We start from the raw sequence: 57671 nt of genomic DNA on the forward strand, positions 1-57671 counted from the left end.
GGAACTCCCTGCCTGCCCGGCTGCGGTTTTGCGGGCGCAGTCGCTCCCAAACGGTAGACGGAGAACCCTGCCCACCCCCCCTTTTTTTGCCGCTTGGCGTTCTACGCTGAAATAACTGTCACTTTAAGAAAAACAGAAAATACCGCTATGGAGGTAAAACAGTAAGTTGCGACCTGGTGGAGGGCGGATAGAGTAACCTTGGAGCATGGACTGTTTTACCTCCATAGCGGCAACCGCAGCTTCGGCCTGGTTTTGCAGCACAAAGCTCCGGGGTAGCCCAGTCACCCCACCCACCCCTCCAAAAAAAACCGGCGGATTAAACCAGAGCTCCGCTCCGGAAAACATTTAACCTCCCCAAATTTATCAGAATGACTTTTGGCAACAGCCTGGGGGCTGCCTTTTAGGCAGTCCTTTGCGGTTTTGGAGGAATTTGACACGAAATGTCGAAACAGTATATTGGTATAAGCGGAATAACTTGCCAGTAGATGAGCGATACCTTGATAGTCCGTGCTTATTTTTGTTTATACAGTGGCCTTGATTTAAAAAGAAAACAGGGGTGGTTTGTATGGTTAAAGATATCCATGTGCCTCTTTTTAACCTGGTGATGTGTGTTTCCGGGGCCATCGACCTGGTAAGTCCCGCGCTTGTTGGCCACCATAAAAGGGTTGCCTATATAGCCAAAAGCATTGCCAGAGAAGCAGGAATAAGCAGTGAAGAACAAAACAATGTAGTGTTGGCCGGGCTTCTTCATGACAGTGGTGCATTAAGCGTAAAAGAACGGCTTGACGCTCTGGAATTCGAAACAAATAATGCTCAAAGCCATGCTCATACCGGATATTTGCTGTTGAGCAAGTTTGCGCCTTTTCAAGAGGCCGCCTTGTTGGTGAAGGACCACCATACTCCCTGGGCCCAGGGGACTCTACAGGAGGAAGTACCATTGGGGAGCCAAATAATCCACCTGGCAGACCGCATAGAAGTCCTTATCAACAGGAAACGGGAGATACTTGGTCAAGTCAAGGATATTTGTGCGCAAATACAAAAACAGTCGGGGCACCTGTTTTCCCCTGATTTAGTAGAAGTTTTTATGGGACTGGCCAAAAAAGAATATTTTTGGTTTGAGGCTTTATCCCCTGCATTGGAGACAACTTTGCAAAACAGGGTCGGAATGGGGACGCTGGAATTAGATGATGACGGTCTGCTCAGTTTTGCCAAGATGCTCAGTCAAATTGTGGATTTCCGGAGTCCATTTACTGCCAGCCATTCCAGCGGGGTGGCGGCCAGTGCAGAGGCTTTGGCGAGATATGTTGGTTTCTCTGAACGTGAATGCAAAATGATGATGGTTGCCGGATATGTTCATGATTTAGGGAAACTGGCGGTACCTGCGCAGATTTTGGAAAAACCGGGCAGACTGGATGATAGAGAAATTGATATTATGCGCAGTCATGCCTTTTATACCCATTATGTGTTTGAGCCCTTACCAGACCTGGATATGATAAGAACATGGGCCGCTTTTCATCACGAAAGACTGGACGGAACAGGGTATCCTTTTCACCATTGCAGTGCAAACATATCCCTCGGCTCGCGTGTTATGGCAGTAGCTGATGTTTTTACGGCGCTCACGGAAGACCGGCCATACCGGGCAGGTTTGACCAGGGAGGAGGTAATGTCAATATTACGGAAAATGGTCGGAGAGCAAGCGCTGGATAGGCAGGTAGTAGCCACATTGGAAGCCCATTATGACGAAATCTACATGGTCAGGATTGAGGCCCAAAAGGCTGCAGATGCAGAATACCGAGCTTTCAAGGAAAAAGCTTAGGACTTTTTTTAGGCGAGCTCTGCAGAAGTTTATACTTTTTTTGCGCAGGCAGTAAAATTCCCCGACCGGTGATGAAAAATCAAGATAATTTCTTTCCGGCGGCAGCCCGGTTTTTGAGGATTTCGACAAAGGACTTTCGCTATAATAACCCCAGAGATTAAGCCTATAGGAGAAGGGGGTTTATAGTGGAATACAAATTTCATTATGGAGACAAAGAGGGCCAAAAATTAATGCTGGAACTCTTGATAGAAATGATGAAGGGATATCAGGAAGTAACTATACTTTGCATCGGAACGGACCGTGTTTCCGGGGACAGTCTCGGTCCATTGACCGGAACATTGATCAAGGAAGAGTATCCGTGGGCCCGTGTTTTTGGTACATTGGACACGCCTGTGCATGCGCTTAATCTGGAAGAAGTAACCCGTAAAATCAAGACCATGCATCCTTCTGCTTTGGTCATTGCTGTGGATGCCTGCCTGGGTCGGGCCAATAATGTAGATAATATCGTGTTGTGTGCAGAACCATTAAAGCCCGGCATCGGTGTGGATAAAGAATTGGCCCCTGTGGGAGACGTATCGGTAAAAGGGATAGTCAATGTGGGAGGGTTTATGCCTACGATGGTTTTACAAAGTACCCGTTTAAATTCTGTCTACAACATGGCAAAAATTATTGCCGGGACAATAGTCCAGGCTCTAGTGGCCCATAAGAATTTCAGGAACTTATACAAGCTTAAAGAAGCTTAAAGGTTGCAGTTTTATGTTATAAACATAATGATTATTATAACCGGCATGAACAAAGGGGTTTCCCAAAAGTTATGGGAGGCCCTTTTATAATGGTTTTTATAAGAATTTTAAAAAAACAAATTAGTAAAAATGTTAATTTTTTGTTTTTGAAATCGATAAATGAGAAGGAAATGCAAACCTTTTTGTAGAAATATGTCGGATATCAGAAAAAATTACCAGTTAATTAATGCCCAGGAAAGGCGGCCAAGTAGAATGCTAGTTAAGAAATTGCTGGGTAAATTACATCGGGTAAGCTTAAGAGGAAAAATACTTATTGCTTTTGTTGTTATTATGACTTTGTTTTTATATAGGGTAAGTTTTTCCACTAAATATTACATAGTGGAGAAACACGGGCAGGAGCAGGTAGGTACCATTTTACAGGGGGCGCATAACTATTTTTATGATAAGTTAGAAAATATGACGTACCTTTTTAGGACGATAACAACTGAAATGGAACTCCGAGATTACACCCCTGCACAAATGGCCAAGGTGAAAAACAAAGTCCAGGCCTGGCCAAGTGAAATTCGTCCTGATATTTTATTCTTCACCGATAAAGAGGGAAAAGTTATATATAGCAAGAACAATCCTGAACCGGTCAAAGATATTTATCAGCTTGACATTTTAAAACTAGCTACGATGCGTGGCGAAACAAGCGGAATTGAGGTTTTGGATAAGCAGCTTTTGGAAGCAGAAGGGGTGGCCGGGAATGCCTGTATAAATATAGTTCCAACCCAGCAAGCGACAAATTTGAACTACACCAAAGAATGCAAAGCGATGGCCATGATGGTGGTAGAACCCGTGCACAAAAATATGGGCATTGCCGGTTATGTGGTCTTGGGTAAAATTCTTAATAATAACAATACCATAGTGGACAATATCAAAAAAAATTTTGGTGCCCGGTCAACAATATTTCTTGATAAGGTCCGGATAGCGACCAATGTGACTAATGACCAGGGTGACCGTGCTACAGGTACTTTGTTATCAGACCCGGTTTATGACAAGGTGATTAAAAAGGGTAGTAAATATACAGGTCGGGCTTTTGTAGTCAACAACTGGTACGTGACGGCTTATGAACCTATTAAGGATGTTAACGGTAAAGTAGTAGGGGCGCTTTATGTTGGGACAGAGGAAAAACCTTTGCTCGAAATGCAGCAGTCAGTGAACAACCAGATAAGGGTTACTTTGGCTGTTGCTATAGTAGTGTTTGCGATAGCAATTTTATGGGTTTACAGATCAGTTGTTAAACCGATCCACAACATTTCTACCGGGGTTTTGCACATTGCCCGCGGGGATTTTGGAACAAGGTTTCCGACATCCCAGCCGAACAGGTGCTGGGAAATAATGGATTGTCAGCAGGAAGAATGCCCGGCCTATAACAATGCCTTGATCAGGTGCTGGCTTTTATCGGATGCCTGGTGCCGGCATCAGGGCAATAATTGTGGAAAACCTGACTGCTGTTTACATTGCGATGTCTATAATATATACAGCGGTAACGAGTTAGACCGCCTTATCGATGCTGTGAATTTTATGGCTATGTTCATTGACGAACGTACAAAAGCAATGGAAGAGTTGAACAAACAACTGGAAGCCAATAACAAGGAATTAGCGGAACACCGGGATGAGTTGGAAAGTCAGAAAGAAAACTTATTGCAGTTGAACCGCCAACTGGAGGAATCGATGAAGGCGCTGGACCACAGTCAAAACATCATTTATGCCTTGGCCGTGGCCGTTGAGGCTAAAGACCCTTACACCCGGGGCCATTCTGAACGAGTTGCCGAGTATAGTATAAGGCTGGCTAAACGCCTTGGCATTAATGGTGATGACCTCGAACTTCTAAAAGGAGCTGCTCTTCTGCATGATATAGGCAAGATAGGTATCAGCGGCTCAATCTTGAGAAAACCAGGGGCCTTAAATGCGTTGGAATTCCAGCAGGTTAGAAAACACCCTTCCATAGGAGAACGTATCTGTCTTTCTCTGAAGTTTGCCCAGGAAATGTTGCCGATAATCAGACACCATCACGAGCATTACAACGGACAAGGCTACCCCGATGGGCTTAAAGGTGAACATATTCCTTTGATGGCGCGAATTATTGCTATCGCCGATGCTTATGACGCCATGACTTCCGACCGGCCATACCGGTCCGGCATGCCCCGGGAAGAAGCGTTGCGGCGTTTAAGAGAAGGCGCCGGCACCCAGTGGGATCCGAAATTGGTCCCCGAATTTATTAATCTGGTACAAAATGAGTTTGTAGAAGAAGTAGCAGTTTCCAAAGAAAATGGACAGTTCCTGAGGTGATGAGGAGCCTGGCTTAAGCCAGGCTCTTTTTTCGTGGCGGTGAATTTTGTGGTTGGGGCTCGCGTAGTAATAAGTAAGCTGAATATTAATCGAAGGAGAGGGGTTAGGGGTGTTTGTACCGCGCAGGAATATTTACTTATTCTTTTGTCTGGTTAGCTGTTTTGTGTTGCTGGGGGTACGCAGCTTATTTTTGCTTGACGACACGGCCCCAGGTTTTCCTGGGGGCCAACCGGCAAAGGGACCGGAGTCTTTTAAAATATATATAACAGGGAAAGGTACGGTCACGGGGATAAAAACCGGCGGGTTAGGATTGGCCGTTTATGCGGTAGAAAAGATTCCCAGGTATCAAGGGCAGTTGTACAGGATTGGTTTAGTTGTGCTTAATACAACGGAAAAACCTAAAGAGTTAGATTTCAATGTAGCTTTGGTGAACAGTCAGGGTAGGGAAATTTTTTTGGAAAAGGAGTATCAAACGCCGGTGACGGTAGCGCCGCGGGAAGTTTCTCCGGGAACGATAGAAATAGAAGTTCCCGACCGGAAAAACGATTGGCACATGGAGTTGTGGGGAGGTTGTTTGGGGGCAAGAGTTGAGCTTCCTTTACGGGTAAATGTGGTGCGGCATCCCATGGAATAAAATTATTTAATGGCGGTAAAATTTAAACTTAGGAAAATTGTATGTTGAGGAGTGTAAAGATCGTGAAAAAGGAAGGGAAAGAACTGGTAAAAGTGACGATAGTAGGCACGGGTTTTGTCGGTTCAACCACCGCCTTTGCTTTATTGATAAAGGGCTTAGCTTCGGAAATAGTTTTGATTGACAAGGACCATAGGAAGGCGGAAGGAGAGGCCATGGATCTGCGCCATGGCACTTCCCTGGCATTCCCGGTAAATGTTTATGCTGGCGACTATGAGCAGGCAGCGGGTTCTGATATAGTGATAATAACAGCAGGGGTAAACCAGAAACCGGGGGAGACAAGGATAGACCTGGTTAACAGGAATGCAGAAATCTTTAAAAAGATTATCCCCAAAGTCGCCCAATATTGTGCCGGGGCTGTATTATTGGTGGTTGCCAATCCGGTGGACATTCTTACTTATATTACAGTCAAGCTTTCGGGCTTCCCTCCGTCAAAGGTGATCGGTTCCGGAACATTACTGGACAGTTCCCGTTTCCGGCAGGCCCTGAGCGCCCACTGCGGCGTGGACGCCCGTAATGTACATGCCTACATTATAGGCGAACATGGGGATACGGAAGTGCCATTATGGAGCTTGACCAATATTGGCGGCGTTTCTATAGAAGAATTTTGCCTGTTGAGTGATAAAGGCTGCACCAGGCCTGAAAAAAAGAAGATTTTTGATGAGGTGAAAAACGCCGGTTATGACATAATCTCCAGGAAAGAAGCGACCTATTATGGCATTGGCCTGGCCCTGACCCGTATTATCGAGGCTGTAGTCAGAGATGAAAATTCAATCCTTACCGTATCCAGTTTACTGCAGGGCCAGTACGGTGTTTACGATGTATGTCTCAGCCTTCCTTCCGTGGTAAATAGAAACGGTATCAGCCGCGTGCTGGAACTGCCCCTTGACATTGAGGAGAGACAGGCTTTCAGGGAATCGGCTGCGGCCATGAAAGAGGTTTTGGCCAAGGTTAACCTTGGCGAAGCTGTAGTATCGAGCTATAAATAAGTTTAATGGGTTTAATAAAGGGATTTGGAAAGCTCTGTAGAATACAAGACTTGATAGGGAAAACCATTGGCTAAAGGAAGGGATAACATGGTCGATAAAAACCGACTGCTGAGGCAACTGCCGGCTATAAATATAATCTTGCAGACAGCAGAGATCCAGGCGCTAATACGCGAGTACGGCCATCCGCTGGTTTCGGAAGCGGCGGGCGAAGTCGTTCAGCAGTTGCGGGAAAAAATCCTAAAAGCTGCTGAAGAGGATTACCGTGGCTTAGATCAGGAAATCACGTTGAAAAACATAATCGCCATGCTGATGCAAAGGGTATACGAAAAGGTGCAGCCCAGGTTGCGGCGGGTTATTAATGCAACGGGTATAGTTCTCCATACCAACCTTGGACGTGCCATTCTTGGCCAAAAGGTGACGGAAGCCCTTACTGAAGTGGCGTCAGGATACTCTAATCTGGAACTGGATTTGAGTACCGGGGAGCGCGGTTCGCGATATGCACACGTGGAGGGGCTGATATGCCGTCTGACCGGGGCGGAAGCAGCTTTGGTAGTGAATAACAATGCGGCTGCAGTTTTACTCGTTTTAAACACCCTGGCGAAAGATAAAGAAGTTGTGGTTTCCAGAGGCCAACTGGTGGAAATAGGTGGTTCCTTCAGAATCCCGGATGTCATGCGGCAGAGCGGTGCTATCCTTGTGGAAGTGGGTACGACCAATAAAACACACCTTGCCGATTACCTGAGAGCCATCACGGAAAACACTGCTTTGCTGTTAAAAGTTCATACCAGCAATTACCGGATTATCGGGTTTACTTCCGAAGTATCTGTTTCGGAGCTGGCCCAAATAGGGCATGCCAAGGGAATACCTGTTTACGAGGACCTGGGCAGCGGGGTGCTGGTGGACTTTCGGAATTATGGCCTGACTTACGAACCTACTGTACAGGACAGCATACGGGCCGGCGTGGATTTGGTAAGTTTCAGCGGGGACAAGCTCTTTGGCGGACCCCAGGCGGGAATAATCGCAGGCCGCAGGGAACTGATCGAACAGTGCAAAAAGAATCCCCTGACCAGAGCCTTACGGGTAGATAAACTTACTTTTGCTGCCCTGGAAGCTACGCTGCGGATATACTTCGATGAAAACCGGGCGTTGATGGAAATACCGACTTTACAGATGCTGACTATTCCTTATGGTGATCTCCTGAAAAGAGTGAAACGAAACGCCCGCAATCTGAGTAAGGCCCTTGGCGGTAATGCCAAGGTAGAAGTAATACAGGGTTTTTCTCAGGTAGGTGGAGGAGCCCTGCCTGAGGAAAACATACCAAGCCCTCTGGTGGCCGTAAAACCTGTTTATGTTTCTGTTAACTGGCTGGAGGAGCACCTGCGCGGAGCCGTCACACCGATACTGGCCAGGATTCAGAAAGATCAACTGCTTTTGGATTACAGGACCATACTCCCCGACGAAGAAAACGAGGTTATAAGTGTAATCAGTGAGCTGCTGGCTGATTCCAGCAGGTTGGTGGAACAGGAGGTGTCTTTTTGACCAAAAAGGAAATCAGTTGCACCCTAACATCTTTAACCTGTTCGGCGGGATGAGCGGCAAAAATAGGTCCGGAGGACCTGGCCAAAGTCATCAGTCTGTTGCCGTCAACTGGAAAAGACCCTAATTTACTGGTAGGGCTTGACACCTCCGACGATGCCGGGGTTTATAAGCTTACCGATGATATTGCCTTGATTCAGACCCTGGATTTCTTTACGCCTGTTGTAGACAACCCCTATGACTTCGGGCGAATTGCCGCCGCTAACGCCCTCAGCGATGTATATGCCATGGGGGGAAAGCCGCTCACGGCCATGAACCTGGTTGGGTTTCCGACTGAGACCCTGGGATTGGAAATACTGGCGGAAATTTTACGGGGTGGCGCTGAAAAGGTATGTGAAGCAGGTGCTGTACTACTGGGTGGGCATTCCGTCGAAGATAAAGAACCCAAATACGGTTTATCCGTAACCGGGATTATCCATCCGGACCGGGTTCTGACCAATGCAGCGGCAAAACCGGGAGACGTGCTTATTTTAACTAAACCGCTGGGCATCGGTATCATTACCACTGCCCTGAAAGCAGGCATGGCTTCTGAAGAGGCGGAGAGGGAAGCTACGGCAGTCATGAGCGCTTTAAATAAGGATGCCGCAGAAACCATGCAGGAAGTGGGCGCCCATGCCTGTACAGATGTAACGGGATTCGGTCTTCTGGGCCATGCTCTGGAATTGGCTAAAGCGAGCTCGGTAAATGTAAGGATTTTTGCTGCAGAGGTGCCGGTCCTGGCCCCGGCCCGGGAATATGTACGCTATGGCTTGATTCCTGCCGGTACAAGAAGAAACCTGAAATATGTTGCTCAGTTTACTCGATTTGACGACAACCTGGAGGAAGAAGAAAGGATTATACTGGCAGATACCATTACTTCCGGAGGCCTACTCATTTCGCTGCCGGAAGAAAAAGCTGCCCGTTATATGGAGCTTAGCCGTGAAAAGGGGCTGAATGCTGCCATAATAGGTGAAGTCATCCCCGGGAAGGGAAATCTTGAAGTATACAAGGAGAGTTAGCGGTGATTATCGAATCTGTGCGTTTGACATATAAACAACCTTTGGTAAACAAATATCTCTACCATTTTCCTGCTGTGGAATGCCTTTTTTCGGCTAACCCCTACAGGCTTGCCGATTTTCAGTATCGCCTGCAGACAGTGGCCAATGAATATAAGGCGGACCGGGAGGAACTGGTCCGTATTTTGCTGTCCTATAACAAAAATTTAGGCTGCAGTCAGAAAACCGTGGCCAATATCGAAATGTTAAGAGACAAAAACAGCGTGGTCGTTATAACCGGACAGCAGGCCGGGGTTTTCACGGGCCCTTTATATACCATCTATAAAACTATTACGGTCATACAGTTGGCGCAAAAGTTATCAAGAGACCTGGGGTGTCCCGTGATACCCTTTTTCTGGGTGGCCAGCGAAGACCACGATTTCCAGGAAATAAATCACCTGGACTTCATTAACAGGCAGGGCCGGTTGGACCGGTTAGTACTGGAAGAAGAACCGGGAGGCAAATTCTCGGTTGGGCATATTCCTGTTTCGGAAGCTGTTTATAAATTAATAGATGCCCTGGCGGAGTCCACTAATCCGGCCGAGTGGAAGGAAGGTTATATAGAGCAGTTGAAAGACTATGCCTGTTCTTCCGAAAACCTTGCCGAGTGGTTTGCCAGGATTATGACAGGGTTTTTCACTGATTACGGGTTGGTCATGGTTCATCCTATGCTGCCGGGTATACGTAAGCTGATGGCGCCATTGTTCGAACAGTTTGTTATCCGGTCCGAAGAGGTAAACAGGGCTCTGGAACAGGGTAAGAACATGGTTATGGACTTGGGCTTTACGCCCCAGGTGGACAAAGATCCCGAACACCTGCACCTTTTTCGTTATGTAGACGGGGAACGCCTGCCTCTATTAAAGGAAAATGATGTTTTCACTGTACGGGGCAGGGATTTGCATTGGCGCGAGGACGAACTGTTGGCCGCCATCAGGGATAATCCTGAGGATTTCAGTCCTAACGTGGTTCTGCGGCCCGTAGCTCAGGATTATGTGTTACCCCTTTTGGCTTACGTGGCGGGACCCGGGGAAATATCCTATTATGCCCTGTACAAAGCAATTTATCCTCTTTTTGGTATGAACATGCCGATAATTTATCCCCGCGCTAATATAACTCTTTTGGAAGGGAATATTTCCAAACTGATGCAAAAATACGGCCTCTCATTGAATGATGTGGTAGAAGGGATGGAAGAAAAACAACGGCAGTTTTTAAAGGAACTGGAAACTGTAGATATTGAAGGGCTTTTTAACGGTTTCCGGGAAAAGGTCGGGCGCTGTTTCCAAGAAGTAAACGATGAGGTGATTGTCATCGACCCGTCTTTGCGGAGAGTAGGGGAAGAGGCATGGAATAAAGCACTATATCAGATCAACCATTACTATGAAAAAGTTCAGCAGTACCATCGAAAGAAAAATGATACCCTGGTCCGCCAGTTGGGAAAAATATCCCTTTCTTTGTTTCCCAAAAACAACTTCCAGGAAAGGGTATTTAATATATTCCCTTACCTATTTAAACATGGACCAGGTTTAATAAACGGGCTGGTCGGCCTGCCCTTGATTGAAGGTACGGACCATAAAATTGTACATATTAATCCGGAAATTTAATCCCAGATAACGTAAAAAAGTTACAGTTTTAACTTTTGCTTTATTATCCGGGGTAGCAGGTTGAAGGAAACAGTCGATTTTTGTGGAATAGTATTATATTAAAGAAAATATTTTTAAATAGCCCTTCGAAAGGCAGGCGAAGCCGGTTGAAAAAAATATTTATTATTGACACAAACGTCTTGCTGCACGACCCACTGGCCATTACGAAATTCCAGGACAATGATGTGGTAATTCCCCTGGTGGCTATCGAAGAAATGGATAACCAAAAAAGAAGGCAGGATGAAGTCGGGCGCAACGCCAGGCGGGTAGCCAGGTTAATTGACGAACTCAGGGGAAAGGGCAAAATTTATGAAGGGGTACCTACAGAAAAAGGCGGTACTATTAAAGTGGAACTAAATCATCAGCATTTTGACAAGTTATGCGCGGGCCTGGAGCGAAGTAAATCGGATAACCGTATTCTGGCAGTTGCACTGGCTTATAAAGAAGAATTTCCAGATAAACAGGTAATCCTGGTTACTAAGGATACTTACCTGCGGATAAAGGCTGATGTATGTGGTGTTAACTCAGAAGATTACAAGACCGACAAAGTTAACCTGGACGAATTATATACAGGTATCAAGGAAGTACAGGTGAAACCGGAACTTATTGATCAGTTCTACAGTAAAAACATCCTCCCCTGGGAGGAAGAACTGTTTCCCAACCAATTTGTGTACCTTACTGATGAATACGGATCCAGCAAATCTGCTTTGACCAGATATAATCCCGATAAAAAGGCTTTGGTGCCGCTCCTGTTTGCCAACACCGATGCCTGGGGCATTAAAGCCAGGAACAAAGAACAGCGCTTTGCCATGGAACTGTTGATGGATGACCATGTAAGTCTGGTAACCCTGGTGGGGCAAGCTGGTACAGGGAAGACACTCCTGGCTGTTGCCGCTGGGTTGCAAAAAGTGATTGAAGAAGGAGTTTACCGGAAACTTCTCATTACCAGGCCTGTTATACCTTTGGGAAATGATATCGGATTCCTGCCGGGGGACAAAGATGAAAAAATGCGTCCTTGGATGAGCCCGATTTATGATAATCTTGAGTACATTTTCGGTCAGGGCAGGGACATGAAGAAGGAGAAGGAATTTGATAAACCCAAAGGCAACAATATAGACAGCCTTATACAGTATTTTAAGGACAAAGGCCAGTTAGAGCTGGAAGCTCTTACTTATATCAGGGGTCGGACAATACCGCGGCAGTATCTGATTGTTGACGAAGCCCAAAACCTTACGCCCCATGAAGTTAAAACTATTTTGACCAGGGCCGGGGAAGGGACCAAGGTAGTGCTAACCGGAGACCCGCAGCAAATTGACCACCCCTACCTGGATTCCAGCAGCAACGGTCTTACGTATGTGGTGGAGAAATTTAAGGGTATTGGTTTGGCCGGGCATGTGACCTTTGTGAAAGGGGAGCGTTCCGAACTGGCCCAGACGGCAGCGGAAATAATTTAAGCAATTTAACCAAATAATAACTCCGAGCTGACAGGCCTAAGGGTGTTCAACCTATGGTCTCCAGCCATGACTATGTATAGTTAAGGGTATCCCAGGAAACTGCGATGCCTCCCGGTGGAAAGGAGAAAAACAAAGTTTATTAGGCGCCTTTCCCGGCGCCTGTTTTTTTTAGGGGAAGCCATAAACAGCTATTGTTCAAACCACAGTTGTGATAGGAGGGATAAATATGCATGAAGTTAGTGAAGAGGTATTGAAAGCCGTAAAAGAGGCGGCGCCGGAGGGGAGAATTACCTGCGCCCGGGCTCATGAGCTTGCTGAACAACTGAAAGTGCCCTTAATCGTAATTGGGCAGGCAGCGGACCGGCTGAACATCAAGATAAAGAACTGCCAGTTAGGTTGTTTTTAATGGAAACTGCCAATACTTTATATTGAGATGACTGTGATTAGGAGGAATCTTTATTGCCGGAACTCTTAAAGTTAGCTACCATCGATGGAGCCTGGGAGCTTTTCAATAAGCAATTTTCCCCGCAGTTGAGGGTGGAAAAACTGCCGCTGATGGATTGCCTGAACCGGGTTATAGCCGAAGACATCATCTCTGGGGTAAATGTGCCCAACTTTGCCAGGTCTACCATGGATGGTCTGGCCGTAATAGCGCGGGATACCTTTGGAGCTACCGAAGGAATGCCGGCGTATTTGGAAATAGCAGGAGAAGTTTTCATGGGCCAGGAGGCCAAAGAACCTATCAAGCCGGGGACAGCAATAAAAATATCAACGGGCGGCATGTTGCCGCCCGGCGCTGATGCAGTGGTCATGGTTGAGTATACAGAACAGTTGGATGATTCCACTGTTGCTGTACTGAAACAGGTGGCACCGGGGGAAAACATAGTACGGGCCGGAGAGGACGTCGGGGCCGGGGACAGGCTGGTGGCCCGGGGAACTTTGCTGCGGCCCCAGGAAATCGGCGCATTGGCCGGTATCGGCTGTACCGAATGCCAGGTATATGCTAAACCAAAGGTAACCATCATTTCGACAGGCGATGAAATCGTAGACCCCCGCCAGGAACCGGGCATTGGCCAGATTCGGGATATAAATTCCTACGCCATTGCGGCTTTGGCGGCCAATGCCGGAGGGCAGCCTTATATTTACGGTATCGTGGAGGACACCTTTGAGGTTTTGGAAAAAGCTATATCAGAAGCTTTGCAGGGTGCAGACATAGTTGTGGTTTCCGGGGGGAGTTCGATGGGGGTACGTGATGTCACGGCCAGGGTAATCAACGCACTAGGGACGCCGGGTGTTTTGGTTCATGGCGTTTCTGTGAAGCCCGGCAAACCAACCATACTTGGTGTGGTGGAAGGTAAACCGGTCTTGGGCCTGCCGGGGCATCCTGTTTCGGCCATGGCGCTGAGTGAGATTTTCCTGGTTCCTTTAATACGGGCTTATAACGGTTTGGGATTAACCCCTGTTCCCCGCCGGACTGTTTCAGCCACGTTGGGACGGAACCTGGCTTCGGCCAGTGGGCGTCTGGACGTGGTACGGGTTACCCTTGAGCATGGGGAAAACGGATTAGTGGCTATGCCTGTTTTGGGTAAATCGGGTTTAATCACTACTATGGTTAAAGCCGACGGGTTTATTGAAATACCTATGGAAAAACAGGGGTTGGCCGCCGGGGAGCCCGTGCAGGTGAAGTTATATTAAAAGAAATGAGAAGGAGCAGGTTATGTCCAGAACTATTTATTTAGATAACATTCCCTTAGAAACCGCGCGGGAAAAATTTTTTTTACGCCTCAATCAGCCGGTGCTTTTAAAGTCGGAACAAATACCAACAGAGCTCAGTCTTGGACGGGTAACGGCTGAACCGGTTTTTGCCTGTCTTTCTTCCCCTCATTACCATGCCTCGGCCATGGACGGATATGCTGTCAAAGCCGCGTCCACTTTTGGAGCGTCAGAAACTTTACCGGTACAGTTAAAGACAGGGGAAGAAGCTGTTCTTGTTGATACGGGTGATCCGCTGCCTCAGGGTTATGATGCGGTGGTGATGATAGAAGATGTCCATTATATTGATGAGAATACTATTGAAATTATTCAACCGGTGGCGCCCTGGGAAAACATACGCACCGTTGGAGAAGATTTAGTGGCCACGGAAATGATTTTGCCGGCCAACCACATCATCAGGCCGGTGGATATTGGCGCCATGCTGGCGGGCGGAGTAAACGAGGTAAGTGTCCGGGTGAAACCGGTAGTAGCCATACTGCCGACGGGAACGGAATTGGTTCAGCCCGGCAGCCCGCTGAAACCGGGGGATATAATTGAGTACAATTCCCGGGTTATCTCCGGATTGGTAACGGAATGGGGAGGGCAACCTAAAGTATGGGGAATTACGCCTGATGATTACGGTTTGCTTCTCGAAAGGATAGGCCAGGCGGTGGCTGAAGCCGATATTGTGGTTGTGAATGCCGGTTCATCGGCGGGAACAGAAGATTTCACGGCCAGGGCAGTGGCCGAACTGGGGGAGCTTTTGGTACACGGGGTGGCCATTAAACCGGGCAAACCCGTAATTTTAGGCCTGGTGAAAGGAAAACCTGTTATAGGCATACCTGGTTACCCCGTATCGGCTGTATTAAATTGTGAGTTGTTTTTACGCCCCCTGCTAGGTAAAATGTTAGGGATTGAGCCGGGATTAAGGGAAACGGCCAAAGCTGTTTTGGCCAGAAGGGTAGTATCTCCGCAGGGAGTGGACGAATTTGTCCGTGTAAAGCTGGGGCAGGTAGGAGATAGGATTGTTGCCACCCCCATGTCCCGTGGTGCAGGCATCATTATGTCCCTGGTCAGGGCCGACGGTCTTTTGCAGGTACCCAAATTAACGGAAGGTTTGGAAGCAGGTGCAGAAGTAGAGGTTGAACTGTTCCGGACCAAAGAGGAAATAAGGAATACTGTGGTCGCTGTGGGCAGCCACGATATCAGCCTTGACATTTTAGGCAATTTGCTGAAAGAAAGGTTTCCAAGGCTGAGCTTGTCTTCTGCTCATGTAGGAAGCCTGGGCGGTTTGATGGCCATAAAAAGAGGCGAGTGCCACATAGCAGGTATGCATATGCTTGATGAGCAAACGGGGGAATATAACCTGCCATATATCGAAAGACTGCTAAAACATCAACAGGTAACCGTTATTAACCTGATGTACAGGCAGCAGGGATTTATTGTGGCCAGAGGAAACCCCAAACAGATTAAAGGAATAGAAGACCTGGTCAGAAATGATGTGCGGTTTATCAACCGGCAACGTGGCGCCGGCACCAGAATTTTACTTGATTATTACCTGAAACAAAAGGGGATAGATCCAGAACTGATAGCAGGTTACGATAGGGAAGAATACACCCATATGGCTGTGGCTGTGGCCGTGGCCAGTGGGACGGTAGACACCGGCCTTGGCATTCTTGCCGCTGCCCACGCCCTGGATTTGGATTTTATCCCCTTAACGGAAGAAAGATATGACCTGGTAATTCCCGCGGAATTTTGGCATACCGATTTAATCAATGCTCTGATGGAAATTATCAGATCCGATAAGTTTAAAGTAAGGGTAGCCGGCCTGGGCGGTTACGATATGCGGGACACCGGAAAAGTATTAATGCAGAGCTAATGTTGCGAGGAGGAAACAGATATGCTAGATAATTTTGCAAGAGAGATAAATTACCTCCGGGTCTCTGTTACTGACCGCTGCAATTACCGTTGCGTATATTGTATGCCGGCCGAGGGAGTTCCTATGCACAGCCGGGACGAGATTCTCAGTTTGGAGGAAATTTTGAAAGTAATTAAAAGTTCGACCAAGCTGGGGATAAGAAAAATAAGGCTTACCGGTGGTGAGCCTTTGGTGCGGAAAGGTATCATAAACCTGGTGCAGGAAATTGCGCGGATACCCCAGATAGACGACATCGCCTTGACGACTAACGGGGCCCTTTTGCCCGCATATGCTACCGCTTTAAAAGAAGCCGGTCTGAAAAGGGTAAATATAAGCCTGGATACTTTAAAGCCTGACCGTTTTCGGCAGATTACCAGGGTTGGCCGGCTGCGGGATGTGTGGGCAGGGATTGAAGCGGCATGGGAAGAGGGGTTTGAGCCTGTTAAGATAAATACGGTGGTTATTCGGGGTTTTAACGATGATGAAATACTGGATTTTGTAAATCTGACCAAGAAGTTGCCGCTGCATATCAGGTTTATTGAGTTAATGCCCATTGGTGTGAGCGATAAATTTCCGGCTGACAAATTTTTCTCAGTCAGGCAGATAAAAGCAAAAATAAGTCGATACGAAAATCTCGAAGTGGCCAAAAAGCTTGCCGGAAACGGCCCGGCCAGATATTATAAAATTCCGGGTGCGATGGGCAGCATCGGATTTATCAGCGCTCTGAGCGACCATTTCTGTGGTCAATGCAACCGGCTCAGGTTAACTTCCGAAGGGAAACTGCGCCCTTGCCTGCATTCGCCGCAGGAAGTGGATTTAAAAGCCTCACTCAGGCTAGGGTTAAGTGAGGAGGAGTTGGCTGAGGTCATGAGACAAGCGGTGCTGAGCAAACCGGAGGGGCATACCATGAATGCCCGGGGCTGGGGCGATAACAACAGAACCATGTCACAAATAGGAGGCTGATAAATGAGTAAGTTGACCCATTTCAATCCGCAGGGGCGGGCCAGGATGGTGGATGTTTCAGCTAAGGATGATACGGAAAGGATGGCTGTGGCAGCAGGGGAAATCCGCATGGCGGTGCAAACCCTGGAGGCTATAAAAACAGGGAGTTTAAAAAAAGGCGATGTTCTGGCAGTCGCCCAGGTGGCCGGTATTATGGCCGCTAAAAATACTGCTGCCCTTATTCCCATGTGCCATCCGCTTTTTCTTACCGGAGTGGATATTGACTTTACCATTGACGAAGTTAATTCCAGGGTAATCATTAAAGCCGCAGTGAAAACAACGGGCAAAACCGGTGTGGAAATGGAAGCCCTTACCGCGGTTTCCGCTGCTGCGCTGACTATTTACGATATGTGCAAGGCTATTGATAAAGGCATGATTATCGGAGATATCAGGCTTTTGGAGAAAAAAGGCGGCAAGGGCGGACATTATATTAGACAGGGGGAACCGAAGTGACGGGGAAAATTGTGGCGGTATGTACCAGCGAAAAGAAGGGAACACGGAAGAAGAATGTTGGAGCAGGACGGTTAATTATCGGGCACGGCCTGGAAGGCGATGCCCATGCCGGGCCATGGCACAGACAGGTGAGTTTACTGGCTCTGGAAAGTATTGAAAAGATGCGGCAGAAAGGCCTGGATGTGAACCCCGGTGATTTTGCCGAAAACCTTACCACCCAAGGCATTGGTTTGACGGACCTGCCACTGGGCACCAAGCTCAAAATTGGCGAGAAGGCTATAGGCGAAGTTACGCAGATCGGAAAAGTCTGCCATGACCGGTGCGCCATTTATTACCAGGCAGGAGACTGTGTTATGCCGCGGGAAGGAATTTTCATCAGAGTGCTAAAAGAAGGTACCGTTAAGGTCGGGGATACTATAGAGGTGATAAAGGATGTATAGGGTGGGGATTATTACGGCCTCTGACAAGGGCAGCCGCGGTGAAAGGGAAGACCTGAGCGGGCCTGTTATCAAGAAGAAAGTTGCGGAAATAAAGGGTCGGGTTGAACATTATGTAATCTTACCGGATGACCGCCAAACCATTGCCGAGCGATTAAAGGACTGGGCAGATAACCAAGGTTTAGATTTGATTTTTACTACGGGAGGGACCGGTTTCGGGCCCAGGGACGTTACTCCTGAAGCTACTCTGGATGTGGTGGAACGTTTAGTCCCGGGGATTCCCGAAGCAATGCGGGCGGAAAGTATGAAAATAACGCCCCGGGCCATGCTTTCCAGGGCTACAGCCGGGATCAGGGGGAAAACCTTGATTATTAATCTGCCCGGCAGTCCCAAAGCAGTAGAGGAAAGTTTAGACTGGATATTGCCTGCTTTACCCCATGGATTGGATATTTTAAAAGGTACTGCCGGAGAATGTGCCAGACGGGGTTAAGTTGTTAACTTTATTAACACTTGTAAAAAAAATATACAAAATATCCAAATTAAAGAAGGGAACTGGAAGTTTTTGTCGAATAACTTAATAACAAAAAAAATAAGACAGGTATAAACCCTGTCTTAATTGTTTTTGATTGAATTTACTGAAAATTATAAAAACGATAATTATTAACAAAAAGACTGTTTAACCGCAAAATTCGACCATTGGCCAGGTTTTAAATGCTAATAACTGTCCAAATAGAGTATAATAACTTTACACAGTCTGACCTGGTTTTTATTGTAAAGGTGCAATGAGAAGAAAAGGAGTAGAGGTGTTTCAGGGATGGCTGTGGTGCAGACCATCAAAGAGAGATGTCAGACTTGTTACTCCTGCATCAGAAACTGCCCGGCAAAAGCCATCAAGGTTGTGGAAGGACAGGCTACGGTAGTGGAGGAACGTTGTGTCAGTTGCGGCAACTGTGTGCGGGTATGTGCCCAGAAAGCAAAGGTTGTTGACAGCAGGGATATGGACCTGGTCAAGGGGTTCCTAAGTTCCGACCAAACAGTGGTAATTATGCTGGCGCCCTCCTTTCCGGCGGCCTTTGCCGGAGTGGCGGCTGACCATCTGTTCGAAGCTTTGTTAGCCATGGGGTTTGCCCATGTGGAAGAAGTAACGACGGGAGTCCAACTGACAGTCCCCAAATATCAGGAACTTTTGGAAAAAGGGGATCAGGAGTGCGTCATTGCCAGTTATTGCCCTGCGGTAGTGGGGTTGATCGAAAAACATTACCCGCAGTTAATATCTTACCTGGCGCCTATTGATTCAGCGGTTACGGCTACGGGTAAGTATGTGAAAAAGAAGTTTCCTAATGCAAAAGTTGTTTTAGCGGGTCCGTGCATTGCCAAAAAAGAAGAAGCCAGGAGCGACAAACGGCATATAATTGATGCCGTGCTCACCTTTAAAGAGTTAAAAGAACTTTTCAGTCAGGCAGGAATTGAAGTTCCGAAGAGCAAGACAGAAAAAAATGTCGGAGAAAACTTCCTGCCAAGGTTATTTCCGCTACCGGGAGGATTGATCAAAAACCTGAAGCTTGTTGACGGATTTATACCTGAGCTGGCCTCCGTTGAAGGAATAGACAACTGTTTGAACATCCTGCAAAATATGAGTCAGGGCAAGGTAAAACCCAGGTTTATTGATATTCTGTTTTGCCAGGGATGTATTGACGGGCCCGAGATTGACAGTGATAAGGACCTGCTCACCAGAAAAGCTTTAGTTTTTGACTATGCGCAGAAAAAACTAAACAATCCTGCAAGAAAACTTCCCTTCTTAGACCTTACCAGGACATACTCGGACCAATCACGCCAACTGCCTTATCCATCAGAAAACGAGATCAGAAAGATTTTGAAGCATACCTACAAAATTAAACCAGAAGATGAACTAAATTGTGGCGCCTGCGGATACAATACCTGCCGTGAAAAGGCCATAGCCGTTTATCAGGGGTTGGCCGAAATAGACATGTGCCTGCCTTACCTGTTGCATAAATCCCGCGGGGAGATCGAATATTACCGGGACCGTCTGAAGAAGGCCGTTACCCCGCCGTCTCATTATCTGGATGCTATTATCGGTGAAAGCGAAGTTATAAAAAACTTAAAACGGACAGTAGAAAAAGCGGCCAAAAGCGATTCCACCATTCTCATCCAGGGTGAAAGCGGCGTCGGCAAGGAAATGATTGCTCTTGCCGTCCACAACCTGAGCAGCCGCCGCAACAAACCCTTCATAGGCATTAACTGTGCAGCTTTGCCGGAACTGCTGTTAGAATCAGAATTATTTGGTTATGAAGAAGGCGCCTTTACCGGCGCCCGAAAAGGCGGGAAATTAGGCAAATTTGAGCTGGCTGAAGGAGGGACCATCCTCCTTGATGAAATCGGTGACCTTCCGCTGAGCATGCAGGCCAAGCTTCTGCGTGTCCTGCAGGAACGGGAATTTGAACGGGTTGGCGGAACGTCCACCATCAAGTTAAATGTACGGGTCATGGCAGCTACGAACAGAGACCTGAGAAAGCTGGCTCAGGAAGGCAAATTCCGTATTGACCTGTTTTATAGGTTAAATGTCCTGCCGATTTCCGTACCGCCGCTCCGGGCGAGAACCGAAGATATTCCGCTACTGATCGGTCATTTTATTGAAAAACTAACCAAGGACAAAAATATTTCACCTAAAATTGTTGCTGATGAAACCCTTGAGCTGCTGCTTAAATATGATTGGCCGGGCAATGTCAGAGAGTTGGAAAACATCATAGAGAGGGCCATATATCTGACTGAGGGTAATGTAATCAGGGAAGACTGCCTGCCCCCCCATGTCCGTGAGCTGAAAGGTTATAGCGGCCAGACCATAAAACCGATCAAAGAAGCTGTGCGGGAAATCGAAAAGCAATTGATTACGGAAGCGTTAAAAGCTACCAAAGGCAATAAGGTTATGGCGGCAAAACTTCTGGGTATTACGAGGGTCACTTTATATCAGAAGCTGAAAGAATTTAACCTGGAATGAGACAAGAATAGTGTAAATTTTCATTAACATGTAAAGAAACTGAACATTTTGAAAAAATTACACTGTGTAGATATTTTCAACAGGTCATGTATATAAAATGTACAATTTGTTGCTGTAAATCCCCCGTAGTACCTTGGCACAAATTTTGCGGAGAGTAAAACATGAGTTTGGTATTTGTTGCTCTAAAATAAATTGTCTCCAATAGAAGGGGTGGTGGTAAGGCCGGGGAGGAAGCAGAAGATTTTCGACAAAGCAAGGTGAGGGCTAAAATTTGAGGGGGGTGTACATATCTAATGATTGACCTTGCAAGAGCTTTGCGGAAGGATATTTCCAGACGGTCCTTCATCAAGTACAGTGCAACTTTGGCGGCAATGTTAGGCCTTTCTGATGCCTTTGTCCCCAAAATTGCCGCAGCAGTGGAAGGAATGGCCAACGGAAAGCAGCCTGTTATCTGGCTGCATGGCGCCGAATGTACCGGGTGCACGGTATCCTTTGCCAATTCCCATCACCCGGGAGTGGCCGAATTGGTTTTGGACACTCTGTCCTTGCAGTATCATGAAACTCTAATGGCAGCCAGCGGTCACGTGGCAGAAAAGGCGCTGGAAGAGGCCATGACCAGATTCAAAGGAAAGTATATTCTGGTTGTGGAAGGAGCTATTCCGGTTAAAGATGACGGTATTTACTGCCGGATCGGGGGCAAAACCTTCAAATCCAAGGTGGAAGAAGCAGCAACCAATGCCGCTTATGTGGTGGCAGTGGGTACATGTGCATCATTTGGCGGTATTCCTGCCGCTGATCCGAACCCGACGCAGTGCAAAGGCGTAGCAGATGTCATTGGCGGGACAGTGGTCAATATTCCCGGTTGCCCGGCCCATCCCGACTGGATTGTTGGCACTATAGTGAGCATCCTGCTGTTTAACAAAGTTCCTGAATTAGATAAACACGGCCGGCCAATGCCTTTCTTTGGCAAGCAGATTCATGAAAACTGCCCGCGCAGAGGTGGGTACGAACAGGGCAGGTTTATCAAGAAGTTCGGGGAGGAGCTGCCTAACATTGAGGGCTGTATGGGTGCCAAGGGGTGCCGTGGGCCAATAACCTATGCCGATTGTCCGCACAGGCTCTGGAACGCCGGAACCAACTTCTGTATAGCAGCCAGCGCTCCATGCGCCGGTTGTGTTGAACCGTCCTTCCCCAAACTGCCGCTTTATGAACCCATTGAAGAAGTGGCGAAGTTTATCGAGGAATCGGAAGCTTCACAGGATCAGGGCAGTATCAGCACCTTTGCAGCCAGCCTGGGAGGAGCTGTGGCCGGCGCTGCTGCTGGAGCGGGAGCAGTTTATTTCGCCGGTGAAAAAGCCAGAGAGAAAGAGGGTGTTGAATAGTGGCTCAAAAAATTGTTGTTGATCCGATTACGAGGATAGAAGGGCACCTGGCCATTGAAGTCGAGGTCGAGGGTGGTGTTGTAAAGGACGCCAAATGTAAAGGTACTCTTTTCCGCGGGCTCGAGATAATCTGCCAGGGTAAAGATCCCAGGGACGCCGCTGTTTTAACGTCCAGAAGCTGCGGCGTTTGCCCTGCCGAACATGCCCATGCTTCTGTGCAGCAACTGGATATGGCTTTCGGGGCGGAAGTGCCTGATAACGGAAGGATTATCCGCAATTTGGTAGCCGGTTCTAATTTTATAGCTTCCCACATTCTGCATTTTTATCATCTGACCGCATTGGACTACCTCGATATTATGGCTATAGCCCAATATAACGGCGCAGACCCTGCCTTATTAAAAGTCAGGGACAAAGTGGTTGCCCTGGTAAAGGCGGGAGATACGGCGCCGTTTACCCCGCGTTACAATCCGGATCAGTTTTCTGTAGCCGATCCTACGGTGGTTACCACGGCAGTCCACCATTACATTCAGGCGCTGGAAATGAGGAAAAAGGCCCAGGAAATGCTGGCGATTTTTGGTGGCAAGATGCCCCACCATGTTACCTATGTGGCGGGCGGTGTGACTATCCAGCCAACGCCGGACAGGATAGCTGCGTTCCGGAGCAGACTGCTGGAACTCATTGATTTTATTAATAATGTATACCTGAAGGATGTTCTTTACTTCGGAACAGGGCCTCTCAAGCCGCTGCATGATATGAAGGTGGGCGCAGGTTGCGGCAATTTCCTGTCTTACGGTAACTTTGACCTTGGCAAGTCCGGCGACTTTAACAACAGATTCCTTAAAGCCGGTGCTATCTTTAACGGTGATCTGACCAAAGTTAATCCGCTTGATCCAGACAAGATTCATGAAGAAGTCAAATACTCCTGGTATGAAAACACTACTACAGGCAAACACCCCTATGAAGGCGAGACAAAACCCGATGCAAAGAAAGAAGGGGCTTATTCGTGGCTAAAGGCTCCCCGTTATGACGGAAAACCCATGGAAGTTGGCCCATTAGCCAGACAATTAGTTACCCAGGAGAAAGGCTTCATGGACCTGGTAAATAAACTGGGAGCATGGCCTTCCGCTGTGGCGCGGCACGCTGCCCGGGCCTGGGAATGCAAGCTTATAGCTGAGGCAATGCTCAAATGGGTTGGCGAACTGAAACCCGGTGAGCCCGTATGCAACGAGAAGCCTGTTCCCGAAAAAGGCCGGGGCATGGGTCTGGTAGAAGCCGCGCGTGGGGCTCTCGGCCATTTCGGAGTGATTGAAAATTATAAGATCAGGAATTACCAAATGGTAGTCCCCACTACCTGGAACTGTTCTCCTGCAGATGACGAAGGTGTAAAGGGGCCTGTTGAACAGGCATTGATCGGCGCTCCTGTTCCTGATCCCGAAAATCCTATCAACCTGGTGCGGATTGTACGGTCCTTTGACCCGTGCGTTGCATGTGCGGTACATCTGATTCACCCGGATACCAACGAAATTAAAAAGTTCAGGGTAGTTTAGGGAAGGCCGGGTGATAGCATGGCCACCGCTGACAAAAAGATTCTGGTCCTGGGTGTGGGGAACATTCTTTTAAAAGACGAGGGGGTAGGCGTCCACAGTCTGAAAGAACTGGAAAGTTATAACCTGCCTTCCAATGTACGGCTTCATGACGGCTGGGTAGCGGGCATTGATCTACTTGAAGTCATCCAGGAAGCCGATAAATTGATTGTCATTGATGCCGTAGATGCCCAGGCGGAGCCGGGTGCAATCTTTAGATTTGCGCCTCATCAGGTTGAAACAATGGTGAAAAAGCACAACACCTCCCTGCACCAGATAGATCTCTTCGAAACTTTGAAAATAGCTAAGTTTCTGGACAAATGCCCGGAGACAGTGGTCATCGGAATTCAACCCAAACTCATTGACTGGGGCCTGGAATTGACCCCTGAGATTCGGGCCGTTTTGCCCAGAGTGGCGGAGATTGTCTGTCAGGAAATAGAGATGTCATGAAAAGATACTGAGCAGAAGAAGGGAGTGAGGGATCACAATGGGAGTCAGTCGCCGTACTTTTCTGAAACTATCCGGCCTAACTGCTGCCGGTTCCCTGGTGAGCGGCCTGGCCACAGGTATTGCCTCGGCCACAACGGTCGAATACACAGCAATTCCCGGCGTAGACAGTAAAACCTTGTTCATCGATGTGACCCGGTGTATTGGCTGTGCCAGTTGTGTAACGGCCTGTAAAAAGCAAAATAACCTGCCCGCCCCTTACAAGAATTCCAAGTACACCAACGGGGACAACTGGACGGCTGTTAAATTTTATAAGAAAGAAGACAAGGACGATGGCGGCCTGTACAAGGTCAAGATGCAATGTATGCACTGCAATGAGCCCTCCTGTGTGGCAGTATGCCCCACCGGCGCTGCCTTTAAGCGAGAGGACGGGATCGTATTAATAGACGGAGATGTCTGCATTGCCTGTAGAAACTGTGTAGTGGCCTGCCCTTATGCTATACCGGGAGAAAATAAAGAATCCGGGGTAGTGGAAAAGTGTACCTTTTGCAAGGAACGTATGGCGGAAGGCAAACCTACAGCCTGTGCAGAGGCATGCCCTACGGGGGCAGTGCAGTTCGGCGAAAGAGAAGAACTGCTCATAAAGGCGAACGAAAGACTGGGCCAACTGAAAAAACAGGGTTACACAAATGCCAATATCTATGGGAATAAAGAGCTTGGCGGCCTGAAGGTTATTTATCTCCTGCCTGGCAATCCCCTGAAAATGGGTTTCATGGAAAACCCCAAAGTTGCAACAGGCGATGTGCTACTGAAATGGGCAATGGGTTTGGTTACGGCGGGAGCAGTGATTGCCGGGCCGCTGCGCAAGGTTTTCGGGGAGGACGATAAATCCGTGAATATTAACCGAGAACAGGGGGTGCAAACAGGTGAGTAGAGAATTGGTTTGGGGGTTACCCGTAGCGCTGTACCTGTTTGTCGGCGGCATGTCGGCGGCAGCATTTTATGTAGGTGTTTTTGCTGACCTGTTCAGTAGGGGCAAACTGAGGGACATAGCCCGCCTGAGCTCTTATGTGGTACTCATTCCCACTGTTATCGGGCTCTTGATGCTGGTTATCGATCTGGGCCAACCCTTGAGGTTCTGGCATCTGATGTTCCAGTTCAATCCCACGACCCGCATTGTTTTTGAACCGGGTTCGGTTATGTCCTGGGGCGTCTGGATTCTGGTGATTTTCTCCTGCCTGTGCGGAGTGGCTTATCCGCTGTTTTGGCTGGCTGAAGAAAAATTTGCCCGGAACCTGCCTGTTTTGCCTGCATTGGCCGGCAGAGAAAAACTGAGAAAAACCTTGGGCGTTCTGGGTCTGCCCTTTGCTATGGGGGTAGGCGCATATACCGGGGTGCTGCTGTCAGCCACCTCTGTACCGGTCTGGGCGACTACGCCGATTTTGCCGGTGTTGTTTACGGTTTCAGCTACTTCTACCGGTTTGGCCGCCATTCTGGTAATGATGGTGTTAACAAAACATGATGACCACGATGCCATGGGGAAGATTGAAAAAGGAGATAATGCGTTAATCCTTATTGAAATAGCAGTGGTGATGGTGCTGGTTATTGCCTTGTTCCTGGCTGCGCCATGGACCGATGCGCTGCAAAACCTGTTGGTAGGCAAGTATGCTGTGTTCTTCTGGATTGGGTTTATTTTCACAGGGTTGATTCTGCCCCTCTTTATCCAACGGTACAGCTTGAAGAAACCTCATGCCGGGACAGGGCTTGTACTGGCCGGGGCACTTCTGGTCCTGTTCGGCGGCTTCTTCCTGCGTTATATCATGTTGCTGGCAGTTTAGCAGAACTATTGGCCGCCTTCTGGCAGCCGGGATAATGAAAGAAACAGTGATAAAACAGGGGGTTACCCCGGCTGCCTTTTTTTTAGTTTCACCTAACAAAGTTTTAAAATTCAGAAGGGAGGAACGGCAAATGGAAATATCCAGAAGAGGTTTTCTGAAACTGACAGGAGCATCAACGTTGACCGTAATTCTGGGGGACCTGGGATTTGACCTCTCTTCGGTCCAGGCGCAGGTGAAAAATTTAAAGATCAAATCCGCCCAGGCGACACCCACTATCTGTCCTTACTGCAGTGTGGGGTGCGGGATACTGACATATGCTGAAAACGGCAGGCTGATTAATACGGAAGGGGATCCTGACCATCCCATCAACCAGGGCGCCTTGTGCAGCAAGGGCGCTGCCGTGTACCAGGTGCATGACAATGAAAAAAGGGTGAAAAAACCCCTGTACAGGGCCCCCGGCAGTGATAAATGGGAAGAAAAGGACTGGGATTGGGTCCTGGATAAAATCGCTGTTCCGCCACATCTACAGGTATGGCGGCCTTGATGCTGGTATATGTCTGGAAGGAAGGAGACAGCGATGTCATCAAAAAGCTGGCTAAGGCAGATCTGATAGTAATTATATTCGAGGTAATCGTGTTAATCATGCTTCTGGCGTCGCTGAAATCTAATGCACCACAGGCAGCCTCCGTTATTCTGACCGGTTCCTATGCCATGTTTTTCTGGCTGGGTATGGTGGTGCTGGGTTTGCTGATACCTTTTGCCGTGGAGATTTATGAACTGTTTACGGCCAGGGGGCATGCGGCTTTAAAGATGACGATGCCCACTCTGGCCGGTTTATCAGTCCTGGTTGGTGGCTTCCTGATGAGATATGTGATGCTGTATGCCGGCCAGGTATAATCTGAAATCCGGCTTAGTTCTCTTATTATACATTTCCGTTATACATTTCCGGGGCAGGGACAACCCTGCCCCAACCTTCCCCTTGCACAAAATAAAGGAGTTGAAATCATTGACTGTAGTTAACCTGCCCAGGGAACTGCTTGCATTTTACGAAGAAATGGATAACCTGTTAAACGGTTATACTGCCAAAATACGGCTGCCTGAAATGGAGATAACAGACAGCATTTTAAACCGGCATTATGCTGAGGGGATACCCCTGTTTACCCTTGTTAAACCGGCAATAGATAGAGACCTTTGCAGAGAAATATTCTGGAACGTATGTAAATTGCTTGAAGGGAAGAGACCGCAGGTCGGGAGTCAGGTGAAAACCCTCATAGATGTGGCCGGACATGCCATTGACCGGCTTGTCAACGATTATGTTTCCGGGAATGATAAGGACATTGAGCGGCTGGTTAAGGAAAACCGGCTTAACAGGATGACGGTGAATTTCATGCTTGAATGCACTGCCAGGCCTTTTATGAAGGCTTATGCCCGTTTGGCCGGTCCCTGTACAAAAAATGAAAAATGGCTAAAGAATTACTGTCCTATATGCGGACATAAAGCCAGATATGCCTGGATTAAAGAGGATAATAAAAGGTTTTTACAGTGCAGCCTATGTGACCGTCAATGGTTGTTCAAAAGGCTGGCCTGTCCCAATTGCCTGAACGAAGAACATAGGACACTGAAAACCATATTTATTGAAGAAACACCTGATTATCAGATTCACGCCTGTGAAGAGTGCAAAACATATCTTAAGGTCTTCAGTACTGGTGAGGAAGCCGGTAACACAGGTTTAAAAGATGCTGCAACGGTTTTTCTAGATATCATTGCCCAACAGAATGGGTACGTGAGCAATTATTTTACAAGTTGACCTGCCAAGGTCTTTTTTTCTGTAATACGTATAAAAATGGGGGCGGCAGGAAATTTATATTATTCGGGAGCAAATTCAGTTCCATAAAATAGTTGTTATACCAAGTTAAGTTATCGCAAGAAAATATGTGTTATAACGAGAAATAAAGTGGAAAATAAACATGAAATGGGATTAGAGGAAAATATCTCGAAAAAACAGTTAAAAAACCGGTTTGATTTTGAAATACCTATTTTATATTATTATTAATGTATTAGCACTCACAACGAATGAGTGCTAACAAAATTGGTAATAATATAATAAAAACAATAAATCGCAAGGAGGGGTTAGAGAAATGATTAAACCATTGGGTGACAGAGTGGTAGTCAAACCTTTGGCTGCCGAAGAGAAAACTGCCAGCGGCATTGTTCTACCCGATACTGCCAAGGAAAAACCTCAGCAGGGAGAAGTTATTGCCGTTGGTACCGGTAGGACTCTGGAAAACGGCCAGAAACTTGCCCTGGAAGTTAAAGTTGGGGACAAGGTTATTTACTCCAAGTATGCCGGAACAGAAATCAAGCTGAACAATGAGGAACACCTGATCCTCAACGAGCGCGACATTCTGGCAATCATGGAATAAAAATGATAAAAGGAGGTAAGACAAGTGGCTAAAGAAATTTTATTTCGCGAAGAAGCACGCCGCGCTCTGGAAAGGGGCGTTAATGCTTTAGCTGAAGCTGTTAGAGTAACTCTCGGCCCTAAAGGTAGAAACGTAGTACTGGACAAGAAATTCGGTTCTCCGTTAATTACCAACGACGGTGTAACCATTGCCAGGGAAATTGAATTACCTGATCCCTTCGAAAACATGGGGGCTCAACTGGTTAAGGAAGTAGCCACCAAAACTAACGATGTTGCCGGTGACGGTACCACAACAGCTACCATCCTTGCTCAGGCTATTATCCGTGAAGGATTAAAGAACGTAGCTGCCGGCGCTAACCCGATGATCCTGAAAAAAGGTATCGAGAAGGCCGTTAATGTAACGGTAGAGGAAATCAAGAAAATTGCTAAACCTGTTGAAGATAAACAGGCTATTGCGCAAGTTGCTTCTATTTCCGCAGCTGATGAAGAAATCGGCCAGTTAATCGCTGAAGCAATGGAAAAAGTAGGTAAAGACGGTGTCATCACTGTTGAGGAGTCCAAAGGCCTGAAAACTACTCTTGATGTAGTTGAAGGTATGAACTTCGACAGGGGATACATATCTCCTTATATGATTACTGATACCGATAAAATGGAAGCTGTGCTGAATGACCCGTATATCCTCATTACCGACAAGAAAATCAGCGCTATTGCTGACATTCTGCCGGTTCTGGAGAAGGTTGTTCAGGCAGGCAAGCCACTGTTAATTATTGCTGAAGATGTAGAAGGCGAAGCACTGGCTACCCTGGTTGTTAACAAACTGAGGGGAACTTTCACTTGTGTTGCCGTTAAAGCTCCTGGCTTCGGCGACCGCCGCAAGGCTATGCTGGAGGATATTGCTATTCTGACAGGCGGCCAGGTTGCATCCGAAGAAGTGGGCGTTAAGCTGGACAGCGTAACTATAGACATGCTCGGCCGGGCCCGCCAGGTTAAAGTTAAGAAGGAAGAAACCGTTATCGTTGGCGGTCAGGGCAAGCAGGAAAATATTGAAAAGCGCATTGCCCAGATTAAAACTCTTATCGAAGAAACCACTTCCGATTTTGACCGTGAAAAACTGCAGGAGCGCCTGGCTAAGCTGTCCGGTGGCGTAGCTGTTATCGAAGTAGGCGCTGCTACCGAAACGGAAATGAAAGAGAAGAAGCTGCGCATTGAAGACGCTCTTAACGCTACCAGGGCTGCTGTTGAAGAAGGTATTGTACCCGGTGGTGGAACAGCCTTCATTAGCGTTATTCCTGCATTAGATAAGATTGAAGCTGAAGGCGATGTTAAGACCGGTATTGATATAGTCAAGAAGGCCCTTGAGGAACCGGTTCGTCAGATTGCCAACAATGCCGGTCTGGAAGGTTCCGTCATTGTGGAAAAAGTGAAAGAGCAGCCTGCAGGTGTTGGCTTTAATGCAGCAACTGAGGAGTATGTTGATATGATTGCCGCAGGTATTGTTGACCCGGCTAAAGTAACACGCTCCGCACTGCAAAACGCTGCAAGTATTGCCGCAATGCTGCTGACCACTGAGACCATAGTTGCGGATAAACCTGAGAAAGAAAACAATGCTGCAGGTATGCCTGGCGGCGGCATGCCTCCGATGATGTAAAAGGGAAGTCCGTTACAGCAAAGTGAAAGAGGATAAATTGTTCCCTCGGGGGAAAATTTATCCTCTTTTTTTGCCTTGTTGTTTTTAAACATCCAAACCTGGCCGGTTAAAAAACTTCAGAATGAGTTAAAATTATCTTGACTGGGCGTTAAAGCAAATGGTAAACTAATAACACAAAAGCATAGCGGAATAGTAGGAAATCAAATTGCTCATTTGGAGGGGAATGTCATGAAGGTGGCTAATAGCGTTACTGAGTTAATCGGACGTACACCGCTGGTCAGGCTGAATAAAGTGGCTAAGGGATTGCCCGGGCAGGTGCTGGCCAAGGTGGAATACTTTAATCCCGGCGGCAGTGTGAAAGACCGTATAGGTTATTACATGATTAAGGTTGCTGAGGAACAGGGCTTAATTAATAAAGACACAGTTATTATAGAACCCACCAGTGGCAACACAGGTATTGCTTTGGCCATGGTTGCTGCAGCCAGGGGATACAAACTTATCTTGACCATGCCGGAAACTATGAGTATTGAGCGGAGAAATATTTTAAAAGCTTATGGGGCCGAACTGGTCCTCACCCCGGGGGAAAAAGGCATGCGGGGAGCTGTGGAAAAGGCGGAAGAACTGGCCAGGGAAATTAAAAATTCATTTATACCGCAGCAGTTTGCCAATGCCGCGAACCCTGAAATTCACCGTAAAACAACGGCTCTGGAGGTTTGGGAAGATACTGACGGTAAGGTAGACGTTTTTGTCGGCGGGGTAGGTACCGGGGGTACGGTGACAGGTGTAGGCGAAGTATTAAAAAACAAGAAAAAAGAAGTCAAGGTTGTTGCTGTTGAACCTGCTGATTCGCCTGTCTTATCAGGAGGGAAACCTGGCCCCCATAAAATACAGGGTATAGGAGCGGGCTTTATTCCCGAAGTGTTGAATCTGAAAATAATTGACGAAATTATGCAGATAACTTCTGAACAGGCTTTTTCTATGGCCCGGCGATTGGCCAAGGAAGAGGGCTTATTTGTCGGCATTTCTTCCGGCGCTGCTGCCCATGCCGCGGTGGAAGTGGCCAAACGCAAGGAAATGGAAGGAAAACTGTTAGTAGTGTTGTTACCGGATACAGGGGAAAGATACCTTTCGGCATGGTAAAAAGTTTTTAATAGCAATGGGCAGATTTGCCGCAGCAATGAGGCCGAAATTCCAAGGAATTCGGTCTTTCTTTTTATTACTGCTATTATTTGGTTGATGGACCCCTTGGGTGAACCAAAAGAAGAAAATACCGGAATTTGGATATATTACGGAAATTTAGAAGGAATTAAGGTGATTTTGGGCGAAATAAAGAAAAAATGAGTAAATTTGAAAACGAGGGGCCCAGAAAGTGAAGGATAGTTTAACTTCTGCGGTATCGATGAAAACTAAAGATGTTACTTTCAATATCCTGAAAAAATTGTTTAATCAAATTACCCTGACCGATGAATTGGAAGTGGGGTCTACCCGTAAGGCTGTACGGGAAGTGCTTAAACAGGTGCTGCGGCACCGGAATCTAATGGCCAATTTGACCAGAGTCAGGTCATATGATTCCTATACATTTGACCATTCCGTCAATGTATGCATGCTGTCCCTGTTGATGGGTCTCTACCTTAACTTGAGTAAGAATGAGCTGCATAATCTGGGCATCGGGGCTTTGCTGCATGATATTGGCATGGAGCGGGTTGATAAAAACGTCATATATAAAACAGGCCCTTTATCTCCTGAAGAAATTAGGCAGGTGAGAAAACATCCCTGCTGGGGTTACGAAATGCTCAGCGTTATCGCCGGCTTGCCGGAAGAAGCGGCTGTCGTTGCCCTGCAGCATCACGAGCGGTTAGATGGATCAGGTTATCCTAATTCTATAGGGGGAAAACAAATTCATTATTTTGCCAGGATTGTGGCGGTAGCTGATGTTTTTGACGCGTTGCTGGCCGATCGACCCTTCCGGAATGCTTTTTATCCGCATCAGGCAGTGGACATTATTGTCAAGTACAAGGGACAGTTCGACCCGGAGGTTTTGCATATTTTTCTTGATAAAATTGCTATTTATCCTCTTGGCACGAAGGTGCGGCTTAATTCCGGCGAAATTGGCACAGTGGTGGACATGAACAGGGGCAGCCATACCAGGCCAATAATCCGTCTGGAGCAGACAGGGAACAGCCCGGCGGCTGTCTACAGGGAAATAGACCTGTCAAAGCATGAAGATCTGTATATTGTAAAGGTTATCCGATAACAAATATTTTCTCGGGAACCAGGACAACCCAAGTTGAATTTGTGTGCAGATTGTTGTATAATATACTTCGTGACAATTAATTTGCCGAAGTAGCTCAGCGGTAGAGCAACGCACTCGTAATGCGTAGGTCGTGGGTTCAAATCCCATCTTCGGCTCCACGAGGAAGCATACAACCGCAAGGAATTGCGGTTTTTTGTTTTTTATATGAGAAGATTTTCATAGATAAAAATTACTAATGCATCACAAAGTCTTAAGTATTCTTATTTTTTACCACTAAGAATATCATCAAGCAGCAAGACCGCTTGTGATTCTGCATGTTTCACCAGCTATGGTCAGCAAAATCGCGGACAAGATTTTACCCATAATTACCGAATAAGGAACAGAAAGTATTAATGGCTGATTTGAAGAAGGTCTGCCAGGCTTTGACCCTTGAAGAAGCTGAGATGGTTTTTGAAATTTATTTCACTCTTCTGATTTGGGCTGTTTCCATTTGTAGGACGTCTACTTTGGCTTCAATGCGGTCAAGTGTGGTGATAATGCGGTTGTTGATGTCGGCCTGGACTTCGCGGAAATCGTAAAGAGCCCGAATTTTATCTGTAATCTCAGTCTCGATTTTGGATTCCAGTTTATCCATACGGCCTTCCAGCCTTTGCTGGCCTTCTTCGAGTTTATCCATACGGCCTTCCAGTCTTTGCTGGCCTTCTTCGAGTTTATCCATACGGCCTTCCAGTCTTTGCTGACCTTCTTTTATGTCGGTTACTTCTCTATATACTTTTTCCTGATTAACTTTTAAGTCTTTAATTTCACTCAAAATTAGTTGAAGAATTTTTTCTTCCATTTTGTTACTCCTTTTATCGAAATTTACCTGTCTATTTCATCATATCAACCTATCCAAAAGTTTTCAACTATATCAAGGTTTTTATAGCGAAATTTGTAAGATTGTTCGGACTGTTATGCTTTGACAGTTATGTGCCGGAATCGCAATTATTTAAAAAGTATAAACGAGCGAAAAGAGGAAGGATTTTTGTTCAGTGGGAGATAAATATATACCGGTAACTAGTTGACTAATATGATTAGAGGTGTCAAACAAAACATGAGCAGAGGTATCAGAGTTCTTTTTGTCATTGTATTCTTTTTATCTGCAATGGTATCGATAACGGTTGAAGCATATGCCGGGCCTTCTCCTTATGATGACCCTGTTTTGGCTACATATACAGGACCAAACGGGATTAAAATCATCAGCCACCATCCCAAATGGGTTGATAAGGCCAAACTGAAAAGTGTTTGGGACGAGCTGATGCGGAATACTCATTTCGAGGAAATAAAATACTTCAAACAAGTTGATATTTATCAGGGCGATTACGTGAGCATGTATTACGGAGGGGTTGCCACCCGGACATGGTCTGACGGTAGGCAGGAAAAGTATTTTGCCGATGACGGGCGCATTGCCTATTTTCCCGATCCGCACGACGGCAGTGAAACAGGTATGGCCCATACGCTGGCTCACGAATACGGCCACCATTTTACCCTGTATTACCTTTGGAAAAAAGAAAAGGTAAGCCTGGACGACAGCAGTTGGAAAAAATCCAATTATGCCAGGATCAGAGGTTTAACCTCCTATCCGCAAGTCGGGGTTAATGCAGAACACGAATGGCAGCCTGCGGAAATAGCGGCAGCCGATTATATACAGTTATTCGGCTCGCCAAATGCCCGTAAGATAATTCAATTTAAAGGCCGTTGGACAGGAATGTACAGTACCTATATGTATAACTTCTGTCCGCAGGAAAATATGAATTTGCCATTGGCGGCACAAGTCCCCGGTTTGTACGAATACTGGCTTAAACTGGCGGGTCAGCCGACAGCCAATATCAATCTTCCGCCCACAGCGCCGGTATTAGCCTTAACGAATGTGAAAGAAAGCGGGTTTTTTAGCCGGACCTTGATTTTTCAGTGGAATAGAGGCCTGGACAATAAAAATAACCCAATTTCATACACATTACTTGAGTATGATTCGCCTGATGAAAACCTGGGCTATCCGGTGGCTTTTTCTGTAAATGAAACTAAGGCAGAACGATTGGTTTACGACAGTGAGAATGGCATAAAATATTACAGGGTTTTGGCGGCAGACCCGGAAGGAATGATTGTTTCCTCCAATTTGCTGAAGGTGGATTTGCAGAATCCGCAAGTGCAAAAGGCTCCGCAAGACCTGTTGTTCCGGGATGTTCCGCCGGGGTTCTGGGCGGAGGAGGCTATAGCGGAACTGGTTGGTAAAGGTATTTTAAGGGGATACGCAGACAATACCTTCAAACCTAGCAAAAAAATAACCAGGGCGGAATTTGCCGTCACCCTGTGCAACCTGCTGGGGCTGCAACCGGAGTCTGCAGGCTGGCTGTTTGCCGATACGGTTAATCATTGGGCCAGGGGATACATTGCGGCAGTAAGAGAAGCAGGTTTGATCCAGGGATATGCCGGCAACCTTTTCCGGCCGGATAAACAGATAAGCCGGGCTGAGGCGGCGGTAATTATCAGCAAAGCCTTGAAGCTGACAGACAGTTCTCCCGAGGTGCCGGCTGATGTGGAGCGCCACTGGGCCAGGGAGGCTGTGGCCCGGGTTTTGCAAGCCCACATAATGACGGGCTATCCTGACGGTGCTTTTGGTCCGGATATGAGCCTCAGCAGGGCCGAAACGGCGGCTCTTTTGGTTAAGACAGCGATATAACGGGCGTAGGTATTTACATTGGGTATATCTGTGGGTTTGATTTTGGGATAAATACTGGCTATAATGTTGAAAAAAGCATATGGTGTTTGCTGTGAGGAGGAACCTTTTTGATTACCCTTGAAAATATAAAAAACCACCCGGAAATAGATACTTATTTTCAAAAGACTAACATGTACCTCGGTAAGATGGGCGCTATAGAACACAATTATCAGCATGCTGAAACGGTAGCCCGTAACAGCGCCAAAATACTTAAGGCGTTAGGTTACCCGAAAAGACAGCAGGAGCTGGCCGGTATTGCGGGTTACCTGCATGATGTAGGGAACGTAATCAACCGGTATGATCATGGTAGAACCGGAGGGGTTTTGGCTTTTACTTTTTTATTTAAAATGGGTATGCCGCCGGAAGAAATTGCCGTGGTCGTTTCGGCGATTGGCAATCATGAGGAGAGAAACGGCAGTCCCGTAAGTCCTGTAGGCGCTGCTGTAATGATTGCCGATAAAGCTGATGTACACCGGTCACGGGTTAGGAAAACCGATTTTGCAACTTTTACTACCAGAGACCGGGTAAACTATGCCGTAGATTTATCGGAGCTGAAAGTGGACGGTGTTAACCGGAAAATTATCATGGATTTGAGCATAGATCTGGAGATTTGTTCAGTGATGGAGTATTTTGAAATTTTTCTCACCCGGATGCTTTTATGCCGTAGGGCAGCCAGCCTGTTAAACTGTGAGTTTGAACTTTTTATTAACAAGGCCAGGTTATTATGAGAAACTGTACAGTTAATTGCCAATACGTGATTTTCAACACTCCTCTGGGGTATATGGGCGCTGTCGCCACGGTACAAGGGCTGGCAACCGTGGTTTTGCCACAGGTTAATTCAGAAGGAGTGTGGGCGGCTTTAGCTCGCGAATTTCCTTTTCTTGAAAGGCAAGGAAGTGGTTGGCCGGACACAGGGAACGGTCTGCTGGACAAGTTTGTTGTTTGGGCCGGAGAATATTTTGCCGGCCGGCGTGTTGATTTCAGTTCACTGCCACTGGACCTTTCGTGGGCTACTGATTTTCAGTTGCGAGTATATAGCGCCGCCCGGGAAATACCTTACGGCCAAACGAGAAGTTACAGGGATATAGCCTGCGCCATAGGCAAGCCTAAAGGTTATAGGGCAGTGGGCGGGGCATTAAAAAGAAACAGGCTTCCTTTGGTCATTCCATGCCATCGGGTTATAGCCTGCAACGGTGGGCTGGGAGGTTTTACCGGGGCAAGCCTGGACATTAAAACAGCTTTGTTAACTCTGGAAAGCTCCCGCTGAGATAAGGGGCTGTCGAGAGTAAGTACGGCAAGGGACTTTGGTCCCTTGTTTTCATATTCGGTTTCCATATTGACCGAATTTTTTATTCGGTGATTGGCGCATAAAACCTGGTACCGGAGAATAAAATGCTGGAGGGGGGGAGGTTTTATGAGGAATTTTTTTGCGACTGTCAATTTAAACAGGAGGCGGTTTATTGTTGCTGTCCTTGTTTTTTTCTGCCTGCTTTATCTAAGTTACCGGATTATACCTCACAAACCTGCTCTACCGCCCAGGACTGTAATAGCCAAGGCCTTGAATGACACGGCCCGTGCCGGAAGTTTTATTTACCGCCTGCAGATGAAAACCATCATTAGCGGCAAAGAAGGGGTTTATACCGATATTGAAGGCCGCCGGAAAGGGAAAGACAGGATTTATATCAAAGGCCGGATAACGGAATCTGATATTGAGTTTTACCAGATCGGTAGTACAACTTATACAAAGGACCAGGTTTCCGGCGACTGGATTAAGATCAAGGATAACCAGTTAAACCAGCAGGAGATTTTTGCTGCTGAATTAAATCCATTGGCTAATTTTAGTTACCGGGAAATAGTTGAGGTTACGTATGACGGCATAGTAAAGGACAGGGAGGAAAAGGTTTGGAAATATACCGTCAAGCCTATTGTCGGAGATTCTTATCTGGAAATATTGTGGAAAGACTTTGTTTATGAGTTCTGGATTGACCGGGGCAGTGGTTTGCTTACCAGGGGAGTAGTTACGGCAGTAAGCAAAACCAATCCCCAGGATAAACTTAAAATCGAAGTAAGTTTTGATTACGATACAGCCTTTGAAGTGGAACCGCCTGTGTAGGCTTTTTTTTTGTGCGCTGAAGTTTGGAGGAAATAGACACGAAATGTCGAAACAGTACATTGGTATGGGAGGAATAACTTGCCAGTAAAGGAGTAATATTATGAACAGACTGCAAAGACTTGCTGCTAAACTGATGAAAAACATTGAGCAGGTTATCGTGGGTAAAGAAGATGTTATCCGTTTAATATTAATTACTTTACTTTGTAAAGGGCATATGCTCCTGGAAGATGTCCCCGGCATGGGGAAAACTATGCTGGTCAGAACACTGGCGAAATCTCTTGGCTGTTCCTTTAAGCGGATTCAATTTACGCCAGACCTGCTACCTTCAGATATTTTAGGGGTATCCGTTTATAACCAAAAGACAATGGATTTTGAATTCAGGCCAGGGCCAATTATGGCCCAGATGGTTTTGGCTGATGAAATAAACCGTACGTCGCCCAGAACCCAGGCCAGCTTGTTGGAATGTATGGAGGAAGAACAGATAACAGTTGACGGAATAACCTATGAACTTCCAAAACCCTTCATGATTTTGGCTACCCAGAACCCAATAGAATACGAAGGCACCTACCCGCTACCGGAAGCTCAGTTAGACCGTTTCCTGGTCAGAGCCAGGCTGGGCTATCCAACTTACGAAGAGGAAATGGAAATTCTGGAACGGCTGGAAAAGAAACACCCAATAGCAGCTATTGAACAGGTTTTTGAGTTGGAGGAAATTGCGGAATTGCAGAAAAAGGTGGGCGAAATATATATTGAGGATTCTCTGAAGGATTATATAGTAAAAATAGTGCAAGCCACCCGGGAGCATCCTGACGTTTCTCTGGGAGCAAGCCCAAGAGGTTCGCTGGCCCTGTTGAAATGCTCGAAGGCAATGGCCGGGACTGAAGGGCGCAATTATGTGATTCCGGATGACATAAAAACTTTGGCCGTTCCTACTTTAGCCCATCGGTTGGTTTTAAAACCGGAAGCTCATTTTAAAGGATACACCCAGGAAGATATTATCAGGGATATATTGAATAAAATTCCCGTTTCTCTTTAAAAAGGGGTCGAATTATTATGAAACTGTCCGGTGTAGCCAAAGGCTTGTTATGGTTAATAATGGCATATATATACGCCGGTTTGGTAGGCGGACGTCTACCTTACTTTATTCTTTATGCCAGTATTGGAGTCTTGGCTGTATCCTTGGTCTGGGTAAAAGTTTTGGCCGGGGTAAAGATTAAAGCAACTCTGGATACTAACCGTTCCGAAGTAGGTAAAGTTATATTTATAAAGCTTAAAGTAGAGAATACATCCTTTTTGCCATTGCCCTGGGTTCACTGCAGCATGGAATTGCCCGATGCTTTCGGACCGGAAAACAGGGAGGCATCCTTTGGTTTCCACCTGAAGTCTTATGAAAAAAAGGAATTTCAAATCCCCCTGGAATGCAGTTTGCGCGGTTTTTTCCAATGGGGCAGGATGACAGTACAGGCAGGAGATATTTTTGGCCTTTTTTATAGTTCCAAGGTTATTGAAAACCGGTTGAATTTATTGATAAGACCGCGGGCTGATTTTTTGGGGAAGAGTTGTTTGCGCTGCATTGATGCCAGGGAAGGCGACCGGGTCTGGTCTGTAAGACCTGGCAGGCATGTTTCTGAATTCAGGGGTGTAAGGGCCTACAATCCCGGGGACTCTTTAAACCGGATTCACTGGAAGGCGTCCTTAAAGGCCCAGCGTTTTCTGGTTAAGGAATATGAGCAGAGTATGATGAATGAGATGCTAATCTTTGTGGATCTGGCCTCGCCAAAGCACACTTTTAAAGGCTATGACAATTCCTTTGAACGGGGGCTGCATGTTGCTGCATCTTTGGCTGCTACAGCTATACGGGAGGGCTTAAATGTAGGTATGGTTCTGTGTTCCGACAGCCTGTTGGCTATTCCCCCGAACCGTTCAAAAGGCCATTTAAGCCTGATACTGGATTTTCTAGCCAGAGCCTCCAGGGGAACAGTGCCTAATGCCTTCACCGAAGCTCTAATAAAAGAAGGCTTGTATCATCCTCTCGGGGATATGTTGATTCTCATCACACCTGACCTAGAGGCGGGATTGGTGCAGACATTATCCATGTTTACCGGTAAAGGTTACAAGGTGTTTGTGGCCTTGTTAAAGTTGGAGACTTTTGAGGACGGAGATATCGATATCCAGGCCCGTGACCTGGCTGTGTCCCGAATTCGGCATATGGGTATTCAGGTGTTGTTAGTTGACAAAGACACCAGCTTGCAAATACTGTTTGGAGGGGTGCAACATGCAGCTGGTTAAACATTGGCGAGAATGGCTCCTGATTCCCTTTCTGATTTTCGGTTACATGGAAACCCTCCGGCGAACTACTTTCCTTGCTTTTGGGACTGTTTCTCAGGGTTACGCTTTTTCCATTGTTACAGTCCTGGTTGTGTTTGCCGTCGTATTGGATTTTTACTGCCGTCGCTGGTGGCTGAATGCGTTATACAAGATTATTTCTGTGTCATACATTATTGGAGTGGTATTTTTCAATTATTTTAGCCATAACGGGCCGCCGACGGTAGAGTTATTGAGCTTGCCTCTTATAGATAACGGAGCAGGTAACACTGGCCGACCTGACACGATTTTCTTTTTTATTTTTATTTTTTATGCCATTCTCGTGTATCTTCTCGCTTATTACCTTCTGGAAAGAAAAAGCCTGACGGAGCTGACTGCTGCCAGTGCACTGTTATTGGGTGCGGAAATTGCCTCTGCTAAAGTGGACATTTCTTTTTGGGTGGTAGCCCATATAGTGTCTGTATTGTTGTTAAGGAGCCAGACTTTTTACTTATACCTGATTTCACGCCCTGAGTTTAAAGAAACAGGTAACCAAAGGGCGTTTGCCAGGCGGTGGGTTGCTACCAACTTGGTGATAACCTCGGTAGTTATTGTTTTGGCTTTGCTGGCGCCGTATCATGGGACGGGTCTGGCTGTAAGTTCCAGACCGGTAAAATGGGCTAAAGGAAAAATTATGCAAAAGGCGGTGCAAATTGCCAGACCGGCGATGACTCGACAGAAAACCGTTGAAGGAGACGGTTTTCATAAGTTCTGGGACAGGCTCGAAACCTTTGAATTAAAAGGGACCGTCCGAAGTTCCGATGAGCTGGTGATGTCCGTCAGGTCCCCCAGGCCTTTTTACTGGCGTGGCGAAAGCGCCGATTATTATAACGGCAAGGGCTGGGTAAATTCTTTTAAAATGAAGGAAATTTTCCGCGAATCTGAAAATATGCCAAATCCATACGGCCCCAATGTTCCCACCCAAAGGATAGAGCAGGTGTTTACTCTGGCACCTAAGCTATCATCAACAGTTATTTTCACGGCCAGTCCACCTGAAAAAGTAATGGTCCCGGACAGGTTTTTCTGGATTGACGGGGGTGGTAATTTATACACCAGAGAAATGAAATCCGGCGCTCATTATAAAGTGGTTTCTTATATTCCGGAATTCAGCGAAAAGCAACTGCGTAGGGTAAGGGTTGATTATGACCGGGAGTCGTTAAAAAACTACTTACAGCTCCCCGAAAACCTGCCGGAAAGGGTCAGGGAAAAAACAGTGGAGATCACCAAGGGGTTGTTTTCCCCTTATGACAAGGCCAAGGCCATAGAGAGGTATTTATCTCATAATTTTCCTTATACCCTGGAAGTACAGCCTCCCAAAGAGGGCCGGGATGTGGTGGATTATTTCCTGTTTGACCTGAAAAAAGGGTACTGCACTTATCACTCAACTGCCATGGTTGTGATGCTTAGAACACTGGGTATTCCTGCCCGATGGGTTAAGGGGTTTGCCACCGGAACCTATGATGCACAGACAGGAACTTATATGGTCAGGGAAGGAGATGCCCATGCCTGGGTAGAAGTGTATTTTGGTGAATATGGCTGGGTACCCTTTGAACCCACTCCGTCTTTCAATATGCCGACAGTTCAGAATGAATCGGTTGCCGTAGAGGCGGCCGCCTCGGCGGAAGATGACGGTACACAGGTAGAGAATATGGTGGTTACATTTGAAGAAGGGGTACAGGAGGGTCCCTGGGAACGGATTCTTTTCTTTGCGGGTGGCTTTATAATTGCTCTTATTTTGATCAGGGTAATTTTTTTCTGGAGAGAGTTAAGGCAAAAGATGCAGTTAATGGATGAAGGGCGTGTCAGAGATTATTACCTCGATATGGTATATCTTTTGGCAAGTAAGGGCATTACCCGTTCATATGATCAAACGCCTTATGAATTTGCCGGAAAAGTATGCGAAAGTTTTCCCGATATCCAAAAGGAGGTTATCTTGCTGACTGAGGGGTATTTAAAAGAGCAGTATGGGAATTATAAGACTACTGCGGGACAACACGAGACTTTTAAAAAGGCATGGGATACCATTGTGGCGGTTTTGACAAAGCGATGACAGGCAATGAAATATGGCACAGTACATTGACAGATCCAGAAACATTCTGATATAATTACGCGGATATGGTAGATACGAAGGGGGATCGGTATGCAACAGGACTTGAAAAATTGTCTGGTAGGAGCAAATGAAATCAAAGCTAAAGTGAAGAAACTGGGAGAGCAAATTTCTAGAGACTATGCAGGCAAAGACTTGTTGGTAATTGGCATTCTTAAAGGCGCCGTAATTTTTATGGCTGACCTGATTCGGGAAATTACGATTCCTATTAATATAGACTTCATGGCTGTATCAAGTTATGGCGCGACAACAGAGTCTTCCGGGGTCGTCAGGATTCTTAAGGATTTGGACCAGAGCGTGGAAAACAAACACGTTTTAATCGTGGAAGATATTATCGATTCCGGGCTTACTTTAAAGTATCTGGTGGAGATACTGAAATCCAGGGGCCCCGCATCGGTAAAAGTATGCACTTTATTGGATAAACCTGACCGCAGAAAGACTGAGGTGCACGTGGATTATAACGGATTTGTCATTCCCGATGAGTTTGTAGTTGGTTACGGCCTGGATTATGATGAAAAATACAGGCATTTGCAGGAAATATATGTTTTGAAGGAAGAAATTTACCACAGTTAGGAGGACATCATCAGCTCATGTTGGAACAGAAGGAAATGGTCATTGTTCTGGATTTTGGCGGGCAGTATACCCAGTTAATTGCCCGGAGAATTAGGGAGTGTCACGTTTACTGCGAAATCCTGCCCTATTCCACTCCTGTTGCCAGGTTAAAAGCCATTAATCCGAAAGGTATTGTTTTTTCCGGCGGGCCTTCCAGTGTTTATGCGGAAAATGCGCCCGTTTGCGACAAAGAAATTTTTGCAGCAGGTATTCCTATCTTGGGTATTTGTTATGGTATGCAGTTGATGGCCCAGATGCTCGGTGGCAACGTAAGCCGGGCCGATAATCGGGAATACGGGAAAACATTGTTACAGGTCTTAGATGCTGACAGCCCGCTGTTTAAAGGGTTGCCTGAAACACTTCAGGTCTGGATGAGCCATGGCGATTTTGTTGCTGCTCCGCCACCAGGTTTCAAGTCTATCGCCCGGACGGAAAACACTCCTGTGGCAGCCCTTGGCAATGATGAGAAGAAACTTTATGGCGTCCAGTTTCACCCGGAAGTGGTACATACCCCCCAGGGGCAGAGAATGCTGGAGTTTTTCCTGTTGGACGTTTGCCAGTGCCACGCTGATTGGACCATGGAATCCTTTGTCGAACAGGCTGTGCGGGAAGTAAAGGAAAAAGTAGGCGATAAGAAGGTTCTCTGCGCATTAAGTGGCGGGGTTGATTCATCTGTGGCTGCCGCCCTTGTGCATAAAGCCGTTGGGGACCAGTTAACATGTGTGTTTGTCGATCACGGCCTCTTACGAAAAGATGAGGCTCGGCAGGTTATACAAACCTTTCGGGACCAGTTCCATATAAACCTGGTCGCTGTTGATGCTTCGGCAAGGTTCCTCAACAAACTTAAAGGAGTTACCGACCCGGAGCAAAAAAGGAAGATTATCGGGAACGAATTCATCCGTGTTTTTGAAGAAGAAGCCCGTAAACTGGGGGAAATAGATTTTCTTGTGCAAGGCACTTTATATCCTGATGTTGTAGAAAGTGGTACCGATACGGCGGCAGTGATCAAATCCCACCACAACGTGGGTGGCCTGCCGGAGGACATGAAATTTGACCTGGTTGAACCTTTACGGTGGCTTTTCAAAGATGAGGTGCGACAGGTCGGCGAACAGTTGGGATTACCGGAGCGCATCGTCTGGCGCCAGCCTTTCCCCGGCCCCGGCCTGGCCATACGCATCTTGGGTGAGATCACTGAAGAAAAGCTCAACATATTGCGGGAGGCAGATGCTATTTTACACGAAGAAATAATTAAAGCTGGGTTATACCGGGAGATCTGGCAGTTTTTTGCTGTTCTTCCTTCAATGCGCAGCGTCGGTGTCATGGGTGATGAGCGTACTTACAGTTATACTTGCGTTATCCGTGCCGTAACCAGCCACGACGGTATGACTGCCGACTGGGCCAGGATTCCCTACGATGTGCTGGAAAGCATTTCTTCAAGGATAGTCAACGAAGTCAAGGACATTAACCGTGTCGTTTATGACATCACCTCCAAGCCCCCGGCCACTATTGAGTGGGAGTAACCGGACCGGTAATTGCCGATATCTGTTAAGCAGACCCTACGGGTCTGTTTTTTGTGTTTGTTCGGTAATACAAATATTTTGAAATTGCAGGCATAATGACCATATGAAAAACCATATAATAAAATTATTACATTTGCGGTTTAGGAGAATATTCGGGATGTTCAAAGTTCAGGCAATCAATGACAGGCTGGTAAGTGGAGTAATCGCAGGTATGGCAGGTGCCCTTGCGCAAAACCTGTATGCCCTGGTTGCAAAGTTACTTGGCCTTACGGACATAATTTACGTAGATATAGCGGCTGCGGTGCTTTTTCACCGGAACTACCCTGGTTGGGTGGCTTCCGTGGTTGGTTTGGCCGGGCATCTGGTCGTAGACAGTTTTTGGGGATTCTGCTATGCCTTGATCATCGAGGCCGGTTCCAGCCGCTATCTTTATTTCAAAGGTGCTGTGTTTGGCATGGCGATATGGTTCCTGATCAGAGTAATAGGTGTACAGGTGCTTGAATTACCTGTTTTTACAGGCACTTCACCTGTTGATGCGCTGGTCTATTTTTTCGGTGGGATTCTGTTTGGTTTAACGATTTCTTATGTGCTCAGGTTATTGCAGGCGTCCCACTGATTATCATTGCCAAAATGTCTTTTGATACCGTTTAGAAGTGTAGAATAGCAATAAACGGCAAGGTAAGAAAAACTTATTTAAAGAAGGAATTTAACTGAGGTTTGACGAATTGGACCGGAGACAGACAAAACCAGGTACTGGGATTGGTTAAATTGAATTCTGATATGGCATTGGTTTTTTATTACCCAAAACCAAACAGATACAGTATCAATACATTAGCGGGCGCCATCGAAGAAACCCCGGAATTCGGCGAATTATCCATGTACTTTGTAGAATCGGAAAGGGATTTATTCACCGGTTTAAAAACGATTACCGGGAAGCATCGCAAAGTTGTGGTCGGGTTGTCCTTTTTTACTCCCCAGCTTTGGGAAACAGCGGCTCTTATTAGCAGACTAAAAAAAGAATATGGAAACGCTATTTTTTTAATTGCCGGTGGTCCTCATCCGACAGGCGACCCGGAAGGAACTTTGGGTTTGGGCGTAGATGTTGTTGTCAGGGGCGAAGGGGAAGAAACCCTGGTAGAACTTCTGGGTAAGTTTGGCCGAGAGGAGGATTATACCAGTGTTAAAGGCATTGTTTACATGGAGAAGCGGGGGGGAATCAGGTTTACCGGGCTGAGAAGACCTGTGAATCTGAATAAGTATCCCCCTTTTACCATAAAACACAGGTTGTTTTCCCCTATTGAAATTACCAGGGGCTGCCCATATCTATGTTCTTTTTGCCAAACAGGACATATTTTCGGCCCTCAGCCCAGGCACAGAAGCATAGAAAATATTTTGGGTTACGTTCGTCTTTTGACAGAACGGGGGCTTACCGACATAAAGTTCATTACGCCCAATGCTTTTTCCTACGGGTCACCCGACGGCAAAACTATTAATGTTAATAAACTGGAAGCTTTGCTTAGGGGAGTCAGAGCCATAATAGGGAACAGGGGCCGTATTTTTATGGGCTCCTTTCCTTCGGAAGTAAGGCCCGAACATGTCACGGAAGAAACGGTCAACCTTGTTCGGAAGTATGCCAATAACGATAACCTGATCATCGGAGCGCAGTCAGGAAGCCAGCGGATATTGGACCTGTGCCACAGAGGTCATAAAGTCGAGGATATTTTCCGGGCGGTTGATATTACTGTCCGGGCCGGGTTAGTGGCCAACGTTGATTTTATTTTCGGCCTGCCGGGCGAAGAACCGGCGGATGTAAAACAGACTATACAGGTGATAAAAGAGTTGGTGGAACGAGGAGCCAGGGTGCATGCCCATACCTTTATGCCCCTGCCCCAGACTGCCTTTGCTAAGAAGCCTGCGGGGCGTATAAGTAAAGAGTTGGAAAATCTAATCAACATCCTCAACGCAAGCCATAAGGTTTACGGGCATTGGCGGGAACAGGAGAAGCTGGCTGAGAAAATAGCCCGGTATTTAACCGGGGGTTGCCTCTAAACGCTGGAATGGCAAACTGCTATACCGGTGAAGCAACCGTTGCCCTATTTAGGGATGCCGCTGCACCGGTGAAACAACCGTTGCTCCGAGGCTACGGGCGGAGACAGTGTATACTCCGTTCGGTTGAAATTGCCGGACCCGGCCAAATCGTCATCCGTGACTCATGGCCGGGTTTCCGGCGTCCGTGCCGGAAACGGCAATTTCAAGTCCTCACTGTCGTTAACACTGTCTATTCGCCCTCCGCCAAGTCGCAACTTATTGTTTCACCGGACAGCGGCTATGTACTCAAGGAAGAAGGTTATTTCACGGGACAGCGGCCTCTTCCCCCCTCTTACTCAAGGAAGGGTAGCTGGGACACCCCACCCACCCTTCCGTGGTTGAAGGAAGGCGTGGCCTCGGAGCAACAGTTGTTTTAGCTTCATAGCGGGTATTTGCCTGACAAGGTTATGCAGGTTAAATTTTGATAAAATAGAGGAATTTTTTCTTTCCTGTCGTATTAGAATTAGAGTGAATAGCTGGAGGCGCCAACCATGAATTTTCACTTTAAAGTTTGGCTGGAAAAAGACGGACAACCGGTAATCGGTGATGGATTGTACTATCTTTTAAAGAAAATAGAGCAGTATGGATCCATCAAAAAAGCTGCCGAAAGCTTAACGATGTCTTACCGGCAGGCTTGGGGAAACATTAAAAAAGCTGAAAGCCGGCTGGGGACAACACTTTTGATAAAACAGGTTGGAGGTGAAGCGGGAGGAGGGGCCAGACTGACGCTGGAAGCAAAGGAATTAATGAAGCAGTATGGGAATTTCCGGCGTGAAGTTGAGGCCTGTGTACAAAAAACATTTGAGAAGCATTTCAAATAATTTTTTGGGGTCGTTATGCTTAAATAAACATAATGCCGCTTTAAAGCAAATTTGTTAGATTAATTTTTTGGTTGTGAAGCTTAAATTTTCAAGGAGGTAGGAAAATGTTCAAAAACACCAGACTTTGGGCTATAATGTTGATTGTAGCAATGTTGGGGATGATATTTGCCGGATGTGCAAAAACTACGGAGAAGCCCCCGCTTGAACCCAAACAAGAACAGCAGTCACAACAACCTAAGGAAAAAAAGCCGGCAAACAAAGAAGTTATTCTGGCCACTACAACAAGTACTGTTGACAGCGGTTTACTTGATGTTTTAAAACCTGAGTTCGAAAAGGAAACAGGATATAATTTGACTGTTGTATCCGTAGGCAGCGGGGCGGCCATAAAAATGGCTGAAAAGGGAGAAGCCGACGCTTTGCTGGTGCATTCCCCCAAAGACGAAGAGCGGATAGTGGATGCAGGAATAGTTATTGGCCGTCAACTGGTTATGCACAACGATTTTGTCATCATCGGGCCGCCCAATGACCCGGCCGGGATTAAGGGTAAGCCATCGGTAGAGGCATTTAAATTAATAGCGCGGAAAAAATGTTTATTCCTATCCAGGGGAGATGAATCAGGCACCCATAAGAAAGAACTCAGCATTTGGAAACAGGCGGGGATTACGCCTGCTGGCGCCTGGTACCAGCAAACAGGCACAGGCATGGGCCAAACCATTGGTGTGGCTGCTGAAAAGAACGGTTATACCTTGTCTGACCGGGCAACTTACTTGGCACAAAAGAAAAATAACGGTTTGCAAATCCTCTCCGAGGGTGACAAGGCTCTTTTAAATATCTATCATGTAATGCAGGTAAATCCGAAAAAATTTAGTAAAGTCAATGCTGAAGGCGGGAAAGCATTCGTAGATTTCATGTTGTCGGAAAAAACTCAGGCCCTGATCAAAAACTTTGGGGTAGATAAATTTGGCCAGCCTTTATTTGTACCTGATGCCGGTAAAAAAGAAGAGCAGTTAGGGAGGTAATCGATGGAACTTATATGGCAGGGGGTTGTTCAGGCTGTTAAACTTTTGCTGGCCGGGGACCCGGAAGTAATGAGAATAACCTTATTAACGTTGAAAGTTTCGGGATCGGCTACACTTATCAGCCTGTGCCTGGGGATACCTTGCGGTGCTCTTTTGGCCCTAACCAGGTTTCCGGGACGGAAGTTTGTTATCAGTTTGGTCAATACCGGCATGGGCCTACCCCCGGTAGTGGTAGGCCTTTGGGTAAGTATCCTGTTGTGGCGGTATGGGCCGCTGGGGTTCTTTCACCTGATGTATACCCCTGCCGCCATGGTGATAGCCCAGTCTGTTATTGCTACTCCTATCATAACCGGCATCTCCGTGGCAGCCTTTCAACAGGTGGATGGGAAGCTGAAAATGCAGATTATGGCTTTGGGGGCTTCTCGGTGGCAGACAGTTTTACTCCTGGTCCGTGAAGTGAGGCTCCCCTTGTTAGCGGCTGTAATGGCCGGTTTTGGCGGTGTGATTTCGGAAATAGGAGCTTCCATGATGGTGGGTGGTAATGTTTTGGGGCGCACCAGGGTTCTTACTACAGCTACGGTGATGGAAGTATCCAAGGGGAATTTTGACGTGGCTATAGCGTTAAGTATTATTCTGATGGTCCTGGCATACGGGGTCACACTTGTTTTCACTTTACTGCAGCAGCGGGGGGCTCGGTTATGAAACAGGACGTTGTATTAGCAGTGGACAATCTGTCTGTAGTGAAAGGGGGAAGGGAAATCCTCAGCATTTCCCGGCTGACCTGGCACAAAGGAGAGTTTACGGCTATTACCGGCCCGAACGGAGCGGGTAAAAGCACTTTGTTAAAAGCTCTGGCTTTCCTCGAACCGTCCAGGGGTCGGTTTTTTTTTAACGGAGAACATATTGCGGGGAGTGATAAAATACTCCGGGCCAGGCGTCGGATGGCTATGGTGTTTCAGGATCCTCTCCTGCTGCGGGGGACGGCTATGGAAAATGTGGCAATAGGTTTGAAAATAAGGGGAGTCCGCGGCAGGCAAAGGAGGCAACAAGCCCGGTACTGGCTGGACAAACTCAACATAGCTCATTTAGCGGACCGGGATGTACGCACTCTCTCCGGGGGAGAGGCGCAACGGGTCAGTATAGCCAGGGCCATGGCTCTGGAACCGGATGTGCTGTTTCTTGACGAGCCTTTTACGTACCTGGATATGCCCACTAAAGCAGCGCTTATCAGTGAATTGAAGGATCTATTGACGGAGACAGGAACTACAACTCTTATGGTAAGCCATGACCTTACTGATATGCCTTTTTTGGCTGACAGGATAATTGTTATGATGGATGGCAGCGTCAAGCAGGTCGGCCCTGTTGAAGAGGTACTGGTCCGCCCCAAAAGTAGGCAGGTCGCCGAATTCCTGGGGGTAGAAAACATTTGGCCGGGCTTTTTGCGGCAAGGCGCAGATGGAAATTGGTTGTTCAGCATTGAAAAAACAAACTGTGTATTAACAGCAGAACGGGGCAAGGGGCAGAATCTGACGGGACCGGAGGTTTTAACAGCGGCCTGTATAAGGCCGGAGTATGTTTTAACATGTCCTGAAGCAAGCATTGAGCTTAATGCACCGAATGTGTTTCGGGGAGTAATCAGGGCGGTATTTCCTCTTGGCTATTATTACCGGTTTAAAATTGATGTTGGGTTTAACCTGTCTGCTTTGGCTTCGGTAACACAGTTTCCCAAATTGCCGCGGCAGGGGGATACAGTTTCAGTTTTCCTGCCGCCGGAAAAAATCCATATTTTTGACCCTGTAGTTGCAAACTAATAGTCAGTGATTTGGGCTATTCTGCTTTTACCGGTGGTCAGCGGGTTAGAAAAAGGAAAGGAAAAAAGAGGAAAGTAATACCCGGATGTCGAAAGTAATAGTCGGAAAATTAAGAAAAAACGACGGGAATAGGTGCAGTGATGTTGAAAATTGGTGATTTATTAGAAGGGAAGTACCAAATTATAAGGTTACTGGGGCGGGGCGCTTGGGGCTCTGTTTATCTCGCGGAGCATTTAAAATTGGGCAATTATTGGGCTGTGAAGGAAATCGATTTACGCAAGGATACACGGGTTAACCTGCTGGCGGAACCGGAAATTCTTAAAAAGCTCAACCACCGGAGTTTGCCCAGAATTATTGATATAATAAGCTTTAATAATTGTATTTATATAATTGAAGACTATTTTGAAGGCACGAGCCTGAAAGAACTTATTGGGGACCGGAAATTTTGTACGGAAGAAAACGTTATAGCCTGGGCCAAACAGCTTTGCGAGATACTGATTTATCTGCACGGTTTTAATCCGCCGATAATTTATAGGGATATGAAACCGGGCAATATTATAATAGATAGCGAAGGCAATGCCAGGTTGATTGACTTTGGCATCGCCCGGGAATATAAACAGGGGCAGGCCAGTGACAGTACTTTTATAGGTACAAGGGGATATGCCGCGCCAGAACAGTTTTCTTTAGGATGCCAGTCTGATGAAAGAACCGACATTTACGGATTGGGAGCTACCTTATATCATGTACTAACGGGTTCCAGCCCCAACGAACCTCCTTATGAAATGGTACCTGTTCGCCGTTTAAACCGGTTACTGTCGAAGGATATAGAACGAATAATTCAGAAGTGTGTGCAGAATGATCCCGCCATGCGTTATCAAAGCGCCGTTGAATTGTTGGAGGATCTGAATAAAATCAGTAGCCGGCAGAGCAATCCCTTGAATAGTCTGTTCAGGGGTTTTGCGGGGCAATTTAATGCCCGGGCCAGGCGGGAAATAATAGTGGAAAAACCCTTCGGCACAGTTGTTATTGCCGTTGGTGGAACTAACCGGGGAGTGGGATGTACCCATACGGCCATTTCCATTTCTGCTTTTCTGGCCCAAATGAAGTACACAGTGGCTGCAGTTGAACTTAACGATAACCCGGTGTTTTTTACTTTGCAGGAAAAGGATACTGAGGGAGGCCTACTACCGGGTGCCTTCAGAATTACCGGGGTAGATTTTTATAAAAGAAATATAGATTTGATTGAAGTTTTGCGGGCGGGTTATAATTATGTAGTGCTGGACCTCGGACAGCTAATAAGATATGAGAAACAGGGAGTCATGGTAAAACACTCCCGCTATGACGAGGTGGACAGGGCCGACCTGGCTGTTCTGGTGGCCGGTTCGGCTATCTGGCAGTTAAAAGACCTGGCCCCTTATCTTAAGGACTGCAGCTTGGTAACCTGGCGGTTATTATTTAAATTACCTGATGATACGCTTTTTGAAGAGTTAAAAAAGGAGCTGCCATGTAAGATTTACGCCAACCCTTGTGCGCCTGACCCCTTTAACTTCTGTGAGCAACGCAGGGAATTACTATCAAATATGCTTTCCGAAGTGCTACCCAAAGAAAAAAGGAAAAATCCCTTAGTTTTCTGGAGATAAAAGTTCAGGCCAAACCGATAGGCAGCGTATCCAATCTTTGTTAGTTGTTCAGGGCAGGAATCCTAACTATTTTGTTGAAAATTTAAAAAAGTATTACTTTTGGTAGAGGTCAGAGAAATGGCGAAACGGTTTGTTATTTACTTGTTGGCTGTACTAATTCTTGTAACGGCGGTGATGTCTTTTCAACAGAGTCGTCGAGTAAAATCTCTGCTGCCTCACCTGCCGGCGCCGATTGCGCGGGAAAAGGCTTTGGTAACTCCTGCGGGCCAGGGGCCGGAAGGATTAATAGCCGGAAAGCTTTGTGATGTGCTGAATATAAGTAACGATTTTATGTATTGGGCTGAACCGGGCGACCTGGAAGGCCACAATACCTTAATACTGGCCTTAGGATTCAGTAAACAGGGTCTATATTCCATGCATAAAACGGAAGAAGAGGAAATGGAACGGGTAAAAACTCTGGTGATGGCGGCCAATAAGAAGGATATACCGGTTATTTTGCTTCACCTGGGCGGTCAGGACCGCCGGGGAGCTGCAAATGATTCCTTGGCACGTATGATCGCCCCGTATCTGGATTATATTATTGTGACCCAGGATGGCGAAGGTGATAAATTTTTTACCGGTTTGGCGACAAAGTACCAAAAGCCTATTACTGTTGTTAGCGGTGTAAAAACAGCTAACGTGCCTTTGAATTCTGCCTTTAGGTAGGAGGACAAATGGGTAAGAGCTTAAACAAAAAGACAGTATATTCCGTGTTAGCGCTGGTACTGGCAGGCATTAGCGCCTATCATGGAGTTTACCGGATGGAATCGCTGCAATTTATCGGGGCGCTTGTTGAGGATGCTATAGTCAAAAAAGATAACGGTTTGTTGGTATTGGCATCCTTTGAACTCGTAATAGTGGACACATTGTGGCTCATGCCGGGTATTTTAAGCGGTTTTTTGCTGGTTGATCTATGGCGCAAATACCTTTTGCGCCAGTGGTGGGTTAATTACTTACTGGTTGTTCCCTGGGTGCTGGCGATTCATTATATATTGGCGGTTCAGAAAGCCAGCTACAGTTTGGTTGGTATGCTGGTAATTGTTTTGCTGTCTATTTTGGCCGTAATTGAAATGGGTGAACTGAGGGAAAATTTCGGTCCCGTGGTACTGGTGGCTTTTGGACTCACTATGGCTGTGAACTGGCTAAATGTTGTACCGCTGGTGTCTTCTGTCCCCATAAGCCGTGGCGACCTTGACGTGGGCATTAAACTGGGGGCCTCTTTTTTGGACGGCGAAGGAGTCCTTAACCTGGTTGGCCTGTTTTTCTCCTTATTCTTTTTCTTTACCAGCATCATTTCAACTTTGCTGGTTTCTGTATATTTGAGGCGTATCTCTCTTATGGAAGAAAACCGGGTCAAGGAAATACAGTTACAGGAGTTGGAGATGCAGGCGCGTCAGGCCAGGGTACTGCAGGAAATGCATACTTTGGTGCACGATCTGAAGACTCCTCTGATGACCATCCGTGGTCTGAACTCCCTGGTAGAAATGAGCGCTAACTCCGAAAAAACCAAAGAATACTGTCAGCGTATTGACGGCGCTGTGGATAAAGTAAATGCCATGATTTCGGAGATTCTTTACGACGAGGTACGCAAAGATATCACGCCTGCGGACCTGATCCAATATGTCCGGGCCCATGTGCTGGTAAAGAAAATGGGCCAGGAAGTTGTATTTGACATTGCGGCGGACCTGCCCAAGTTGAAAATAAACGTCATCAGGATGAGCCGGGTGTTGATAAATCTGATCGAAAATGCCTTCGCGGCTACCACCGGGGTTAAGAATGCCAAGATAATTATTAAGGTTTATAAAGAAGGGGACTGGGTGATTTTCGAAATTATAGATAACGGCCGGGGAATAGCGAAAGAGGACCTGGAAAAGGTCTGGAGTTGGGGATACAGTACAAAAGGCAACTCGAGCGGTTTGGGGCTGGCCTTTGTCAAACAGATCGTGGAAAACCACCAGGGGAAAGTGGCTTTGGAACGTATACCGGAAGGTGGGACCAAGGTTACTGTTAAGCTAAAGGGGGTTAGTCCTGATGAGGATTCTGGTAATTGATGATAATGAGGATATCCGGTTTACTATTAGCGAAATTTGTGAATTTGCCGGGTGGACGCCGGTTTTGGCCGCCAATGGTTTCGAGGGTGTTGAATTGTTTAAAACGGAAAAACCTAACTTGGTACTGGTGGATTACCACATGCCCATGCTGGACGGCATGGAAACCGTAGAACAGATCAGGAAACTTGACAGCAATTATGTCCCCATTATCGTATTAACGGTGGATGAAAGGCAGGAAGTTGCTGACGAATTTTTGGCCCTGGGAGCAACGGATTTCGCTTTAAAACCGATTAAAGCTCCGGATTTAATTGCCCGGATAAAGGTTAACCTGAGAATTGCTCAATTAATGAAATTGGAATCAGAATATGCCGAAGATACTGCGAAAGGAATTAGTGGAGCTACCCAGCGTCTGATTACAGATTTTATGAAGGAAAAGGGCGAGCCCTTGACGATAGAGGAAATTACGGCGGGGGTGGGACTGGCGTACCAGACTGTACACCGTTACTTAATGAACATGGTTAAGGCCGGTAAGGTAATTAGTATTTGCGATTACGGAAAAGTAGGCCGGCCAAAAAACAGGTATAAACTTGTGTAGCTGCCGGTGGCCGCTAACATAACAGTGGTGATAATTTAATTTCGGTAAATATGATGGCGAACTGTTACAAAGCGTCTATTGGTCCGTGAACTTTGAATTGGGAGCGGGACCGACGGGCGTTTTTTGTTTTTAACCAAAGGACCTACGGCCTTTTTGGTCCTTCCTTTTGACCTGTGAGCACTGTAAAGTGCGGTCTTTTTGGACATGCCCGATCTACCCTTTTTTAAAGTTTTTAAGAGAAATATGAGAGAAAATAGGAAATCATTTTGAGATTAGGTAAAATTAATTTATCGGTGCCTGCAGATAGTAAGGTTTATGTAATTTGTACTTAATATTACAATGATTCGGGTGGAGGATATACAGTGGCGGAAACTTTATTAGCTGTTGAAGATTTAAAGACATATTTCTATACAGAAGCCGGTGTAGTGAAGGCCGTGGATGGGGTGAGTTTTACTCTGAAAAAGGGTGAAACCCTCGGGGTAGTGGGTGAATCGGGCTCCGGTAAATCCATTACGGCTATGTCTATTCTACAGCTTATCGCTTCACCGCCCGGGAGAATTGTGGGGGGCAAAATTATTTTCAACGGCGAGAATCTACTGGACAAAAGCCCTGAAGAGATAAGAAAAATCCGCGGCAACGAAATAGCCATGATTTTTCAGGATCCCATGACTTCATTGAACCCGGTACTTACTATCGGGGAACAGTTAATCGAAGTTATTATCCTGCATCAAAAACTGGACAAAAAGTCTGCTGCCAAGAAAGCTGTGGAAATGTTGAGCCTGGTAGGTATACCGGAAGCAGAGAAAAGGCTGAAGGCTTATCCGCATCAATTCAGTGGTGGTATGCGGCAGCGGGCCATGATTGCCATAGCTTTGTCCTGCAATCCGAAATTGTTGATTGCTGATGAACCAACCACCGCTTTGGATGTAACCATTCAGGCGCAGATACTGAAACTTATGAACGACCTAAAGGAAAGATTTCATACATCCATCATGATGATTACTCATGACCTGGGGGTTGTTGCGGAAATCTGTGATGATGTAGTGGTCATGTATGCCGGGCGGCCGGTGGAATATGCCGATGTCAATACCCTGTTTGAATCACCGCTGCATCCCTATACATGGGGGCTGTTGGCCTCACTGCCCAGGATTGATGACCGGGAGAAGAAACGTTTGGAACCTATAGAGGGGTTACCCCCTGACCTGGTGAATATGCCGCCCGGGTGTCCCTTTGCTCCCAGGTGCAAAAAGGCCATGGAGATATGCCGTGTGCAGAGGCCAGAGTACAGGGAGATTAAAAAGGGCCACCTGGTCGCTTGCCATCTATATTTGAACATGGGTGATCAATAATGGAAGCTTTGTTAAAGGTAAAGAATTTAAAAAAATATTTTCCTGTTACCAAAGGCGTAGTTTTTCACCGGAATGTGGCAATGCTAAAAGCTGTAGACGGCGTAAGTTTTGATGTTTTGAAAGGTGAAACCCTGGGCTTAGTAGGCGAAAGTGGTTGCGGCAAGAGTACTACCGGCAGGTGTATTCTCCGATTGATTGAACCTACTGACGGTGAAGTTTATTTTGAGGGGAAAGATATCAGGGCTCTTAACAATAAGGAAATGCGGCAAACCCGCAAAGATATGCAGATAGTTTTCCAGGACCCTTATGCTTCCTTGAACCCACGGATGAAGGTCCGGGACATTATAATGGAGCCTATTCTACTACACGGCATAGCCAGTGGGCGGGAAGCCAGGGACAGAGTAAACAAGCTTTTGGAAGTCGTTGGCCTGGCCAGTTACCATGGCGACCGTTATGCCCATGAGTTTAGCGGCGGGCAGCGACAGCGGATTGGTATTGCCCGGGCTTTGGCGTTGGAACCTAAGCTGGTAGTCTGTGATGAACCGGTTTCAGCTTTGGACGTAAGTATTCAGGCGCAGGTGATTAACCTGATGGAAGATCTTCAGAAAGAGTTTCACCTGACTTTTCTGTTCATTGCCCACGACCTGAGTGTAGTTCACCACATAAGCGATCGGGTAGCTGTAATGTATCTGGGCCGGATAGTTGAGATAGCCAATTACAAAGACCTGTACCAAAATCCGCTGCACCCTTATACAAAAGCGTTGCTGTCGGCCATACCTATTCCCAACCCCAGGGCGAAACGGGAGAAGATCGTGTTAAAAGGAGATGTGATCAGCCCTATTAACCCGCCTGCCGGCTGCAGTTTCCATACCCGCTGCCCGTTTGCAACCGACATGTGCAAGGAGGAAACGCCTGTTCTGGAGGAAAAAGAGACCGGACATCAAGTAGCTTGCCACCTGGTATAAGTTTTGCTGCTTCCGGCAAGGGGCAGTGAGGTTTACATACATAAAATAAGGTACCTTGATTAGTAAAAAAGGGGAGGCTGTATTTATGAAAAGGATGAAGAAAATTGTCACTTTGTTTCTGGCTCTGACCGTGGCCTTTGGCCTGGTTGGCTGTACCGGGGCAAAAAAGCAGGGAGAGAATAAGGGAGCTCCTGGCGGGAACAAAGAAAAGGTCTTTGTTTTCGGTAAAAGCGGGGATGCATCGGGACTTGACCCCATCAACGTTACTGACGGTGAGAGCCTGTATGTAACTCAGCAAATTTTTGACACTCTGCTGGACTACGAAGAAGATAGCACCGAGGTTAAGCCGGGTTTAGCCACGGAGTGGGAAAATTCAAGAGACGGTAAAGAGTGGACGTTGAAATTGCGGCAAGGTGTTAAATTTCACGATGGCACACCTTTTAATGCCGAGGCTGTGAAGTTTAACTTTGACCGCTGGCGTGACGAAAAGAACCCGTACCATAAAGGCGGGGATTTCAGCTACTATACTGCCATGTTCAGCGGATTTCCCGGGGTTATTAAGGATGTGATAGTCGTTGATGAATATACTGTTAAATTTGTTTTAACGAAGCCCATGGCTCCTTTCCTGGCCAACCTGGCCATGGCCACATTTGGCATTTCCAGCCCTGAGGCCATTAAGAAGTATGGTGAAGATTACTTTAAACATCCCGTCGGTACCGGGCCTTTCAAATTTGTGAAGTGGGAAAAAGACCAGCAGATTGTTGTGGAGAAAAACCCGGAATACTGGGGTGGGAAACCCAAGGTTGACAAGGTTGTCTTCAGGGTCATTCCTGACAACTCAGCCCGGTTCCTGGAGCTGAAGGCCGGCACTATTGACGCGATGATCGGCTTGAATCCTGATGATGTGGAAAATGTGAAGAACGACCCCAATTTGCAACTATTGCTGAGACCCAGTATGAATGTCGGCTACCTGGCCATAAACGTAGAGAAAAAACCCTTTGATAACTTGCAGGTACGCCAGGCTATCAACTATGCAATTAATAAAAAGGCTCTGATTGACGCCTTTTACGCCGGACTCGCCAAACCGGCGAAGAACCCGATGCCGCCTTCTCTGTGGGGCTATAATGACAAAGTAAAAGACTATGAATATGACCCGGCCAAGGCCAAGGCACTGTTGGCGGAAGCGGGTTATCCCAACGGTTTTAAGACTACTCTTTGGGCTATGCCGGTAGCGAGGGATTATATGCCGCAACCAAAGGAGATCGGTCAAGCCATTCAGCAGGATTTGGCCAAAGTCGGTATCGATGCCAAAATAGTTACTTATGACTGGACTACTTACATTGAGAAGGGGCAAAACGGCGAACACGACC

General features: G+C 46.8%; 52 protein-coding genes, 1 tRNA gene and 1 riboswitch (1 of these 54 running past the window's edge). Of the genes, 52 read left to right on the forward strand and 1 reads right to left on the reverse strand.

What is annotated here, in order from left to right:
* Nucleotides 1-565: 565 nt before the first annotated feature.
* From Tfer_RS11155 to Tfer_RS11300, 30 genes are all read left to right on the forward strand, one after another.
* Nucleotides 566-1816, forward strand: a complete 1251-nt coding sequence (locus tag Tfer_RS11155; RefSeq protein ID WP_052218479.1) for an HD-GYP domain-containing protein — start codon at nucleotides 566-568, stop codon at nucleotides 1814-1816.
* 185 nt (nucleotides 1817-2001) lie between these two features.
* A complete protein-coding gene (yyaC, locus tag Tfer_RS11160) occupies nucleotides 2002-2559 on the forward strand; it encodes a spore protease YyaC (protein WP_013119635.1) in 558 nt (185 codons plus the stop codon).
* 252 nt (nucleotides 2560-2811) lie between these two features.
* Nucleotides 2812-4893 carry a cache domain-containing protein gene (locus Tfer_RS11165; protein WP_052218480.1) on the forward strand — a complete coding sequence of 694 codons (2082 nt, stop codon included), beginning with the start codon at nucleotides 2812-2814 and terminating at the stop codon, nucleotides 4891-4893.
* Nucleotides 4894-5083: 190 nt separating this feature from the next.
* On the forward strand, nucleotides 5084-5527 hold the full coding sequence (locus Tfer_RS11170; RefSeq protein ID WP_152909040.1) for a hypothetical protein: 444 nt from the start codon (nucleotides 5084-5086) through the stop codon (nucleotides 5525-5527).
* A 41-nt stretch (nucleotides 5528-5568) separates the two neighbouring features.
* Nucleotides 5569-6573, forward strand: coding sequence for an L-lactate dehydrogenase (locus Tfer_RS11175; protein WP_052218482.1), 1005 nt, complete (start codon nucleotides 5569-5571; stop codon nucleotides 6571-6573).
* An 87-nt stretch (nucleotides 6574-6660) separates the two neighbouring features.
* Complete coding sequence (gene selA / locus Tfer_RS11180) at nucleotides 6661-8112, forward strand: L-seryl-tRNA(Sec) selenium transferase (RefSeq protein WP_052218483.1); 1452 nt, start codon at nucleotides 6661-6663, stop codon at nucleotides 8110-8112.
* Complete coding sequence (gene selD / locus Tfer_RS11185; RefSeq protein WP_083436913.1) at nucleotides 8109-9167, forward strand: selenide, water dikinase SelD; 1059 nt, start codon at nucleotides 8109-8111, stop codon at nucleotides 9165-9167. The genes selA and selD overlap by 4 nt, the downstream gene beginning before the upstream one ends.
* Before the next feature lie 2 nt (nucleotides 9168-9169).
* On the forward strand, nucleotides 9170-10804 hold the full coding sequence (gene bshC / locus Tfer_RS11190) for a bacillithiol biosynthesis cysteine-adding enzyme BshC (RefSeq protein WP_052218485.1): 1635 nt from the start codon (nucleotides 9170-9172) through the stop codon (nucleotides 10802-10804).
* Nucleotides 10805-10950: 146 nt separating this feature from the next.
* Nucleotides 10951-12297 (forward strand): PhoH family protein, encoded by a 1347-nt coding sequence (locus tag Tfer_RS11195; protein ID WP_052218521.1) that lies wholly within the window; start codon nucleotides 10951-10953, stop codon nucleotides 12295-12297.
* A gap of 8 nt (nucleotides 12298-12305) precedes the next feature.
* A riboswitch (molybdenum cofactor riboswitch) is annotated at nucleotides 12306-12438 on the forward strand.
* Nucleotides 12439-12523: 85 nt separating this feature from the next.
* A complete protein-coding gene (locus Tfer_RS11200; protein WP_052218486.1) occupies nucleotides 12524-12703 on the forward strand; it encodes a hypothetical protein in 180 nt (59 codons plus the stop codon).
* Between the two features lie 53 nt (nucleotides 12704-12756).
* Nucleotides 12757-13992, forward strand: coding sequence for a molybdopterin-binding protein (locus Tfer_RS11205; RefSeq protein ID WP_052218487.1), 1236 nt, complete (start codon nucleotides 12757-12759; stop codon nucleotides 13990-13992).
* 22 nt (nucleotides 13993-14014) lie between these two features.
* A complete protein-coding gene (locus tag Tfer_RS11210; RefSeq protein ID WP_052218488.1) occupies nucleotides 14015-15928 on the forward strand; it encodes a molybdopterin biosynthesis protein in 1914 nt (637 codons plus the stop codon).
* A 21-nt stretch (nucleotides 15929-15949) separates the two neighbouring features.
* Nucleotides 15950-16930, forward strand: a complete 981-nt coding sequence (moaA, locus tag Tfer_RS11215; protein WP_052218489.1) for a GTP 3',8-cyclase MoaA — start codon at nucleotides 15950-15952, stop codon at nucleotides 16928-16930.
* Nucleotides 16931-16933: 3 nt separating this feature from the next.
* A complete protein-coding gene (gene moaC / locus Tfer_RS11220; protein ID WP_052218490.1) occupies nucleotides 16934-17422 on the forward strand; it encodes a cyclic pyranopterin monophosphate synthase MoaC in 489 nt (162 codons plus the stop codon).
* Complete coding sequence (locus Tfer_RS11225; RefSeq protein ID WP_052218491.1) at nucleotides 17419-17862, forward strand: MOSC domain-containing protein; 444 nt, start codon at nucleotides 17419-17421, stop codon at nucleotides 17860-17862. Before moaC ends, Tfer_RS11225 begins: the two co-directional genes overlap by 4 nt.
* On the forward strand, nucleotides 17855-18349 hold the full coding sequence (locus tag Tfer_RS11230) for a MogA/MoaB family molybdenum cofactor biosynthesis protein (protein ID WP_052218492.1): 495 nt from the start codon (nucleotides 17855-17857) through the stop codon (nucleotides 18347-18349). The genes Tfer_RS11225 and Tfer_RS11230 overlap by 8 nt, the downstream gene beginning before the upstream one ends.
* A 324-nt stretch (nucleotides 18350-18673) precedes the next feature.
* Nucleotides 18674-20875, forward strand: a complete 2202-nt coding sequence (locus Tfer_RS11235; protein ID WP_052218493.1) for a sigma-54-dependent Fis family transcriptional regulator — start codon at nucleotides 18674-18676, stop codon at nucleotides 20873-20875.
* A 293-nt stretch (nucleotides 20876-21168) separates the two neighbouring features.
* Entirely contained in the window at nucleotides 21169-22257 is a 1089-nt protein-coding gene (locus Tfer_RS11240; RefSeq protein ID WP_083436915.1) for a hydrogenase small subunit, read from the forward strand.
* A complete protein-coding gene (locus tag Tfer_RS11245) occupies nucleotides 22257-23804 on the forward strand; it encodes a nickel-dependent hydrogenase large subunit (RefSeq protein ID WP_052218494.1) in 1548 nt (515 codons plus the stop codon). Before Tfer_RS11240 ends, Tfer_RS11245 begins: the two co-directional genes overlap by 1 nt.
* An 18-nt stretch (nucleotides 23805-23822) precedes the next feature.
* Complete coding sequence (locus Tfer_RS11250) at nucleotides 23823-24290, forward strand: HyaD/HybD family hydrogenase maturation endopeptidase (protein WP_052218495.1); 468 nt, start codon at nucleotides 23823-23825, stop codon at nucleotides 24288-24290.
* 37 nt (nucleotides 24291-24327) lie between these two features.
* Entirely contained in the window at nucleotides 24328-25221 is an 894-nt protein-coding gene (locus Tfer_RS11255) for a 4Fe-4S dicluster domain-containing protein (RefSeq protein ID WP_052218496.1), read from the forward strand.
* Nucleotides 25214-26125: an NrfD/PsrC family molybdoenzyme membrane anchor subunit gene (nrfD, locus tag Tfer_RS11260; RefSeq protein WP_052218497.1), complete on the forward strand. Its 912-nt coding sequence runs from the start codon at nucleotides 25214-25216 to the stop codon at nucleotides 26123-26125. The genes Tfer_RS11255 and nrfD (Tfer_RS11260) overlap by 8 nt, the downstream gene beginning before the upstream one ends.
* Before the next feature lie 130 nt (nucleotides 26126-26255).
* Nucleotides 26256-26669 carry a twin-arginine translocation signal domain-containing protein gene (locus Tfer_RS16075; protein ID WP_160315559.1) on the forward strand — a complete coding sequence of 138 codons (414 nt, stop codon included), beginning with the start codon at nucleotides 26256-26258 and terminating at the stop codon, nucleotides 26667-26669.
* Entirely contained in the window at nucleotides 26669-27022 is a 354-nt protein-coding gene (gene nrfD, locus Tfer_RS11270; RefSeq protein ID WP_052218498.1) for an NrfD/PsrC family molybdoenzyme membrane anchor subunit, read from the forward strand. Before Tfer_RS16075 ends, nrfD (Tfer_RS11270) begins: the two co-directional genes overlap by 1 nt.
* Nucleotides 27023-27131: 109 nt before the next feature.
* On the forward strand, nucleotides 27132-27932 hold the full coding sequence (locus tag Tfer_RS11275; RefSeq protein WP_160315560.1) for a formate dehydrogenase accessory protein FdhE: 801 nt from the start codon (nucleotides 27132-27134) through the stop codon (nucleotides 27930-27932).
* Between the two features lie 331 nt (nucleotides 27933-28263).
* Complete coding sequence (gene groES / locus Tfer_RS11280; protein WP_013119662.1) at nucleotides 28264-28548, forward strand: co-chaperone GroES; 285 nt, start codon at nucleotides 28264-28266, stop codon at nucleotides 28546-28548.
* 24 nt (nucleotides 28549-28572) lie between these two features.
* Nucleotides 28573-30195: a chaperonin GroEL gene (gene groL, locus Tfer_RS11285; RefSeq protein ID WP_013119663.1), complete on the forward strand. Its 1623-nt coding sequence runs from the start codon at nucleotides 28573-28575 to the stop codon at nucleotides 30193-30195.
* A gap of 228 nt (nucleotides 30196-30423) precedes the next feature.
* Nucleotides 30424-31335, forward strand: coding sequence for a cysteine synthase A (gene cysK, locus Tfer_RS11290; protein ID WP_052218500.1), 912 nt, complete (start codon nucleotides 30424-30426; stop codon nucleotides 31333-31335).
* 229 nt (nucleotides 31336-31564) lie between these two features.
* Nucleotides 31565-32449, forward strand: a complete 885-nt coding sequence (locus tag Tfer_RS11295) for an HD-GYP domain-containing protein (RefSeq protein ID WP_052218501.1) — start codon at nucleotides 31565-31567, stop codon at nucleotides 32447-32449.
* Nucleotides 32450-32532: 83 nt separating this feature from the next.
* Nucleotides 32533-32607, forward strand: a tRNA-Thr gene (locus tag Tfer_RS11300).
* Nucleotides 32608-32906: 299 nt separating this feature from the next.
* On the opposite strand, the gene Tfer_RS11305 is transcribed toward Tfer_RS11300, so the two are convergent.
* On the reverse strand, nucleotides 32907-33287 hold the full coding sequence (locus Tfer_RS11305; protein WP_052218502.1) for a hypothetical protein: 381 nt from the start codon (nucleotides 33285-33287) through the stop codon (nucleotides 32907-32909).
* A 255-nt stretch (nucleotides 33288-33542) separates the two neighbouring features.
* Here Tfer_RS11305 and Tfer_RS11310 point away from each other — a divergent pair, with 255 nt between their 5' ends.
* The 22 genes from Tfer_RS11310 to Tfer_RS11420 form a co-directional block, all read left to right on the forward strand.
* Entirely contained in the window at nucleotides 33543-35168 is a 1626-nt protein-coding gene (locus tag Tfer_RS11310) for an S-layer homology domain-containing protein (RefSeq protein WP_052218503.1), read from the forward strand.
* Nucleotides 35169-35275: 107 nt separating this feature from the next.
* Entirely contained in the window at nucleotides 35276-35935 is a 660-nt protein-coding gene (locus Tfer_RS11315) for an HD domain-containing protein (protein ID WP_013119668.1), read from the forward strand.
* Nucleotides 35932-36474: a methylated-DNA--[protein]-cysteine S-methyltransferase gene (locus tag Tfer_RS11320; protein ID WP_052218504.1), complete on the forward strand. Its 543-nt coding sequence runs from the start codon at nucleotides 35932-35934 to the stop codon at nucleotides 36472-36474. The genes Tfer_RS11315 and Tfer_RS11320 overlap by 4 nt, the downstream gene beginning before the upstream one ends.
* A gap of 147 nt (nucleotides 36475-36621) precedes the next feature.
* Nucleotides 36622-37320 carry a hypothetical protein gene (locus tag Tfer_RS11325; protein WP_052218505.1) on the forward strand — a complete coding sequence of 233 codons (699 nt, stop codon included), beginning with the start codon at nucleotides 36622-36624 and terminating at the stop codon, nucleotides 37318-37320.
* Nucleotides 37321-37420: 100 nt separating this feature from the next.
* Complete coding sequence (locus Tfer_RS11330; RefSeq protein ID WP_052218506.1) at nucleotides 37421-38356, forward strand: AAA family ATPase; 936 nt, start codon at nucleotides 37421-37423, stop codon at nucleotides 38354-38356.
* Between the two features lie 17 nt (nucleotides 38357-38373).
* Nucleotides 38374-39609 (forward strand): DUF58 domain-containing protein, encoded by a 1236-nt coding sequence (locus tag Tfer_RS11335; RefSeq protein WP_052218507.1) that lies wholly within the window; start codon nucleotides 38374-38376, stop codon nucleotides 39607-39609.
* Nucleotides 39596-41734, forward strand: a complete 2139-nt coding sequence (locus Tfer_RS11340) for a transglutaminase TgpA family protein (protein WP_052218508.1) — start codon at nucleotides 39596-39598, stop codon at nucleotides 41732-41734. The genes Tfer_RS11335 and Tfer_RS11340 overlap by 14 nt, the downstream gene beginning before the upstream one ends.
* 90 nt (nucleotides 41735-41824) lie before the next feature.
* Complete coding sequence (gene hpt / locus Tfer_RS11345) at nucleotides 41825-42364, forward strand: hypoxanthine phosphoribosyltransferase (protein ID WP_052218509.1); 540 nt, start codon at nucleotides 41825-41827, stop codon at nucleotides 42362-42364.
* Nucleotides 42365-42381: 17 nt separating this feature from the next.
* Entirely contained in the window at nucleotides 42382-43923 is a 1542-nt protein-coding gene (gene guaA / locus Tfer_RS11350) for a glutamine-hydrolyzing GMP synthase (RefSeq protein WP_052218510.1), read from the forward strand.
* Nucleotides 43924-44080: 157 nt separating this feature from the next.
* Nucleotides 44081-44539 carry a hypothetical protein gene (locus tag Tfer_RS11355; RefSeq protein ID WP_052218511.1) on the forward strand — a complete coding sequence of 153 codons (459 nt, stop codon included), beginning with the start codon at nucleotides 44081-44083 and terminating at the stop codon, nucleotides 44537-44539.
* Nucleotides 44540-44640: 101 nt separating this feature from the next.
* Nucleotides 44641-45972 (forward strand): TIGR04013 family B12-binding domain/radical SAM domain-containing protein, encoded by a 1332-nt coding sequence (locus Tfer_RS11360; protein ID WP_083436921.1) that lies wholly within the window; start codon nucleotides 44641-44643, stop codon nucleotides 45970-45972.
* Between the two features lie 530 nt (nucleotides 45973-46502).
* Nucleotides 46503-46832, forward strand: coding sequence for a winged helix-turn-helix domain-containing protein (locus tag Tfer_RS11370; RefSeq protein ID WP_052218513.1), 330 nt, complete (start codon nucleotides 46503-46505; stop codon nucleotides 46830-46832).
* A 104-nt stretch (nucleotides 46833-46936) separates the two neighbouring features.
* Nucleotides 46937-47851, forward strand: a complete 915-nt coding sequence (locus Tfer_RS11375; RefSeq protein ID WP_052218514.1) for an ABC transporter substrate-binding protein — start codon at nucleotides 46937-46939, stop codon at nucleotides 47849-47851.
* A 3-nt stretch (nucleotides 47852-47854) separates the two neighbouring features.
* Nucleotides 47855-48553, forward strand: coding sequence for an ABC transporter permease (locus tag Tfer_RS11380; protein WP_013119681.1), 699 nt, complete (start codon nucleotides 47855-47857; stop codon nucleotides 48551-48553).
* Nucleotides 48550-49662 (forward strand): ABC transporter ATP-binding protein, encoded by a 1113-nt coding sequence (locus Tfer_RS16595; RefSeq protein ID WP_083436922.1) that lies wholly within the window; start codon nucleotides 48550-48552, stop codon nucleotides 49660-49662. Before Tfer_RS11380 ends, Tfer_RS16595 begins: the two co-directional genes overlap by 4 nt.
* A gap of 140 nt (nucleotides 49663-49802) precedes the next feature.
* On the forward strand, nucleotides 49803-51302 hold the full coding sequence (locus Tfer_RS11390; protein WP_083436923.1) for a serine/threonine protein kinase: 1500 nt from the start codon (nucleotides 49803-49805) through the stop codon (nucleotides 51300-51302).
* A 117-nt stretch (nucleotides 51303-51419) separates the two neighbouring features.
* Complete coding sequence (locus Tfer_RS11395) at nucleotides 51420-52007, forward strand: DUF6305 family protein (protein WP_052218516.1); 588 nt, start codon at nucleotides 51420-51422, stop codon at nucleotides 52005-52007.
* Between the two features lie 8 nt (nucleotides 52008-52015).
* Entirely contained in the window at nucleotides 52016-53392 is a 1377-nt protein-coding gene (locus tag Tfer_RS11400) for a HAMP domain-containing sensor histidine kinase (RefSeq protein ID WP_052218517.1), read from the forward strand.
* The gene (locus Tfer_RS11405; protein ID WP_013119686.1) at nucleotides 53373-53987 is read left to right on the forward strand and encodes a response regulator; all 615 of its coding nucleotides are present in this window, start codon (nucleotides 53373-53375) and stop codon (nucleotides 53985-53987) included. Before Tfer_RS11400 ends, Tfer_RS11405 begins: the two co-directional genes overlap by 20 nt.
* 362 nt (nucleotides 53988-54349) lie before the next feature.
* Nucleotides 54350-55336 carry an ABC transporter ATP-binding protein gene (locus Tfer_RS11410; RefSeq protein WP_052218518.1) on the forward strand — a complete coding sequence of 329 codons (987 nt, stop codon included), beginning with the start codon at nucleotides 54350-54352 and terminating at the stop codon, nucleotides 55334-55336.
* Complete coding sequence (locus Tfer_RS11415; protein ID WP_052218519.1) at nucleotides 55336-56301, forward strand: ABC transporter ATP-binding protein; 966 nt, start codon at nucleotides 55336-55338, stop codon at nucleotides 56299-56301. The genes Tfer_RS11410 and Tfer_RS11415 overlap by 1 nt, the downstream gene beginning before the upstream one ends.
* An 85-nt stretch (nucleotides 56302-56386) precedes the next feature.
* Nucleotides 56387-57671 carry the 5' portion of an ABC transporter substrate-binding protein gene (locus tag Tfer_RS11420; protein ID WP_083436924.1) on the forward strand. 335 nt of this gene lie beyond the right edge of the window, so only the first 1285 of its 1620 coding nucleotides appear in the window; the start codon lies at nucleotides 56387-56389; its stop codon lies beyond the right edge, outside the window.

Origin of the sequence: Thermincola ferriacetica (genome assembly GCF_001263415.1) — a bacterium.
GTDB lineage: Bacteria > Bacillota > Thermincolia > Thermincolales > Thermincolaceae > Thermincola > Thermincola ferriacetica.

Excerpts from the sequence above, each read along its gene's own strand:
- Tfer_RS11155 (WP_052218479.1), top strand. The coding sequence starts at position 566 with ATGGTTAAAGATATCCATGTGCCTCTTTTTAACCTGGTGATGTGTGTT.
- Tfer_RS11165 (WP_052218480.1), top strand. The coding sequence starts at position 2,812 with ATGCTAGTTAAGAAATTGCTGGGTAAATTACATCGGGTAAGCTTAAGA.
- Tfer_RS11175 (WP_052218482.1), top strand. The coding sequence starts at position 5,569 with ATGTTGAGGAGTGTAAAGATCGTGAAAAAGGAAGGGAAAGAACTGGTA.
- selA (WP_052218483.1), top strand. The coding sequence starts at position 6,661 with ATGGTCGATAAAAACCGACTGCTGAGGCAACTGCCGGCTATAAATATA.
- Tfer_RS11200 (WP_052218486.1), top strand. The coding sequence starts at position 12,524 with ATGCATGAAGTTAGTGAAGAGGTATTGAAAGCCGTAAAAGAGGCGGCG.
- Tfer_RS11210 (WP_052218488.1), top strand. The coding sequence starts at position 14,015 with ATGTCCAGAACTATTTATTTAGATAACATTCCCTTAGAAACCGCGCGG.
- moaA (WP_052218489.1), top strand. The coding sequence starts at position 15,950 with ATGCTAGATAATTTTGCAAGAGAGATAAATTACCTCCGGGTCTCTGTT.
- moaC (WP_052218490.1), top strand. The coding sequence starts at position 16,934 with ATGAGTAAGTTGACCCATTTCAATCCGCAGGGGCGGGCCAGGATGGTG.
- Tfer_RS11230 (WP_052218492.1), top strand. The coding sequence starts at position 17,855 with ATGTATAGGGTGGGGATTATTACGGCCTCTGACAAGGGCAGCCGCGGT.
- Tfer_RS11235 (WP_052218493.1), top strand. The coding sequence starts at position 18,674 with ATGGCTGTGGTGCAGACCATCAAAGAGAGATGTCAGACTTGTTACTCC.
- Tfer_RS11240 (WP_083436915.1), top strand. The coding sequence starts at position 21,169 with ATGATTGACCTTGCAAGAGCTTTGCGGAAGGATATTTCCAGACGGTCC.
- Tfer_RS11250 (WP_052218495.1), top strand. The coding sequence starts at position 23,823 with ATGGCCACCGCTGACAAAAAGATTCTGGTCCTGGGTGTGGGGAACATT.
- Tfer_RS11255 (WP_052218496.1), top strand. The coding sequence starts at position 24,328 with ATGGGAGTCAGTCGCCGTACTTTTCTGAAACTATCCGGCCTAACTGCT.
- Tfer_RS16075 (WP_160315559.1), top strand. The coding sequence starts at position 26,256 with ATGGAAATATCCAGAAGAGGTTTTCTGAAACTGACAGGAGCATCAACG.
- nrfD (WP_052218498.1), top strand. The coding sequence starts at position 26,669 with ATGCTGGTATATGTCTGGAAGGAAGGAGACAGCGATGTCATCAAAAAG.
- groES (WP_013119662.1), top strand. The coding sequence starts at position 28,264 with ATGATTAAACCATTGGGTGACAGAGTGGTAGTCAAACCTTTGGCTGCC.
- cysK (WP_052218500.1), top strand. The coding sequence starts at position 30,424 with ATGAAGGTGGCTAATAGCGTTACTGAGTTAATCGGACGTACACCGCTG.
- Tfer_RS11305 (WP_052218502.1), bottom strand. The coding sequence starts at position 33,287 with ATGGAAGAAAAAATTCTTCAACTAATTTTGAGTGAAATTAAAGACTTA.
- Tfer_RS11310 (WP_052218503.1), top strand. The coding sequence starts at position 33,543 with ATGAGCAGAGGTATCAGAGTTCTTTTTGTCATTGTATTCTTTTTATCT.
- Tfer_RS11320 (WP_052218504.1), top strand. The coding sequence starts at position 35,932 with ATGAGAAACTGTACAGTTAATTGCCAATACGTGATTTTCAACACTCCT.
- Tfer_RS11325 (WP_052218505.1), top strand. The coding sequence starts at position 36,622 with ATGAGGAATTTTTTTGCGACTGTCAATTTAAACAGGAGGCGGTTTATT.
- Tfer_RS11330 (WP_052218506.1), top strand. The coding sequence starts at position 37,421 with ATGAACAGACTGCAAAGACTTGCTGCTAAACTGATGAAAAACATTGAG.
- Tfer_RS11335 (WP_052218507.1), top strand. The coding sequence starts at position 38,374 with ATGAAACTGTCCGGTGTAGCCAAAGGCTTGTTATGGTTAATAATGGCA.
- Tfer_RS11340 (WP_052218508.1), top strand. The coding sequence starts at position 39,596 with ATGCAGCTGGTTAAACATTGGCGAGAATGGCTCCTGATTCCCTTTCTG.
- hpt (WP_052218509.1), top strand. The coding sequence starts at position 41,825 with ATGCAACAGGACTTGAAAAATTGTCTGGTAGGAGCAAATGAAATCAAA.
- guaA (WP_052218510.1), top strand. The coding sequence starts at position 42,382 with ATGTTGGAACAGAAGGAAATGGTCATTGTTCTGGATTTTGGCGGGCAG.
- Tfer_RS11355 (WP_052218511.1), top strand. The coding sequence starts at position 44,081 with ATGTTCAAAGTTCAGGCAATCAATGACAGGCTGGTAAGTGGAGTAATC.
- Tfer_RS11370 (WP_052218513.1), top strand. The coding sequence starts at position 46,503 with ATGAATTTTCACTTTAAAGTTTGGCTGGAAAAAGACGGACAACCGGTA.
- Tfer_RS11375 (WP_052218514.1), top strand. The coding sequence starts at position 46,937 with ATGTTCAAAAACACCAGACTTTGGGCTATAATGTTGATTGTAGCAATG.
- Tfer_RS11380 (WP_013119681.1), top strand. The coding sequence starts at position 47,855 with ATGGAACTTATATGGCAGGGGGTTGTTCAGGCTGTTAAACTTTTGCTG.
- Tfer_RS16595 (WP_083436922.1), top strand. The coding sequence starts at position 48,550 with ATGAAACAGGACGTTGTATTAGCAGTGGACAATCTGTCTGTAGTGAAA.
- Tfer_RS11390 (WP_083436923.1), top strand. The coding sequence starts at position 49,803 with ATGTTGAAAATTGGTGATTTATTAGAAGGGAAGTACCAAATTATAAGG.
- Tfer_RS11395 (WP_052218516.1), top strand. The coding sequence starts at position 51,420 with ATGGCGAAACGGTTTGTTATTTACTTGTTGGCTGTACTAATTCTTGTA.
- Tfer_RS11400 (WP_052218517.1), top strand. The coding sequence starts at position 52,016 with ATGGGTAAGAGCTTAAACAAAAAGACAGTATATTCCGTGTTAGCGCTG.
- Tfer_RS11405 (WP_013119686.1), top strand. The coding sequence starts at position 53,373 with ATGAGGATTCTGGTAATTGATGATAATGAGGATATCCGGTTTACTATT.
- Tfer_RS11415 (WP_052218519.1), top strand. The coding sequence starts at position 55,336 with ATGGAAGCTTTGTTAAAGGTAAAGAATTTAAAAAAATATTTTCCTGTT.